Origin of the sequence: Myxococcus sp. CA051A (assembly GCF_013336705.1) — a bacterium.
Classification (GTDB): domain Bacteria; phylum Myxococcota; class Myxococcia; order Myxococcales; family Myxococcaceae; genus Myxococcus; species Myxococcus llanfairpwllgwyngyllgogerychwyrndrobwllllantysiliogogogochensis.
The window spans coordinates 1-57671 of record NZ_JABUMS010000015.1 but is presented as its reverse complement, the minus strand read 5'-3'; the positions used below and the strand labels follow the sequence as shown (position 1 = coordinate 57671).

45 protein-coding genes (1 of these 45 running past the window's edge) are annotated in these 57671 nt (G+C 67.9%); 22 read left to right on the top strand and 23 right to left on the bottom strand.

Annotated elements, in window-relative coordinates:
- A protein-coding gene (locus HUA74_RS34040) for an acyl-CoA dehydrogenase (RefSeq protein ID WP_141642957.1) crosses the window boundary here: on the top strand, window positions 1-1419 show its 3' portion. The gene continues 921 nt to the left of window position 1, outside the view; only the last 1419 of its 2340 coding nucleotides appear in the window; its start codon lies beyond the left edge, outside the window; it ends in the stop codon at window positions 1417-1419.
- A gap of 68 nt (window positions 1420-1487) precedes the next feature.
- Window positions 1488-2003 (top strand): ester cyclase, encoded by a 516-nt coding sequence (locus tag HUA74_RS34035; RefSeq protein WP_174457891.1) that lies wholly within the window; start codon window positions 1488-1490, stop codon window positions 2001-2003.
- 7 nt (window positions 2004-2010) lie between these two features.
- Here the strand turns inward: HUA74_RS34035 and HUA74_RS34030 are convergent, their stop codons facing one another.
- Both HUA74_RS34030 and HUA74_RS34025 read right to left on the bottom strand, forming a co-directional pair.
- Window positions 2011-2637 (bottom strand): hypothetical protein, encoded by a 627-nt coding sequence (locus tag HUA74_RS34030; protein ID WP_174457890.1) that lies wholly within the window; start codon window positions 2635-2637, stop codon window positions 2011-2013.
- A gap of 151 nt (window positions 2638-2788) precedes the next feature.
- A complete protein-coding gene (locus HUA74_RS34025; RefSeq protein WP_174457889.1) occupies window positions 2789-3544 on the bottom strand; it encodes a hypothetical protein in 756 nt (251 codons plus the stop codon).
- 162 nt (window positions 3545-3706) lie between these two features.
- On the opposite strand from HUA74_RS34025, the gene HUA74_RS34020 reads away from it, so the two are divergent.
- Together HUA74_RS34020 and HUA74_RS34015 are read left to right on the top strand one after the other, a co-directional pair.
- Window positions 3707-4165: a DUF3293 domain-containing protein gene (locus HUA74_RS34020; RefSeq protein WP_141642953.1), complete on the top strand. Its 459-nt coding sequence runs from the start codon at window positions 3707-3709 to the stop codon at window positions 4163-4165.
- Window positions 4166-4297: 132 nt separating this feature from the next.
- A complete protein-coding gene (locus tag HUA74_RS34015; RefSeq protein WP_174457888.1) occupies window positions 4298-6235 on the top strand; it encodes a bifunctional UDP-sugar hydrolase/5'-nucleotidase in 1938 nt (645 codons plus the stop codon).
- An 18-nt stretch (window positions 6236-6253) separates the two neighbouring features.
- Here HUA74_RS34015 and HUA74_RS34010 read toward each other — a convergent pair whose 3' ends face one another.
- The 6 genes from HUA74_RS34010 to HUA74_RS33985 all read right to left on the bottom strand — a co-directional run bounded on the left by HUA74_RS34010 (window position 6254) and on the right by HUA74_RS33985 (window position 11251).
- Window positions 6254-6676: a hypothetical protein gene (locus tag HUA74_RS34010; protein WP_174457887.1), complete on the bottom strand. Its 423-nt coding sequence runs from the start codon at window positions 6674-6676 to the stop codon at window positions 6254-6256.
- A gap of 193 nt (window positions 6677-6869) precedes the next feature.
- A complete protein-coding gene (gene clpP, locus HUA74_RS34005; RefSeq protein ID WP_141642951.1) occupies window positions 6870-7478 on the bottom strand; it encodes an ATP-dependent Clp endopeptidase proteolytic subunit ClpP in 609 nt (202 codons plus the stop codon).
- A 141-nt stretch (window positions 7479-7619) separates the two neighbouring features.
- Window positions 7620-9014 carry a class II fumarate hydratase gene (gene fumC / locus HUA74_RS34000; protein WP_174457886.1) on the bottom strand — a complete coding sequence of 465 codons (1395 nt, stop codon included), beginning with the start codon at window positions 9012-9014 and terminating at the stop codon, window positions 7620-7622.
- 105 nt (window positions 9015-9119) lie between these two features.
- Window positions 9120-9464: an antibiotic biosynthesis monooxygenase gene (locus HUA74_RS46720; RefSeq protein WP_141642949.1), complete on the bottom strand. Its 345-nt coding sequence runs from the start codon at window positions 9462-9464 to the stop codon at window positions 9120-9122.
- Window positions 9461-10651 carry a cytochrome P450 gene (locus tag HUA74_RS33990; protein WP_174457885.1) on the bottom strand — a complete coding sequence of 397 codons (1191 nt, stop codon included), beginning with the start codon at window positions 10649-10651 and terminating at the stop codon, window positions 9461-9463. Before HUA74_RS33990 ends, HUA74_RS46720 begins: the two co-directional genes overlap by 4 nt.
- 249 nt (window positions 10652-10900) lie before the next feature.
- On the bottom strand, window positions 10901-11251 hold the full coding sequence (locus tag HUA74_RS33985) for a PspC domain-containing protein (RefSeq protein ID WP_246137195.1): 351 nt from the start codon (window positions 11249-11251) through the stop codon (window positions 10901-10903).
- Window positions 11252-11524: 273 nt separating this feature from the next.
- Here HUA74_RS33985 and aceB point away from each other — a divergent pair, with 273 nt between their 5' ends.
- The 3 genes from aceB (at window position 11525) to HUA74_RS33970 (ending at window position 15115) form a co-directional block, all read left to right on the top strand.
- Window positions 11525-13150: a malate synthase A gene (gene aceB, locus HUA74_RS33980; RefSeq protein ID WP_174457884.1), complete on the top strand. Its 1626-nt coding sequence runs from the start codon at window positions 11525-11527 to the stop codon at window positions 13148-13150.
- 49 nt (window positions 13151-13199) lie between these two features.
- Window positions 13200-14486 carry an isocitrate lyase gene (gene aceA, locus HUA74_RS33975; RefSeq protein WP_174457883.1) on the top strand — a complete coding sequence of 429 codons (1287 nt, stop codon included), beginning with the start codon at window positions 13200-13202 and terminating at the stop codon, window positions 14484-14486.
- Between the two features lie 200 nt (window positions 14487-14686).
- Window positions 14687-15115 carry a hypothetical protein gene (locus tag HUA74_RS33970; protein WP_141647273.1) on the top strand — a complete coding sequence of 143 codons (429 nt, stop codon included), beginning with the start codon at window positions 14687-14689 and terminating at the stop codon, window positions 15113-15115.
- 3 nt (window positions 15116-15118) lie between these two features.
- Here the strand turns inward: HUA74_RS33970 and HUA74_RS33965 are convergent, their stop codons facing one another.
- The 5 genes from HUA74_RS33965 to HUA74_RS33945 form a co-directional block, all read right to left on the bottom strand.
- Window positions 15119-15370: a hypothetical protein gene (locus HUA74_RS33965; RefSeq protein ID WP_141647274.1), complete on the bottom strand. Its 252-nt coding sequence runs from the start codon at window positions 15368-15370 to the stop codon at window positions 15119-15121.
- Between the two features lie 100 nt (window positions 15371-15470).
- Window positions 15471-15809: a hypothetical protein gene (locus HUA74_RS33960; protein WP_141647275.1), complete on the bottom strand. Its 339-nt coding sequence runs from the start codon at window positions 15807-15809 to the stop codon at window positions 15471-15473.
- 63 nt (window positions 15810-15872) lie between these two features.
- On the bottom strand, window positions 15873-17156 hold the full coding sequence (locus HUA74_RS33955) for a TIGR04013 family B12-binding domain/radical SAM domain-containing protein (RefSeq protein WP_174457882.1): 1284 nt from the start codon (window positions 17154-17156) through the stop codon (window positions 15873-15875).
- A gap of 59 nt (window positions 17157-17215) precedes the next feature.
- Window positions 17216-18811: a serine hydrolase domain-containing protein gene (locus HUA74_RS33950; protein ID WP_371817348.1), complete on the bottom strand. Its 1596-nt coding sequence runs from the start codon at window positions 18809-18811 to the stop codon at window positions 17216-17218.
- Between the two features lie 163 nt (window positions 18812-18974).
- Window positions 18975-20498 carry a pyridoxal-dependent decarboxylase gene (locus tag HUA74_RS33945; RefSeq protein ID WP_174457880.1) on the bottom strand — a complete coding sequence of 508 codons (1524 nt, stop codon included), beginning with the start codon at window positions 20496-20498 and terminating at the stop codon, window positions 18975-18977.
- A 152-nt stretch (window positions 20499-20650) separates the two neighbouring features.
- Between HUA74_RS33945 and HUA74_RS33940 the strand changes: the two genes are divergently transcribed.
- A complete protein-coding gene (locus HUA74_RS33940) occupies window positions 20651-22084 on the top strand; it encodes a hypothetical protein (RefSeq protein WP_254623595.1) in 1434 nt (477 codons plus the stop codon).
- Between the two features lie 11 nt (window positions 22085-22095).
- Here the strand turns inward: HUA74_RS33940 and HUA74_RS33935 are convergent, their stop codons facing one another.
- Window positions 22096-23007, bottom strand: a complete 912-nt coding sequence (locus HUA74_RS33935) for a LysR family transcriptional regulator (protein ID WP_174457878.1) — start codon at window positions 23005-23007, stop codon at window positions 22096-22098.
- A gap of 67 nt (window positions 23008-23074) precedes the next feature.
- Here HUA74_RS33935 and HUA74_RS33930 point away from each other — a divergent pair, with 67 nt between their 5' ends.
- Window positions 23075-24019, top strand: a complete 945-nt coding sequence (locus HUA74_RS33930; RefSeq protein WP_174457877.1) for a haloalkane dehalogenase — start codon at window positions 23075-23077, stop codon at window positions 24017-24019.
- Window positions 24020-24068: 49 nt separating this feature from the next.
- Here HUA74_RS33930 and HUA74_RS33925 read toward each other — a convergent pair whose 3' ends face one another.
- From HUA74_RS33925 to HUA74_RS33910, 4 genes are all read right to left on the bottom strand, one after another.
- Window positions 24069-24329, bottom strand: coding sequence for a hypothetical protein (locus tag HUA74_RS33925; RefSeq protein WP_174457876.1), 261 nt, complete (start codon window positions 24327-24329; stop codon window positions 24069-24071).
- A gap of 128 nt (window positions 24330-24457) precedes the next feature.
- Complete coding sequence (locus HUA74_RS33920; protein ID WP_174457875.1) at window positions 24458-25687, bottom strand: hypothetical protein; 1230 nt, start codon at window positions 25685-25687, stop codon at window positions 24458-24460.
- Window positions 25688-25766: 79 nt separating this feature from the next.
- On the bottom strand, window positions 25767-26531 hold the full coding sequence (locus HUA74_RS33915; protein WP_174457874.1) for a hypothetical protein: 765 nt from the start codon (window positions 26529-26531) through the stop codon (window positions 25767-25769).
- Between the two features lie 49 nt (window positions 26532-26580).
- The gene (locus HUA74_RS33910) at window positions 26581-27045 is read right to left on the bottom strand and encodes a MarR family winged helix-turn-helix transcriptional regulator (RefSeq protein WP_174457873.1); all 465 of its coding nucleotides are present in this window, start codon (window positions 27043-27045) and stop codon (window positions 26581-26583) included.
- 127 nt (window positions 27046-27172) lie between these two features.
- Between HUA74_RS33910 and HUA74_RS33905 the strand changes: the two genes are divergently transcribed.
- On the top strand, window positions 27173-27928 hold the full coding sequence (locus HUA74_RS33905; protein WP_141647286.1) for a hypothetical protein: 756 nt from the start codon (window positions 27173-27175) through the stop codon (window positions 27926-27928).
- Window positions 27929-28006: 78 nt separating this feature from the next.
- Here HUA74_RS33905 and HUA74_RS33900 read toward each other — a convergent pair whose 3' ends face one another.
- A complete protein-coding gene (locus tag HUA74_RS33900; protein ID WP_254623596.1) occupies window positions 28007-29029 on the bottom strand; it encodes a polysaccharide lyase in 1023 nt (340 codons plus the stop codon).
- Window positions 29030-29384: 355 nt separating this feature from the next.
- On the opposite strand from HUA74_RS33900, the gene HUA74_RS33895 reads away from it, so the two are divergent.
- Window positions 29385-30410 (top strand): arginine N-succinyltransferase, encoded by a 1026-nt coding sequence (locus HUA74_RS33895; RefSeq protein ID WP_141647287.1) that lies wholly within the window; start codon window positions 29385-29387, stop codon window positions 30408-30410.
- 12 nt (window positions 30411-30422) lie between these two features.
- Here the strand turns inward: HUA74_RS33895 and HUA74_RS33890 are convergent, their stop codons facing one another.
- On the bottom strand, window positions 30423-31448 hold the full coding sequence (locus HUA74_RS33890; protein ID WP_174457871.1) for a lasso peptide biosynthesis protein: 1026 nt from the start codon (window positions 31446-31448) through the stop codon (window positions 30423-30425).
- Window positions 31449-31513: 65 nt separating this feature from the next.
- On the opposite strand from HUA74_RS33890, the gene HUA74_RS33885 reads away from it, so the two are divergent.
- Entirely contained in the window at window positions 31514-34657 is a 3144-nt protein-coding gene (locus tag HUA74_RS33885; protein WP_174457870.1) for an ABC transporter substrate-binding protein, read from the top strand.
- Window position 34658: 1 nt separating this feature from the next.
- Here the strand turns inward: HUA74_RS33885 and HUA74_RS33880 are convergent, their stop codons facing one another.
- Together HUA74_RS33880 and HUA74_RS33875 are read right to left on the bottom strand one after the other, a co-directional pair.
- The gene (locus HUA74_RS33880; protein WP_174457869.1) at window positions 34659-36818 is read right to left on the bottom strand and encodes a hypothetical protein; all 2160 of its coding nucleotides are present in this window, start codon (window positions 36816-36818) and stop codon (window positions 34659-34661) included.
- A gap of 68 nt (window positions 36819-36886) precedes the next feature.
- Window positions 36887-37507, bottom strand: coding sequence for a DedA family protein (locus HUA74_RS33875; protein WP_174457868.1), 621 nt, complete (start codon window positions 37505-37507; stop codon window positions 36887-36889).
- A gap of 140 nt (window positions 37508-37647) precedes the next feature.
- Between HUA74_RS33875 and HUA74_RS33870 the strand changes: the two genes are divergently transcribed.
- The gene (locus tag HUA74_RS33870) at window positions 37648-37965 is read left to right on the top strand and encodes a hypothetical protein (protein ID WP_174457867.1); all 318 of its coding nucleotides are present in this window, start codon (window positions 37648-37650) and stop codon (window positions 37963-37965) included.
- Here HUA74_RS33870 and HUA74_RS33865 read toward each other — a convergent pair.
- Window positions 37954-39123 (bottom strand): DUF6183 family protein, encoded by a 1170-nt coding sequence (locus HUA74_RS33865; RefSeq protein WP_174457866.1) that lies wholly within the window; start codon window positions 39121-39123, stop codon window positions 37954-37956. The genes HUA74_RS33870 and HUA74_RS33865 overlap by 12 nt on opposite strands.
- Before the next feature lie 258 nt (window positions 39124-39381).
- Here HUA74_RS33865 and HUA74_RS33860 point away from each other — a divergent pair, with 258 nt between their 5' ends.
- The 9 genes from HUA74_RS33860 (at window position 39382) to HUA74_RS33820 (ending at window position 57585) form a co-directional block, all read left to right on the top strand.
- Window positions 39382-40977 carry a putative metal-binding motif-containing protein gene (locus HUA74_RS33860; RefSeq protein ID WP_174457865.1) on the top strand — a complete coding sequence of 532 codons (1596 nt, stop codon included), beginning with the start codon at window positions 39382-39384 and terminating at the stop codon, window positions 40975-40977.
- Between the two features lie 31 nt (window positions 40978-41008).
- Window positions 41009-47998: an RHS repeat-associated core domain-containing protein gene (locus HUA74_RS33855; protein ID WP_174457864.1), complete on the top strand. Its 6990-nt coding sequence runs from the start codon at window positions 41009-41011 to the stop codon at window positions 47996-47998.
- Between the two features lie 7 nt (window positions 47999-48005).
- The gene (locus HUA74_RS33850) at window positions 48006-48197 is read left to right on the top strand and encodes a hypothetical protein (RefSeq protein ID WP_174457863.1); all 192 of its coding nucleotides are present in this window, start codon (window positions 48006-48008) and stop codon (window positions 48195-48197) included.
- 307 nt (window positions 48198-48504) lie between these two features.
- A complete protein-coding gene (locus HUA74_RS33845) occupies window positions 48505-49236 on the top strand; it encodes a class I SAM-dependent methyltransferase (protein ID WP_174457862.1) in 732 nt (243 codons plus the stop codon).
- Window positions 49237-49410: 174 nt separating this feature from the next.
- The gene (locus HUA74_RS33840; protein ID WP_174457861.1) at window positions 49411-49845 is read left to right on the top strand and encodes an SMI1/KNR4 family protein; all 435 of its coding nucleotides are present in this window, start codon (window positions 49411-49413) and stop codon (window positions 49843-49845) included.
- A gap of 51 nt (window positions 49846-49896) precedes the next feature.
- On the top strand, window positions 49897-50328 hold the full coding sequence (locus HUA74_RS33835) for a hypothetical protein (protein WP_174457860.1): 432 nt from the start codon (window positions 49897-49899) through the stop codon (window positions 50326-50328).
- Window positions 50329-50360: 32 nt separating this feature from the next.
- Complete coding sequence (locus HUA74_RS33830; protein WP_174457859.1) at window positions 50361-50552, top strand: hypothetical protein; 192 nt, start codon at window positions 50361-50363, stop codon at window positions 50550-50552.
- Between the two features lie 631 nt (window positions 50553-51183).
- Window positions 51184-52782, top strand: a complete 1599-nt coding sequence (locus tag HUA74_RS33825; protein WP_174457858.1) for a putative metal-binding motif-containing protein — start codon at window positions 51184-51186, stop codon at window positions 52780-52782.
- 30 nt (window positions 52783-52812) lie between these two features.
- On the top strand, window positions 52813-57585 hold the full coding sequence (locus tag HUA74_RS33820; RefSeq protein ID WP_174457857.1) for an RHS repeat domain-containing protein: 4773 nt from the start codon (window positions 52813-52815) through the stop codon (window positions 57583-57585).
- The last annotated feature ends 86 nt before the right edge of the window (window positions 57586-57671 follow it).

The following is a 57671-nucleotide window of genomic DNA, read 5'->3' as shown; positions in this document are numbered from 1 at the left end:
GCGCGCTACGACGCGGAGGCCGGGAACTTCCTCGTCCACACGCCGTCGGACTCCGCGCGCAAGGAGTGGATTGGCAACGCCGCGGTCCACGGCCGCATCGCCACGGTGTTCGCGCAGCTGGAGGTGGGCGGCAAGGGCCTGGGCGTGCACGCCCTCCTGGTGCCCCTGCGCGATGAGCGCGGCAGGCTGCTGCCCGGAGTGCGCATCGAGGACTGCGGCCGGAAGATGGGGCTCAACGGCGTGGACAACGGCCGCATCTGGTTCGACCACGTGCGGGTGCCTCGGGAGAACCTGCTGGACCGCTTCGGCCAGGTGAGCGCCGACGGCGAGTACACCAGCTCCATCTCCAGCGACGGGCGTCGCTTCTTCACCATGCTGGGCACGCTCGTCGCGGGGCGGGTGAGCGTGGCGTGCGCGTCGCTGAGCGGGGCCAAGAGCGGGCTGACCATCGCCGTGCGCTACGCGGACTTGCGCCGGCAGTTCGGTCCTCCGGGCGCAACGGAAGTCCGGCTGTTGGACCACCAGACGCACCAGTTGCGCCTGCTGAGGCCGCTGGCGAAGACGTACGCGCTCGACTTCGCGCTGGAGTACCTGGTGGAGCGCTACGTGAAGCGCACCGAGGAGGACTCCATGGAGGTGGAGGCCCTGGCGGCGGGTCTCAAGGCGTATGCCTCGTGGAACGTGACGGCGGTGCTCCAGGAGGCGCGCGAGGCGTGCGGAGGCCAGGGTTATCTGGAAGCCAACCGGCTGCCAGGATTGAAGGCGGACACGGACATCTTCACGACGTTCGAGGGCGACAACACGGTGCTGATGCAACTGGTCGCCAAGAGCCTGCTGACGGACTACCGGCAGCGCTTCGAGGATGACCGCGTCTTCGCGGTGCTCAAGCTCATCGCCGACAGGGCGACGTCGGTGGCGGACCGAAACCCCATCGCGACGCGGCGCACCGGCAGCGAGCACCTGCGCGACGGCGACTTCCAGCTCCGGCTCCTGCGCTACCGCGAGGAGGACCTGCTGGCCTCGGTGGCGAAGCGGCTGCGCAAGCGGATGTCCGCGGGCGTGGAGGCGTTCAGCGCCTTCAACCAGGTCCAGGCACACCTGGTCGCGCTGGCGCACGCGCACATCGAGCGGGTGGTGCTAGAGCAGTTCCTCCACGGCGTGGCGGCGGTGAAGGACGAGGGGCTCAAGGTCGTCCTGGGACGGCTGTGCGACCTCTATGGCCTGTCGTGCCTGGAGTCGTCGAGCGGCTGGTTCCAGGAGAACGGGCTCATGGAGGGCAACAAGGCCCTGGCCATCCGCAAGGAGGTCGTGAAGCTCTGCACGGAGTTGCGTCCGGACGCGGTGGCGCTGGTGGATGCCTTCGGCATTCCGGACAGCTGCCTCGCCTCGCCTATCGGCCTGGGGCACCTGTCGCCCTGATGTGCGGTGAACACTCGGGGACCTCGGGGGGCTGACGGCCTGGGCGGCGCTGCGCAGCTTCCCAGGCCATGAAAAGCCCCACGACGACGATGTGGCTCTGCGTGCTCGGAATGCTGTCCGCGTGTGCGTCCGTGTCTCCGGTGGAGCGCGCCGCCGCGCTGGAGGAGCAGAACCGCCAGCAGGCGCGACTGCTCACCGAGGAGCTCTACAACCTGCGCAAGCTGGACCGCGTCGCGGAGCTGTTCTCCGAGGACTACGTGGACCACTCCACGGGAGCGCCCACGGACGTGGTGGGCCCGGCCGCCGTGCGCCAGCAGGCCGAGGCAACGTTCCAGGCCTTCCCGGACCTGCGCTTCGACGTCCTCCACGTGGTGGCGGACGGAGACATGGTGCTGGTGCACTGGAAGGCCGAGGGCACGGACGTGAAGCACCCGGACGACACGGGCAAGCCCCGTCCCCTCGCGCTGAACGGCCACTCGCTCTACCGGATGCGCGACGGCAAGGTGGTGGAGTCCTGGGACATCTCCGACCGCCTCGCCCCGCTCCTGCAACGCGGCTACAGAATCGTTCCGCCCCAGCAGTGACGTGGCGTCACTGCAGGACGGCGGGCGCCTGGAAGACCTCGCCGTCGCGGCCCTCCACGCGCAGGCTGGCGCCGTCGGCGGGGCTCACCTTCAGCTCCACGCGAGGCTGACCCCGGCGGTCCACCAGCATCAGCCCCGGCGAGCCGTGCTCATCCGCGCCCAGAATCGCGCGAGGCCGCCCGTCCGCGTCCGCCAGCTCCAGCCGCGAGGAGCCGTCCACCTGGAGCCCCACCGCGAACAGGTCCACGCCACCGGGCTTGGACAGCGTCAGGCGCGGCGCTTCATCCGAGTACACGGTGAGTTCGGCCAGGGACTCGCCCCCGGCCGTGGAGAAGCGCAGCCGGGGCGAGCCATCCACCGCCACGCCCAGCAAGGCGCGCGGACGTCCCGCGCCGTCATGGAGCACCAGCCCCGCGGCGCCCGAGTCATCCAGCCCCAGCGAGGCCCGGCGCTGGCCCTGGGCATCGTTGAGCACCAGGCGCGAGGCCACCAGCTCTCCCCCCAGCGTCGGCGCGGGCTTCAACGCCGCGGTGCCCAGCCCCACTCCCGCCAGCGCGAGCGCCGAGAAGGTGAGTCCCTGCAACCGCCGACAGCGGCGCTCCAGTCGCTCCAGCCGCGCATCCACCGAGTCCATCTCGAGCCTCTTTCTGACCGGACCCTGCACGCCCGGAGCCGGGCAGGTTAGCGGAAGAAGGACGGGCGCGCGCCCCACACCCAGAGACAAGGACCATCATCCACCCACCGAGCCCAGGACAGCCGTTGCCCGGGCCCGAAGGGAAGCCACGTCAGATGTCGACGTCGCTCGAGTCGGCGGTGTTGTAGTCCCGCACGTCGCGCCGGATGGAACGACCGCGGCCGAAGAGGAAGCCCAGCTTGAACTGGACGAAGCCTCCCTCGAAGCCCGCGCCCAGCTCCGAGCTGGAATCCGTGGTGTTGAACTCACCGACGATGGGGACGGAGATGCCCACCTCGGGCATCAGCCGGAAACCCTCGGTGACGCGCAGCGCGTAGCCCACCGAGGCGCCCACGCTCAGGAGATTTACCGCCGCGTTTTCGGTGGAGCTGCCCGCGGCGATTCGCGTCGCGGACACGCGAGGCCCCAGCACCAGCTCCGAGCCACCCGCCGTCTTGAAGCCCACCAGCAGGGGCACCGCCACGTTGACGTAGCTGCCAATGGCGTCGTCGACGTTCCCCAGGAAGACGCCCATCACCGAGGGCGCCAGGGAGATGGCCAGGTTCGGGTCATCGGGGGTGGTGAGCAGGAACTTCGACTGGAGTTCGGCCAACGACGAGCCGAAGCGCACGCCCAGGTCCACGCGCTCCGTCACGCCGAAGCGCGCCGCGAGGTCGATGTGTGGATAGTAGATGCCAGCCGCCCCGCTCTCACCAATGACGGCGGCGCCCCCGACGCCCGGCTCGATGGCGAACTGGAACTTGCCCGCGCCCAGCGTGTCGGCTGTCTGGACATGACTCACCGAAACACAGCCGGTCCCCCCCAAGCCCCCGCACAGCGCGGCGACGACCACGGCACGACGCATCATCTGGATCCGCCCCACGTCCAAACGCCCCCTCATTGGAACGTTGCGAGGGCTCCCGACGTTGAGGGGTTCTGAACATTCACCGGGAATATCCAGACACCTTTTTGCCAGAACCTGTCGCCCCCGGGGCTGACAGCGGGGTGTCGGCAACGCGAGAATGAGGCGATGAGACAGCTCGACCAGGAGCGGTTGCTGGGAGCCTACCGGGCGACGCGGTATGTCATTCGCCCCCATGGTTCCACGGAAGGCGTGGAGCAGGTGCTGCGAGTTGGAAGGCTGCACCCCGCCCTCGACGCCGCCCTGGCGGCACGGGGGCATCGGGAGTGGGCCTTCCTGACAGCCTGGAATCCGGGTTCGCGCCCTCGGGGCAAGGACGAGAACCAGCGCGCGCAGGAGCGGCTGACCTCCCAGCTCATCGCGGGCGGCTGGGTGGTGGCGCCCGCCATCGGTGAGGCGGAGGACGGGAGCTGGTCCGAGCAGAGCCTCTTCGTGCCGGGCCTGCCCCGCGCGGAGGCGGAGCGCTTCGGCCGCGCCCACGGACAGGTCGCCGTCCTCGTGGGCCGCACCGGGGGGCCCGCGGAGTTGCTGCTGTGCGGCGGCGAGGCGCCGCCACCCGCTCCTTGAAGCAGGGCGATGAGTCGCAACCCCGTGTCGAGACGAAGTCGAGGCGCGAGCTTCACCGTGCCGCCATGAAGGGCGCGCCATCCTCCACGAACCTGAGTAGGCTCCCCCTCCCCGTTCGTTGGAGTTCCGTCGATGCCTCAAGCCACACCGCGCTCGTCACTTCCGGGAGCGCGCCCCAGCGTCTTCCTGCTCGCCGGAGCGTTTGTCACCGGCATGTTCCTCTTCGCCCATGGCGGCTGCGGAGGTGACGAGTGCCAGGACGCCGCCGACTGCCGTGAAGACAACGGCACACCGGCCGAGGGAAAGGAGTGGGTCTGCGACGACAAGCGCTGCGAGCAGCACCCCGTCCTGCAGCCGCCTCCGGACGCGGGGACACCCGACGCGGGGACACCCGACTCGGGGACACCCGACGCGGGGGCGCCCGACGCGGGGAGACCCGACGCGGGGACTCCCGACTCGGGTCCCACCACGGTGAGCGTGCAGGTGCTCGCGTTCAATGACTTCCACGGGCAGCTCGAGGAGCCCGCGAGCCAGATTCTGGCGGGCGTGGCCCCCGACGGTGGGCCGGTGCGAGTGAACGCGGGCGGCGTGACGTACTTCGCCCGGCACATCGCGGCCCTGCGGGCCACCAATCCGAACACGGTGGTGGTGGCGGCGGGAGACCTCATCGGCGCCTCGCCGCTGGTGTCGGCGCTCTTCCACGACGAGCCCACCATCGAGGCGATGAACCTGATTGGCCTGGACCTGGTCGCGGTGGGCAACCACGAGTTCGACGAGGGCAGCACGGAGCTGTTGCGCATGCAGTCGGGCGGCTGCCACCCGGTGGATGGCTGCCTGGACGGGGATGGCTTCCCGGGCGCGAAGTTCAAGTTCCTGGCGGCCAACGTGGCCACGGGCGTGGACCGCACGCTGTTCCCCCGCTACGACGTGCGCGAGTTCGAGGGCGTGAAGGTGGCCTTCATCGGCATGACGTTGGAGAACACGCCGGAAGCCGTCATCCCCACGGGCGTGGCGGGGCTCACCTTCAAGGACGAAGTGCAGACGGTGAACGCGCTGGTGCCGGAGCTGCGGCAGCAGGGCATCGAAGCCATCATCGTGGTGGTGCACCAGGGCGGCAATCCGGCCCCGGGCTCGCTGGTGAACGAATGCAAGGGCGCGGGTGCGGACGGCCTCATCTCAGGTGCCATCGTGGGCATCGCCAAGGGCCTCAACGACGCGGTGGATGTCATCGTCAGCGGCCACACGCATCAGGCCTACAACTGCGTCATCGATGGCAAGGTCGTCACGAGCGCCTCGTCGATGGGGCGGCTCGTCACGGACATCGACCTGACGTTGAGCAAGGCGACGGGCGACGTCGTGGGGGCGCGAGCGAACAACGTCATCGTCACTCGCGACGTGCAGGAGGTCGGCGCGGTGAAGGAGCTGGTGACGAAGTACCAGGGGCTCGTCGAGCAGCGGGCCAACCGGGTCATCGGCTGGGTGGCGCAGACGCTCAGGTCACAGACGGACTCCGCGGGCCAGTCCACCCTGGGCTTCGTCGTCGCGGACTCTCAGTTGGAGGCGACGAAGCCCGCGAACCTGGGTGGGGCGCAGGTGGCCTTCATGAACTCGGGCGGCCTGCGCGCGGACATCGGCCAGGGAGAGGTCACCTACGGCGAGGCCTTCACCACGCAGCCGTTCGGCAACAGCCTGGTCACCCTGACGCTGACGGGCGCGCAAATCGAGCAACTGCTGGAGGGGCAGTGGCAGCCGTCGGGAGCCACCATCATGCTGCTTCCGTCGGCGGGCTTCACCTATGCGTTCAGCGCGTCGGCGCCCATCGGAAACCGCGTCGACCCGGCGTCCATCCGGATCAACGGCGTGCCAGTGAGCCTGACGGCGGAGTACCGCGTCACCGCGAACAACTACCTCGCGAGTGGGGGTGATGGCGTCGAGGTGCTCCCCGAGGGGACGAACCGGCTGGGTGGCGCCGTGGACAGCGACGCGATGGAGGCCTACCTGAAGGCGCACAGCAGCGCGGCGAGCCCCTTGCCCGCCCCGGCGTTGAATCGCATCACCGCGCTGCCGTAGCGGCCGGCTCCGGCCGCGTCAGGGGACGGGTCCTCGCCCCTGACCGCCGGAGGGCACGTCCTCTCCCCGTCCGGGGACGTTGTCGGGGGTGGTGGTGGAACCCGGGAGGATTTCAATCTCCTGGGCGCGCGTCACCCGGCGGGCAATCTCGTCGAACTCCAGCTCCACGCCCCGGCCGGGCTTGTCCTTCAAGCCGAAGCGGATGCGCCAGAGGTTGGGGCGGATCTCCACGGCCTCGCCGGCCTGGGCCAGGACGAAGCTGTTGTTGCGGGCGTATTCCTCACCGGCCTGGATGACGTCGCGCTCGCCCAGCTCCGCCTGCACGGAGGCCGAGGAGGGGGGAACGGGCGGGCGACCGGTGGGCCCCACGCAGCCCACTCCAAGCAGGATGGCGGCGGGCAGCAGGAGTCGACGGAGGGTGCGCGAGCGGGGCCAGGACATGTGTCCAAGTTTGGGCATCGGCCAGGACACTCGCAGCCAAGGGAGCGGGCACGGCGGCGTGCGGGTTTCGCGCCTGCTCGGTGCACCAGCGGAGGACCTGCGCGCGGCGGGGGGCGGAATCAACGGGCGGGCTCGAAGCACCCACCCGGCCCCCGCTCCGCCACGAGAGCGGGGGCGGTGCGACGACGCGCCGTTACTTCGCGGACGGGGACGGAGAGATGATGCGCTGCTTCTCCACGACTTCGTCGATGAGGCCGTACTGGCGGGCATCCTCGGCGCTCATGAAGTAGTCGCGCTCGGTGTCCTTCTCGATGCGCTCGACGGTGTGGCCCGTGTGCTTGACGATGAGGCCGTTGATGTAGCTGCGCAGGCGGAGGATTTCCTTGGCCTGGATGTCGATGTCCGTGGCCTGGCCCTGAGCGCCGCCGAGCGGCTGGTGAATCATGATGCGGCTGTTGGGCAGGGCGTAGCGCTTGCCCTTGGCACCGGCCAGCAGCAGGAGGGCGCCCATGGAGGCGGCCTGTCCCACGCAGATGGTGGACACCGGACACTTCACGTACTGCATGGTGTCATAGATGGCGAGGCCGGCCGTGACGGAGCCACCGGGCGAGTTGATGTAGAGGTTGATGCCCTTGTCGGGGTCCTCGGACTCGAGGAAGAGCAGCTGGGCGACGATGATGTTGGCCACGTCGTCGTTGACGGGCGTGCCCAGCATGATGATGCGGTCCTTGAGGAGCCGGCTGTACAGGTCATACGCCCGCTCGCCGCGGTGCGTGGTCTCAATGACGAAAGGGACGTTCATGGCTTTCCTACCCTAATCGTCCTGTCGCCCTCGCGCCCGCTCGTTCTTCCCGCAGCGTGAGCTGGCCCACGGTTGGGACGGGGATGGCCCCCCGGATGCCCCTCGGTGGGGCGTCCAGGCGAGGTGTAGGACACGGGCGGCCTACAGGCCGGTCATCTTCTCCGGGCGGACCCATTGGTCGAACTGCTCGGAGGTGAGCAGGCCCAGCGCCACGGCGACCTCCTTGAGCGTCTTGCCTTCCTTGTGGGCCTGCTTGGCGATTTTCGCGGCGTTGTCGTAGCCGATGTGCGGGTTGAGGGCGGTGACGAGCATGAGGCTGCGCTCCAGGTTCTCCTGGATGCGGGCGCGGTTGGGTTCGATGCCGACGGCGCAGTTGAGCCGGAAGCTGCGCATGCCGTCCGCGAGCAGCCGGCAGCTCTGCAGGACGTTGTGGATGATGAGGGGCTTGAAGACGTTGAGCTCGAAGTTGCCGGAGGCGCCGCCGATGGAGACGGCGACGTCGTTGCCCATGACCTGGGCGCAGAGCATGGTGAGGGCTTCGCTCTGGGTGGGGTTCACCTTGCCCGGCATGATGGAGCTGCCCGGCTCGTTCTCCGGGATGGTGATTTCGCCCAGGCCGGAGCGGGGGCCGGAGGACAGCCAGCGGATGTCGTTGGCGACCTTGAAGAGGACGGCGGCCAGGCCCTTGAGGGCGCCGTGGGCCTGGACGAGCGCGTCGTTGGCGGCCAGCGCCTCGAACTTGTTGGGGGCGGTGACGAAGCCGAGGCCGGTGAGGCGGGCAATCTCCTTCGCGACGCGCTCGGCATAACCCTTGGGAGCGTTGAGGCCCGTGCCGACGGCGGTGCCACCCAGCGCGAGCTCATGCAGGTGCGGCAGCGTCCGCTCCAGGTGCGAGCGCGCGAGGTCCAGCTGGGCGACGTAGCCGCTCAGCTCCTGGCCCAGGGTGAGGGGCGTGGCGTCCTGGAGGTGGGTGCGGCCAATCTTCACGACGTCCATGAAGGCGCGGGACTTGTCGGCGAGGACATCGCGCAGGGCCTTCAGTTCGGGGAGGACGTACTCGACGATGGAGGTGGCGGCGGCCACGCTCATGGCGGTGGGGAAGACGTCGTTGGAGCTCTGGCCCTTGTTGACGTCGTCGTTGGCGTGGACCTTGCGGCCCTCGCCGCGCTCTCCGCCGAGCAGCTCCGAGGCGCGGTTGGCGAGCACCTCGTTGGTGTTCATGTTCGTCTGGGTGCCGCTGCCGGTCTGCCAGACGGACAAGGGGAACTCGGCGTCGTGTTTGCCGTCGAGGACTTCATCGGCGGCGCGGACGATGGCATCGCCCTTCTCGCGAGCCAGGCCGCCGTTCTCCACGTTGACGAGGGCCGCGGCCTTCTTGACGAGGACGAGCGCGCGGATGAGGCCGGGGGGCATGCGCTCGGTGGAGATGGCGAAGTTCTGGAGGCTGCGCTGGGTCTGCGCGCCCCAGAGGCGGTCGGCGGGGACTTCGATGGGGCCGAAGGTGTCCTTCTCGATGCGAACGTTCTGGGTGCTCACGCGCGGGGCTCCTGGCGAAAAGTGTCCGTGAGCCCACGAATAACAGGCTGGAGCCGTTGGCACCCGGAAGGTGTGTGGACCGTCGCTCCGTGAGCAATCCGGGTGTCAGCCGTGAGCCCGTCGGCTGTCGTCGGGGGCCTGCTCGCGCTCGTGGGGTCCGTAGTCGCGAAGGACCGTGGCGACGCGCAGGCGGTAGTCGGCGAAGACGGACTCCCGGCCCCGGGCCTGGGCGGCGCGGTGGGCCTCGAGCTGTCGCCATTGCTGGACGGCGGCCTCGTCCCGCCAGAACGAGAGGGAGAGCAGCCGGTCTGGCGAGGACAGACTCTGGAAGCGCTCGATGGAGATGAAGCCGTCGATGCGAGCCAAGAGCGGCCGGAGCTGGTCGGCCAGGTCCAGGTACTCACGCTGTCCATCGGCGCTGAGCCGGGCCTCGAAGATGACGGCAATCATGGTTGAGCCTCCGGGAGGACAGCAGCGGCGAACACGGGGATGCGAGAGTTGAGCGAGGGCATCCACGCAGCCCCGAGGACGGCCGCCCGAAGCGCGCGAAGGTCCGAAGAGAGCAGCGTCAGGAGGGCGCCATGAGCCATGGACTTCGCGAGCCCATCACCAGGGCAGGCATGAGCGCCCGCGCCGAAAGCAAGCGCCCGGGGATGTGTCCGGTGGAGGTCGAACCGCTGCGGTTCCGGATGAAGGGCGGGGTCACGGTTGGCGGCGGCGAGGACGACGAGCACGGCATCCCCGGAGGCCATGGCCTGTCCGGCGACAACGGCGTCATCGGCCAGGAACCGTCGAGTGTTCTGGACGGGGGATTCGAACCGGAGCACCTCGTCGAGAAACGAAGGAAGCAGCGACACGTCGTCCCGCACCTCCATGAGCAGCGAGGAGTCCGTGAACAGGGCGCGAAGGGCCTGCCCCAGCAACCCCGCCGTGGCGTCATGCGTCTGCAAGAGCAGACCGATGGCATTGGCGACCACCACCTCCGAGGAGTCCTGGGGCCCCAGCGAGGCCGTCTCATGGGCCAGCACAGCCAGGGGGCCACCGGACGAGCCCGGTGCGAGCTGGGCCTCCAGCGCGGAGCGAAACACCGAGAGCAGAGACCGCGCGGCCAAGGTCGCGGGCCCCAGGGTGTCCGGGTGGGCGCCGGGAACGATGCAGCGCACGAAATCCCGCGTCCAGGAGGCGACCTGGGGGAGCGACTCGGAGGAAAGCCCCAGCAGCTCACCGAGCACGTACACCGGGAGCAGAAAGGTCAGCGTGTGACTCGGAGCCGAAAGCGAAAGCTGTCGGGTCCAGCGCCCGGAGACCTCGATGACCTGAGGCGGCTCCCACGTGCGCAGCAGCGCGACGAGGGCGCGCCGTGCGAAGGCGTGAGAGGAGCCATCGTTCATGCGAGCAAGGCGTCGGAACACCTCGCCGGGAGCCGACCCGAGCAGGGCGCGAGGAACCGGTTCGGAGACAGGACGGACGCGACAGGAGGGGTGGGTGAGCACCGCCTGAACGGCCTCCGAGCTGGAGGCGACCCACAGGCGAAGGGAGTCATCCCAGTACAGGGGTCGTCGGGAGACGAGGTCCGCGTAGAAGGGGTACGGGTCCGGGTGGGTCGCGGCGGCGATGGGGTCCAGAGGGGGTGACATCCGGAGTCCTCGAACCGCCGTGCAGTCCGGGATGGAGTGCGAAGCGGTGAGGAGCTTCTACGGGTCCCCGAGGACGAACGTTTCGGTGCGGACCGAAATGAGCCGAAGGGTGTGTACGAGAGCCGTGTGCCGCAAGGGAGCGGGACGGCCGGCGTGGGGGGCCCCGTCCGCCGACGGGGGGGACCCGCGCCGAGCCGAGGGGCCCGCGAGCCGTGTCTACCGTGGCCGCGGACCCGTGAATCCGCGCCCTCAAACCCGGCGCTCGACCCGAGAAGCTTCCGACTGCCCGAGTCCCGACAGCCACTCCATCGTGCGCTGCAGCGGGGCCTGCCCCACCGGAGACGAAGGAGTGAAGCCCCAGAGGAGCAGATAGACGAGGGGCAGCGTGCCGCCGGAGAACAGGGTGGCGATGACGAGCGCCACGCGGACCAGCGCCACGTCGATGCCCAGCTCGCGAGCCAGCATCGCGCACACGCCCGTCAGCGCCCGTCCTTCCACACCCCGGTGAAGCCGCTCCCCTCGCGTCCCGCAGCGAGGGCACTTCGCCGCTTCCGCCCTCATCTCCTCCGCGCATCCCGAGCACCGCTTCATCGCGTCCATGACCTGTCTCCCCAGAGGGGCAACCCCCTTGGCGTCAAGCACCCTCATCCCTACCTACGCACCCTGGCGTCGCTGATTGCATCCCTTCCGCCCGCCGCCCCCTCCCCGCCAAACCCGCGCCAAGTCTGTTGATTTACAGATTTAATCCGGCGGGTGTTGACAGCATTACAGCCAAGCAGGCACAAATTGACCGACACTTCCTTTCCTCCCTCGGAAGATCCATTTTCCGACCCGTCGAAGCTGATTTACAACGCAGCAAGCCAAGGAGTCGAGATGACCGCGGATGCCCCCTCCTCGAAGACCCCGGCCTTCAGCGCTGGCGTGGCCGTCAAGGGGCCGTGGCACCCCGATTACGCCGAGGTCCTCACCCCGGCCGCCCTCGATTTCGTCGCCCGCCTCGCCCGCGCCTTCGGCGAACGCCGTGAAGCCCTCCTGGAGCGCCGCAAGACGGTCCAGGCGTCCTGGCGCAAGGGAGAGCGTCCCCACTTCCTGCCGGAAACGAAGGCCATCCGGGACGGCCACTGGACGGTGGCTCCCCTGCCTCCGGACCTCCAGGACCGCCGCGTCGAAATCACCGGCCCCGTGGACCGGAAGATGATCATCAACGCGCTCAACTCCGGCGCGAACGTCTTCATGGCGGACTTCGAGGACGCCAACAGCCCCACCTGGGACAACGTCGTCCGCGGCCAGCTCAACCTCCGCGACGCCGTCCGCCGCCGCATCTCCTTCACCGCCGACGGCGGCAAGCACTACGCCCTCAACGAGAAGCCCGCCGTCCTCTTCGTGCGTCCTCGCGGCTGGCACCTGCCCGAGCGCCACGTCGAAATCGACGGCAAGCCCATCTCCGGCTCCCTCTTCGACTTCGGCCTCTTCTTCTTCCACAACGTCCGCGAGCAGCTCGCGCGGAACACCGGCCCCTACTTCTACCTGCCGAAGATGCAGAGCCACCTGGAGGCCCGCCTCTGGAACGACGTGTTCCTGCTCGCCCAGGACACCCTCGGAATCCCCCGCGGCACCATCAAGGCCACCGTCCTCATCGAAACGCTCCCCGCCGCCTTCGAGATGGACGAAATCCTCCACGAGCTGCGCGAGCACTCCGCCGGCCTCAACTGCGGCCGCTGGGACTACATCTTCAGCTTCATCAAGACGCTCCAGTCCGACACCAGCGTCGTCCTCCCGGACCGCGGCCAGGTCACCATGGACAAGGCGTTCCTCAACGCCTACTCCCAACTGCTCATCCAGACGTGCCACCGCCGCAACGTCCACGCCATGGGCGGCATGGCCGCGTTCATCCCCATCAAGGGTGACGCCGCCGCCAACGAGGCCGTCCTCGAGAAGGTCCGCGCCGACAAGCTGCGCGAGGTGAAGAACGGCCACGACGGGACGTGGGTCGCCCACCCCGGCCTCGTCGCCCTCGCTCGCGACATCTTCGACGCGAACATGAAGGGCGAAAACCAGCTCTCCAACAAGCGCGAGGACGTCCGCATCACCGAGGCCGACCTGCTCAAGGTCCCCTCCGGCACGCGCACCGAAGAGGGCCTGCGCCACAACCTCCGCGTCGGCATCCAATACACCGCCGCCTGGCTGGGCGGCCTGGGCTGCGTGCCCCTCTACAACCTGATGGAGGACGCGGCCACCGCCGAAATCTCCCGCGCCCAGGTCTGGCAGTGGATTCACCACGGCGCCCCGCTCGACGACGGCCGCAAGGTGACCACCGCGCTGTTCCAGGCGCTGCTCGCCGAGGAGATGGCCGAGCTGGAGCGCGAAGGCGTCCAGCAGCGCTACGGCGCCGACCACGTGACGCGCGCCCGCGAACTCTTCGAGCGCCTGTCCACCGCCTCCACCTTCGAGGACTTCCTCACCCTGCCCGCCTACGCGGCGCTGGATGCCACCCGCTGAAACCTTTCGTTCTTCTTCAACCCTTCACCGCCGCACCGAGGAGCCTGCGATGTACGACGCCACCACGACGACCCCGGATGCCACTCCCCACGCCAAGCTCCACGCTCGACGCTTCGAGGGCATCACCCGCAACTACACCGACAAGGACGTGCTGAAGCTGCGTGGCACCCTGCCCATCAGCTACACGCTGGCGGAAGTCGGCGCGAAGCGGCTGTGGGAGCTGCTCCACACCGAGGACTACATCAACGCGCTCGGCTCGCTCACCGGCAACCAGGCCGTGCAGATGGTCCGCGCGGGCCTGAAGGCCATCTACCTCTCCGGCTGGCAGGTCGCCGCCGACGCGAACTCCGCCGGGCAGATGTACCCGGACCAGAGCCTCTACCCGGTGGACAGCGTCCCCACCGTGGTGAAGAAGATCAACAACGCCCTGCGCCGCGCGGACCAGATCGACCACGCCGAGGGCAAGAGCGACCGCTACTGGTTCGCCCCTATCATCGCCGACGCCGAGGCCGGCTTCGGCGGCCCGCTCAACGCCTTCGAGCTGATGAAGAGCATGATTGAAGCCGGCGCCGCGGGCGTCCACTTCGAGGACCAGCTCGCCAGCGAGAAGAAGTGCGGCCACATGGGCGGCAAGGTCCTGGTGCCCACCAACCACTTCATCCGCACCCTCACCGCCGCGCGCCTCGCCGCCGACGTCATGGGCGTGCCCACCCTGCTCGTCGCCCGCACGGACGCCGACAGCGCCAAGCTGCTGATGAGCGACTCGGACGAGTACGACCACGCCTTCATCGACCGCAAGAACGGCCGCACCTCCGAGGGCTTCTACCGCCTCAACGGCGGCCTCGACTGCGCCATCGCCCGCGGCCTCGCCTACGCGCCCTTCGCGGACCTGGTGTGGTGCGAGACCAGCACCCCGGACCTCGCCCAGGCCAAGAAGTTCGCCGAGTCCATCCGCGCGAAGTTCCCCAACAAGATGCTGGCCTACAACTGCTCGCCTTCCTTCAACTGGAAGAAGAACCTGGACGACGCCACCATCGCCAAGTTCCAGCGTGAGCTGGGCGCCATGGGCTACAAGTTCCAGTTCGTCACCCTGGCCGGCTTCCACGCGCTGAACCACTCGATGTACGAGCTGGCCCGCAAGTACAAGGACCGCGGCATGGCGGCCTACAGCGAGTTCCAGCAGGGCGAGTTCGGCTCGGAGAAGGACGGCTACACCGCCACGCGTCACCAGCGCGAGGTCGGCACCGGCTACTTCGACCAGGTCGCCGAGGTCATCTCCGGCGGCTCCGCCAGCACCCTGGCCCTGCACGAGTCCACCGAGGCCCACCAGTTCTAATCGGGCGCCTTTTCCGCTGATCCATCCGAAGGCCGTGGACCTGGGCACCCTGCCCGTAAGCCCGCGGCCTTCGGTCGTTTTTCTGGCCAGCGGGCAGGCTCCGCGCGCCCGGACGCAACTTCCCGGGGCTTCGGGCGATAATGTGTGCAGACCTCCGAGAATCGCGCTTCGTGCGCCCTCGGTTTGCCAAGGAGCCCACCATGAGCCGCATCAACAACCTCACCGGTCCTCGGGTCCAGGTCCCCACGCCGCAGGCCAACGCCGCGGCCTCGCGCGCGGGCTTCGGCGCGGTGATGCAGCAGCACAACAACAACATGATGTCGGCGGCGAACCGCCCGGGTGATCCGCTGATGTCCACGGGCGGTCTCGTGGTGCAGTCGGCGCTCAACTCCGTGGGCGGCTCCTCGCACGGCGGGCTGCTGAACTCCTACCTGTCGGCCGTGGGCCGTCCCCCCGTCGCCAAGGACGCCAGCTCCGCGGACGGCGCGCAGGCCGCGTCCACGCCGGCGGCGGGCTCCAAGGAGGCGGAGGAGCAGAAGGTGATGATGGAGTTGGCGGAGCTGTCCGCCGCGACGCTGAGCAACTCCATCTTCCACATGGGCAACCGCACGAAGGTGTCGCTGGATTAGTCGCTAGCGCTTCTTCGTCGTCTTGCGCTCGGCGCGCTTGAGGTACTCGGCGCGCTGGCCCTGCTGGAGGTCCCCGGCGCCATCATACGGATGGCCCACCTCCGTGCGCTGACCGCCGTCCTGCCCCGTGATGTCGTTGAGGAACTCGGCGCGCCCCTCGGCGGGCACCCGGTCTCCATCCGCCTCCGGGTCCTTCTGCTTCTCGGGGTCCAGGGGGATTCCGAGCGGCGTCTGGAGATACTCCTTCGGGTCCATGGGGTCGCTCCTTCGAGGGTGCACTCAGCCCGTGACTCGAAGGTGGGGACGACGGGACGCTTCGCGCAGCCAGAGAGCCGGCGAGCAGCCCCCCGTCACCTTAGTTGAGGTACTTCGGGCGAGGAGGCGTCGCGGGCTGCTGACGCATCATCTCCAGGCCCTGGCGCGTGAGGATGAAGCGCACCACGCCGGAGCCGCGCTCCGTCTCGATGTCCGCCTCGAAGGCAGGACCGGCGATGCCGCCGAGCGCCACGTCCTTGCGCAGGTTGCGCACCTTGCCGCTCAGCATGTCCCCGGCGACGTCCTTCGCGCCCTCGCCTCGCTCGTGCAGCTCGTACGCCGTCTGGTGCAGCGTCATGGCGAGCGAGGGCGTCAGCGGCTGGGAGCTGAAGAGGACGGAGATGAGCAACCAGTAGGGAGGGGTCTCGTCGGAGGACATCGCGCACCCATCCTAAGCGCCTGAGCGCTCGCGGGCCCGAGGAAGTGACGCGGGCAAGGGACGCTAGCCCGCCCGGGGCCTTCGTCGCGAGGCGATGCCCTCCGCCAGCGCCACCTGCTGCTTCCAGTGGCCATACAGCCGGCCCTGGGAGGCGAGCGTGTCCAGCTTGCGCTGCGTCTCCTCATCCACCCGCCCTGGCGCGGCGTCGCGATAGGGCGTGCCGGGCAGCGGCATGAAGGTGTGTCCGTGGACGCGCGCGCCCAGCTTCCCCAGCTTTTCCATCAGGGAGACCGTGGCCTCCACGTCCTCGGGCGTCTCGCCGGGGAGGCCGAGGATGAAGTCCACGTTGGGGACGAAACCGCCCTCCACCGCGAGCCGCGTGGCGCGCACCACCGTCTCCACGTCATGGCCGCGGCGCGTGGCCTGGAGGATGCGCTCGGAGCCGGACTGCCCTCCAATGATGAGGTTGTCGTTGTGGACGTAGCGCTTGAGGACCGCGAGCGCCTCCGGTGTGACGTGCTCGGGACGGACCTCCGAGGGGAAGGTGCCGTAGTACACGCGCCCATCGGGAGCCATGGCCTCGCGCACGGCGGCGAGCAGCTCCTCCACGGCGGCCAGGTTCATCGTCTCGTCGGCGGTGCCGTAGGACATGGACGTGGGCGTGATGAAGCGGATGTCCCGCCGCCCCGAGCGCCGCAGCTCTCGGGCCCAGTGCGCGATGTTGGCCACGGAGCGATGGCGGAAGCGCGCCTTGCTCATGAAGGGCGTCTGGCAGAAGCGGCACGCGTAGATGCAGCCGCGCGTAATCTCGATGGCGCCGAACATGGCGTGACGGGCCGCGAAGGGAGGGAAGTCGTCGAGCTTCACGCCCTCGCCCCGGCCGTGCTGCACCAGCTTGCCGTCCTTCAGGTGGGCCACGCCGTGCGTGTCACGCGGGTCTTCTCCGCGCTGCACGCGCCCGAGCAGTTCGCGCAGCGAGTACTCGCCTTCCCCAATCGCGATGAGGTCGAAGCCGGCCTGGAGCGTCTGGACGGGCTCGGCCGTCGCGTGGACTCCACCCGCGATGCAGAGGACGGAGCGGCCCTCCAGTCGCTCGCGCACCCACGCGAGTTCCTCCGCGGAGACGGCGAAGCTGGCGGAGTAGAAGGACCACGCGGCCACCACGGTGTCGCCCGCGTCGGCGCGCTCCTTCACGGTGGAGAGCAGGGTCTCCCTGTCGCGAGGGAAGAACAGCTTCACGTCCGCGAGCGCGGGGTCGGATTCGACGGCGCCCGCCAGCACGGTGAAGGCGTACTTGCCCGGGTACTGATAGCTGAGGACGAGCGAGATGGGACGGTGCGGCACCATGAGCGTCCACCATGATGCCACATGGCCCCAGCCGCGAGGACTCCGAGAGAGCAGGCGACTCAGCGCGCGGAGGGCGCGGGCCGGACGAGGTCGAGCACCTTGCCGGTGAACTCGGAGAACTCCAGGGCCTCGTCGGGAACGCGCTCATCGGAGTCCGACATGCGCACGGCCACGAGGTCGTACTTCGGCAGCACGAGGACACGCTGTCCGCCCTGGCCAATCGCCGCGAAGCCGCTGGGCGGGCCCTCCACGTTCTGTTTGAAGTTGTAGGGAGCGGACTTCTCCATGAAGTCAGTGAGCAGGGAGGCGTCTCCCAGCTTCTCCACGAACGTGGCCAGGAACACGCCCTGCGGAACGGGGCGGTCCGCGAGGTCCCGCAGCCGGGCCAGCGGCGCCTCGGGGAAGCCGTTGCGCCGAGCCTGCTCCAGCATGTCCGTACCGAGCGTGACGGACATGCCCTGCTCGTAGAGGAGCCACCAGAGCAGTCCCGCAGTGGGCGTGTGCGGCTGAGAGGGAGCACCGCCCAACGCCTGGATGTACGACGCGCTCAGGACACGCTGGCCCTTCCACGTGCCGCCCTGGAGCAGCATCTGCCCCACCTTGGCGAAGTCCACGGGATGGAGCTGCAGGCCCGCCATGCCCACGGGGTTGCCCGACGGGTCCTTGTCCCAGCGGAAGTCGCGGATGCCGAGCGGAGTGAAGAGCTTCCGCGCGAGATACACATCCATCTTCTCGCCCGACGCGCGCTCCACGATGCCCGCGACGAGATTGGTGGCCTTGTTGTTGTACGCGTGCTTGCTGCCGGGCTCGTCCACCACCTCGGAGTCCAGCGCGTAGCGCACGAAGTCCTTGGACTCGTAGATGTCGAAGGCGGTGCGATTCGAGGCCAGTCCCGACGTGTGATTGAGCAGGTGCTTCAGCGTCACCTTGCCCTTGAGGCCGTCCTTCCACTCGGGGAAGAAGGTGGAGACCGGGGTGTCCACGGACGGAATCTTCCCCTCGTCTATGAGCAGGCCGATGGCCAGCGCCACCATGCCCTTGGTGGCGGACATGGCCTCGATGCGATGCGTCTCGCCGCCGAAGTACCACTCCCCCACCAGCTTGCCGTGACGCAGCAGCACGAGTCCTGCGGAGCCCGACTTCTCGGCGGCCTTCAGCAGCTCCGCCAACGCGGGTTCGGACAGTCCCGCTTCGCGCGGAGAGCTTCGCTCCAGTCCAGCGCCCACGCCCCAGGCGTGCCGAGCCTCCAGCGCGTTCTTCCGGGCGCGCTCCACCAACGCGTCGTAACCCGGCAGTGTGCGCAGCGAGGCCAGCGCCTTGGCGTGAAGCAGGCCCGCCGGGTCGGCCAGTCCCTTGTCGAGCGCCCGCTCCAACCAGGTCATGGCCATGGCCGTATCGCCCGAAGCAGCGGCCATGCCCGCGGCGGCGCGAGCCACCTCCTCGAACTGGTGTCCCGCGTCCCAAACCTGTCGCAGCTCGGCGTGCCCCTTCGCCGCGTCCCCCTCGTGCTGGGCCATCCAGGCCCGCGTCATCGCGGCGCTGGCCTCTGGAGAAGACACCGTCGAGGCGGCAACGGTCGACGGAGGAGAGGCCGGCTGGGAGTGGGCGCAAGCCAGCAGCGCGCAGAGCGGCAGGAACAGGGCACGTCGTGACACGAAGGACTCCAGGAGAGCGACGGGGGTGTGGGGTACCGCGACAACCAGGTGCCTGGCTGGCGAGAGAACGCTTCGCCTTCCGTCGCATTTCATTACGCCGTGTAAAGGGACACACGGACGTGTCCCCTGGCGCGCGCCCCCTCGGCCGTGTTCCTGGAGGACGTCAGCCGACGGAGGACGCGAGAAGTTCCCACGCGGCGCGTACGTGTCGCTCCTGCGTCATCGAAGCCCCGATGGCCATCCGCAGCACATAGCGAGCAGGCGCCCCCTCCACCGCATGCAGCACGGTGTGTGAGAGGAACATCTTGCCCGAGGCATTCACCCGCTCCAGCAGCTCCCGGTTGCGTGCGTCCGTGGCCTGAGGAGGCTCGCCAGGCAGCGGCTTCAAGCGGAAGCACACCAGTGACAGGGAGCGGGGCACGGCCACCTCGAAGCGCTCGTCCTCGGACACCCACGACTCGAAGCGCTCCCCCAGCCGCACGTGCTCACGGATGTGGGCCCGCAGGCCCTTCGCGCCATAGTGACGCAGCACGAACCACAGCTTCAGCGCACGGAAGCGGCGCCCCAGCGGCACCTGCCAGTCGCGGTAGTCGATGACGGCGCCGCTCGCGCTCGCGGCGTTGCGCAGGTACTCGGGCGTCACGCTGAGCGCATCGAGCAGCGCCTTCCTGTCGCGCGTGTAGAAGGCGTTGCAGTCGAAGTTGGTGAGCAGCCACTTGTGCGGATTGAACGCGAGCGAGTCCACCCCGGACATGCCATCGAGCAGGTCCCGGTGCTCGGGGCACACCAGCGCCGCGCCCGCCCAGGCCGCGTCGACATGCAGCCAACCGCCCGACGCACGCATGGGCGTGCGGGCCATCACCTCGCCCACCGCGCGAACCGGGTCCGCGGCGCCCGACGACGTGCTCCCCACGGTGGCGCACACGAAGAAGGGCACGCGCCCCGCATCGAGGTCCTCGCGGATGGCGCGCTCCAGCAGTTCCGGCCGCATCCCGTAGCGGGCACTCGTCTCGATGAGCCGCACATGCGTCGTGTCCTCGGCGCCATGGGCCACTCCGCACAACATGGCCGCCTTGAGCACGGAGGAGTGCGCCTGCGTGGACGCATAGGCCACCCACTCGGAATCAGCGGGAGCACCGTGACGACGGGCGCGCTCGCGAGCGGCCACCATGGCGACGAGCGTGGCCTCGCTCGCGGTGCCCTGGATGACGCTGCCCCCGGTGGCGGAGGTGGAACGGAAGTCCTCGAGCAGGCCCGTCAGCTCCGCGAGCCAGTCGAGCACGCGCGTCTCCAGCTCCGTCGCGGCGGGACTGGTGGACCAGAGCATTCCCTGCACACCCAGGCCCGCGGACAGCAGCTCTCCGAGTACGGCGGGCCCGGAGGCATTCGCCGGGAAGTACGCGAAGAAGGACGGTGACTGCCAATGCGTGAGCCCCGGCAGGATGATGTCCTCCAGGTCCTTGAAGATGCCTTCCCAGCCGGCCTCACCCGCGAGCCCCTCCTCGGGAGGATGCTCGGGCAGCTTCGATGCGACGCCACCAGGCGCCACCTGGGAGCGCACCGGGAAGGACTCCAGCCGCGCCTGATAGTCGGCAATCCAGTCCACCATCCGGTGACCGAGCTTCCGGAACTCCTCCGGGCTCAGGTGGGGCACGCCTCCATCACCGCCAGTCGAGTCATCGCGCATGCGCGGTTCCTGACACGGGCCCCGTGAAGCTTCAAGCGACGCACAGCGCCATCCTTTCAGGAAATGCACTTATTCACGTTTTCCCAACATTGATATGGGAAGAGTCATGGTTTGCTCGGGGCATGACTCCAGACACCACGAGACGTGCTCCGATGTTTCGAGGGCTCGGCCTGTACGGCGTGCTCGCGCTGACCTTCGCCGCGCTGTGCTGGCCCACACAGGCCCACGCGCAGGCGTGGTCCCTGACGAGCGCACAGCGGCAGGCGTTCCTCCAGTACTACGCGCCCGTCATCCTCAAGCGCGGCAACGGGAACGATGGGCGGCACGGCTATGACTGGGTGACGAACTTCGACTTCGACCGGGATGGGAACTTCTCGAACAACAAACTGAACTGGAAGCAGATCCCCCAGTACGTCGACGCGTCTCGTACAGGCCCCAGCGCCTATGACGGTTGGCGCATCCGGCCGACGCTGTACACGTCGCTCATCGAGTTCATGGACGGAGGCAAGAACCTCGTCCTCATCTACCACGTGTATCACGCGCTCGATAAGAACGCGGCCGGGGACTACCAGCTCCACGACTGGGAGCGGGTGGAGCTGCTCGTCCAGAACGTGGTGGGCAACCCGGGCAGTGGTGAGTCCGTTGCTTACGGAGTGGTGACGCAGCACAAGCGCAACGTCGTGCGCCGTGCGGGGCACGTGGACCTGAACTTCATGCAGACGGCCACGGGCAAGCACCTGCTCATCTGGCAGGCGGAGTGGTCCGACAAGCTGGCGGCGGCGCATGGGCAGGAGCTGCGCTTCTGCACGGACCCCTATTCGTTCTTCGCGGGCCGAATGGCGAGCGCGGGCAAGGCGGAGGCCGGGGTCAACAACGATGGTAGGAAGAACGTGCACTACGCCTTCGTGCCGGAGGGCTCGGCGGACGCGGTGGCGGAGTTCGGCGCGCGGGCGCTCACGTATGCGACGGCGGACGCGCTGGCGAGCCGCTACGACAACGGGAAGACCGTCACCTGGCCCAACGTGAAGCGAATCACGTATGAGCTTCAGGACCTCGCGGACATCCTGCCCACGCACTGGCAATACGGCGGCTACACGACGCACTGGAAGGACACGTCCCCCATCGACTTCTGGCTGGAGAGCGCCATCGTCAACGAGGCGGGACAGGCGGAGGTGAGCGCGGGGATGCAGCGCTTCTTCCCGCAGACGCGAGACATCGAGAACGAGGATGACCGCGAGGGCTACATCGCGAAGAAGTGGCTGCTGGGCACGTTCGAGCTGAACGACAGCGCGTCCGACTTCGGCGGGGGTGGCTCGAACGCGTTCCACGACAATGCCTATGCCAGCAGCGTGGCGGACTCTCGCGGCCAGACTCGGGCGAGCGCGAGCGGCTACGGCACGTCACCGGGTTCCTTCTGGTGGCAACACGACTACTTCGTGCACACGGGCTTCACGGACTCGACGGACGGCGTGGAGCATGGCTTCTGGCTGCCGGGCGCGTGGTACTCGCCGACGAGCGGGGGCTTCGACGGGCGCTGGGTCCAGCTTTTCGAAGACCGGCCTGGCCTCGAATCAGGGCAGCGCTGAGCCGAGCCACTTCACGCGGCCAGGACACCCCGCCGCACCAGCTCGCGGAAGAAGCGCGCGGCCGGGTCGGCGTGGGTGCGCTCGTGCCAGCACATCGAGATTCTGACGGAATGTGAGGGATGCGGCGCGTCGACTGGCTGCACCGTGAGACGCGCGCCGTGCTCGTGTACGAGCGACTCTGGCAACGTCGCGACCAGGTCGGTCGCGGCGACGACCGCCGCCGCCGCCGTGAACGTGGGCACCGTCATGACGACCTCCCGCGGGATGCCCGCCCGTGCGTAGGCGGCTCCAACGGCGTCACCGAAGCCCTTTCCCGGCACCATCTCCACGCGGACATGCCGGAGTCCCCCCAGCGCCCGTGCCGACTGGCGCTTGCCCAGCACCGGGTGCCCTCGGCGAGCCACGAGCACGGTGCGCTCCGTCAACAACGGCTCGAAGTGCAGACCCGCCCCCTGTCCCGCCACGCCCAGGTGCAAATCCACCTGTCCCGACCCCAGGTCCCCCAGCGAGATGAGGGAATCGATACCGACCACGCTCAGGCGCGCGTTCGGCAGCTCCTTGCGCATCAGCGCCGCGATTCGCGGCACCCACGTGAGCTGTCCCGCATCGGCGATGGCCAGGGTGAAGGTCTGCTTGCACCGCAGCGGCTCGAATGGGACTTCATGGAGCGCGAGCTCCATCTCTCGAAGCCCACGGCCAATGGCGGGGGCCAGCGCGAGCGCTCTCGGCGTGGGGACGATGCCACGTCCCTTCCGCGTCACGAGTGGGTCCCCGAGCAGGGCGCGGAGCCGGGCCAGACTGTTGCTGATGGCCGACGGCGTGACATGGAGCCGCTCGGACGCGCGCACCACGCTGCGCTCGGTGAGCACGGTGTGGAGGACCAGGAGGAGATTGAGGTCGATGGCCCCTATCTGAATGCTCATGGCTCGTGAGGTTACTGCTCACGAATCATCACGGCCAGGAAGGTCTCACCGGCCGCATATTGGGCGCATGCACAGACTGCTCGGCTGGCTCGTCACCGGCACGCTCATCGCGTGCCACACGTCTCCACCTGTCCTTCCCCAGCGCACGCCCATGCCCACCACCCACCAGGCCCCCGTCCTCGACTCCTTCATCTCCTACCGAGAGGAGGGCACCGGCTCGCCCATCGTGTTCCTCCACGGCAACCCCACGTCTTCGTACGTGTGGCGCAAGGTGACTCCACAGCTCGCCGACCGGGGCCGCTGCCTCGCGCCCGACCTCATCGGGATGGGGAGCTCCGGCAAACCCGACATCGCCTATCGCTTCGCGGACCACGCGCGGTACCTCGACGCCTGGTTCGACGCGCTCGACCTGCGCGACGTCGTGCTCGTCGGCTACGACTGGGGCGGAGTGCTCGCCCTGGACTGGGCCTCGCGACATCCGGACCGCGTGCGCGGCGTCGTGGTCTTCGAGACATTCTTCCGGTCGATGAACTGGAGCGACTCGACGCCACAGGGTGAGCAACTGTTCCGCGCGCTGCGTACGCCCGGCGTCGGCGAGAAGATGGTGCTGGAGCAGAACGAGTTCCTCGCACGCTCCCTCGCCAATGGCGTCAAGACGGGCCTCACCGAGAGCGCCCGCGAGGCCTACTACGCCCCCTACCCCAATGCCGCGTCACGGCGCCCCATGCTTCAGTGGCCGCGTGAGCTTCCCATCGAAGGAGAACCCGCCGATGTCATCGCCGTCATCGAGCGCTATGACGCGTGGCTTGCCCATCCCTCCGTGAAGCCCGCACTTCTCCTGACGTTCGGGGACACCGGCCTCAGCGCGCCGAAGATCATCGAGTGGGTGCGCAAGTCCCTCCCGGGCCTCGAAATCGTTCCGCTCCGCCCGGCGGGACACCACGCGCCGGAGGACGCGCCCGACGACATCGCCCGCGCGCTCCGAAGCTGGCTCGACCGTCACGGATGGTGAGCCGCCTTCGCCCTCCGCGCACGGGAAGCAGCCCGAGCGAGGCCTCGACTCACCGAGCGCCGAACAAGGCTTGTTCGACCTCCGTCACGAGCGCGTCCGTTCCCCATGGCATCGGCGCATCCCAGCTCCGTCCCGTGCGGTGCATGAGCCAGGACTCGAGATGCGCCAGGACGAGGTTGGCGGTCTCCGTCCGCGTCAGCAGGCCCGCCAACGCGCACGCCCAGCCATCCTTCTCGCCGAACAGGACACGGTCGATGACCTGGGACAGCTCATCGTCCGACACATCATCGCCCCCAGCCTGCTCCGCCATGCGTCGCGCGTAACCAACCAGCGCCACAATGTCGGGGGCGGCCGGAGTATCGCCATGCGCTCCCATGGCACCTACTATCTCCAAGCCACGCTCCCGGGTCCATCGCTCGCGTCCATGCACACGCCCCTTCAGCGCAGGTCGAGAAGCCCCGCGTCGGTGACCTTCTCGAGGCCGCTCAACCAGGCGGACTCGTCCGTGTCGTTGTCGTACACGTTGAGGACACCGCCCCTTGCGTACAGGACGAGCGTTCGCCCGTCCTCGCTGATGTCGTGCACCCCCTCCATACCTTGAGCCTTCAGCTCACGGACCTCATCCCCGTCGAGCGAGTACTCATACAGTTGGGAAACGCCGGTGGAGAAGTAGTTGCTCTCGATGAAGTACGCCGTCCTGCGCCGCACACTCGCCGCCGCGATTCCGAAGCCGCTGCAGTACGTCTCATGGGTCCGCCAGACCTTCTCCTGGCCGGTGCGCAGGTCGAGGCGACGATAGGTGGCCGAGTCCGCACCTTCGCAGTTCATACCCTCGTCCTGTGTCCCCTCGCGGTAGAAGACCATCGAGTCCCCGAGCACCACGGGTGTCAGCAGGCCCTTCCGCTTCTGTTTCATGGGGGAGCCCAGCTTCCAGGGCTTCGTGCCCGAAGGGTCCAGCGTGGCGACCCGGACTCCGCCACGCTCGTGCCGCACCACGGTGCGCGACTCCCCCAGGACCAGGTCGTTGCTCGCGGTGTCCGTCACATGCGCGGGCAACACGCGAACGCCCTCGGGCTTGGGCCCGAAGCTCCAGCTCCACCAGTCCGCGGTGGTCAAGGTCCCGTTGGCGACGAGCACACGAGAGCCGTCTGCCGTGAACAACTCGGGACGCTGCGAGTGCTGGACCTGGTTGCTGGTCCACTGCGCCGGGACTCCGGGGGTGATGGCCACGACGCCCTCGAGGTCCCCCATCACGAGCAGGTTGCCCTCCTTGGCGCGTCCCGCTTTGTCGGTGGGCACCTCGACCTTCCGACCCGACAGCGTCATGCTCACCAGTCGAGTCGTACCGATATCCCCGCTGACCGAAACACCCATCGCCCAGCGTCCCGTGGGTGGATGCACGGCGAGGTACCAGAACGAGCACGGCTCGGTCTCCCGAAACAACTTGCCCTTGTCGGGCCCGGCCAGCATCCGGTGTTCCTCGACCTGTTCGCAGTCCGCGAGGGTTCGGGAGCCCTGCGAATCGATAGAGAGGACCTTCCCAGGGACCAGGGCAATCAGTGGCACCGGGGACACGGTGGCATCGGGAGACACAGGGGTTTCGGCCCACGCCGTCGCGGACGTGGCCAGCAGTGCGGAGAGCACCGTGCTGCGCAAGATGTCGTGCATACACCTGATGACGGACTCACCTGTGCTGTATTCACCATGCGTGTGATTGTTCCACCGGAGCGGTTGAGCGCCCCGGGGTTCAGCGCACGCCGCGCGGCCCCTTCGGCGGCCGGGGTCGCCGCGCACCGTGCAGGTCCGCGAACAACCGGTCCGCGAGTTGCTTCAGGGCCCGCGGGTCATCGCCACCGAGCCGCAGCCTCAGCCGCGCGGGGTTCTCATCGAACCAGGCATGCACACTGAGCGGCCCCGCCTGCAAACAGGCCACGCGGCCCAGCAATGGCAGGACAGGCACGAACCCGGCGCGCTGCAGCAGCGCCACGGCCCGCGGCAACACCCCGCTTCCCTCGCAGCCCTGGGTCACCACTTCGTGGTGCGCACGGAGGCGCAGCTCGAAGTGGCTGAACACGCTCGTGGTGATGCGTTCGCCGAAGGTCTCGTGGGACTCGACGGGTAATTGCAAGTCGAGCGAAACACCCTGCTCCAGCACCACGAGCGGCACGTCATCATCCTCGGCGCGCCGCAGGTCGAGGTAGTGGTCATACAACGCCACCTGCGACTCGTCGGTTTCGAGGGCCACGGGGAAGAAGCGGCTGGACAGCGCGTCGTCGTCCTCGCCGAGCCGCTCTGCGATGGCGGAGAAGCGGTGGTCCTGCGTGGCGCCAAACGGACAGTAGTCGTTGCTGCTACCCCCCATCCGCCGCAGGAACTCCACATAGAACCCAGGCAGGGTGACGTCCCGTCCGGCGGTCAGGGTCGCGATGGCGGCGTCCGGCACCCCCTCCAGCCGGGACAGGAACACCGGGTCGCGCTGCCGGATGAACTCGAACACCAGGGACCAATCCATGAGAGGGTTTCTCCTGAGCAGCACGCCAACCGGACACGGAGCAACGGTTTCAGGCTTCGCTCGCCACGGCGACGTCCTGCTCCAACGCCTCCCGGACCTCCTGGAGCGCCCCCAGCGCGGTCTTCAGTGACGCCACGGACACCCGGCCTCCCACCTTGTTCGCCCAGGCCAGTTGACGCGCCTCCACCTCGCGCAGTCGCTCGCGCCCCTTCGTCGTCAGGGCGATGAGCTTGGCCCGGCGGTGGTGCGGGTTGTCCTGGTACTCGACCAGCCCGTCGGCCTCCAGCGCGTCCGCCGTCTGCTGCACGCTCTGCCGCGTCAATCCAATGGTGCGCGCCACGTTCGCCACAGGCGTCGGCTCATGGTCCACCACACCCAGCACCTGCCAACGCGCGCTCGTCAGCCCCGACGGCTCGGAGAGGCGCTCACCCGCCGCGAGCAGCAGGCCGTTGTTCCGGAAGATTTCGAGCACCAGGTCCGTGAACGTCGACCCGGCCGTCGTGTATTTCGCCATGGACAGAAGGCTGTCTTATTGACAGATGGCTGTCAATCAACCGCGTCTCCCGCGCTTCCGAAACTCCCGTGAATTTCCGGAGGCCCGTGACGTCCCAGGAGCGCACCCACGCCTCCAGGAGCCCGTGATGCTTCGCGCCCTCGCCGGACTTCTTCCCCTGTGTCTGCTCGCCACCGCCTGCGGAACCTCGGCTCGACAACAGGCGCTGCTGGAGCGCCGGGAGGCCATCCGCGCTTCCAATGACGCCTTCGCCGCGGAGGAGCTCGCCCACTACCGGGGCAAGAGCGGCTTCCAGGAGACCCGCTGGGGCATGTCCCCCGACGAGGTCCGCGCGCTCCATCCCGAGGCCCGGACGACTTCGTCCCAAGGCGACCTTCGCGTCACCACCCGCGTCACGGACCGCCTGGCGACGGTGGACTTCAAATTCACCCTGAACAAGCTCGCCACCGTGTCGCTGCGCTTCGACACCGACGCGCCCCTGCGCGAGGACTTCGGTGCGCTCTCGGAGCTGCTGAGCATGAAGTATGGCGCGCCCACCTCGCGTCGGGACACGGCCGAGGACGCGGAGGAGCGCCTGCGCATGGCGGAGTCCCTTAACCTGAGCCTGGGCGAGGGCACGAGTTTTTCCCGGACCACCGGGGACGACCACGCCTACGAGGAGCGGCGTCGCATCGAGGCGCTCGCGGCCAGGACGGACTACCAGTTGGAGAAGACGTGGAAGGACTCGGAGACGAAGCTCCAGCTCTCCGGTTGGCAGCAGCCCGACTCCAAGCGGCTCACCCTGAACTATGTGAGCCGCTACCTCGAGCCCCACCTGAGCAAGCGCTCCGAGACCCAGGACCTGGACCTGGAGCTCAAGCGCGCGCAGGCCCAGGAGCTGTGAGCGCGGACCCAGGACTCGGGAGCTTCAGCGGCGAGCCCCCGAGTCCGCGTCGATGAGCACAGCGTCCCAGCGCGAGCCTCAAGAGCGCCGGCGACGCACCCAGGCCAGGCCCATCAACCCCAGGAGCGCGAGCCCCGCGAGCGGCCCGCCAGCGCTGTTGCAGCCCGCGGCCTCCCCGTCCGTGCCATCGGGAGTCACACCCGTGGGAGGCAGCACTCCGCCGGGTCCCTCCTCCGGCAACGTGCCCGCATCGCTCCCAGGCGGAGTGCCCGCGTCCGTGGGCTCCTCCGGTTCCGGGTCGACCGGCGGACCCGCGTCCACCGTGGGCGTGCCCGCGTCCGTCGGGGGAGGAGGGCCCGCGTCCACCGTGGGCGTCCCCGCATCCGCGGGAGGAGGTGTGCCCGCATCCGGCGTGGGCGTGGGCGTCGTATCCAGCACGTCCGCCAGCGTCGTCGCCTGGATGAAACCGTCGTGGTACAGCACGCCCACCGGCTTCACCGTGTCGCTGCGATACAGGCCCAGCTTCAGATAGTTGTTCTGGCCCGCGTACATCGTCACGGCGCTCTTCTTCGCCAACACCTTCTCCTTGTTGTGCCAGAGCTCCACGAAGCCCGTGCTCGCCTTGGAGGACCACTTCACGTGCAGGATGAACTCGTGCCACACGCCGCGCTGGAGCTTGCCGCGCCATGGAATGGTGGAGTCGTAGTTGAGCGCCATGCGAATCTCCTCGCCGCGCACGTAGAACTCCAGCGGCGGTGAGCCGCAGCACCCGTCATGGTGCCACTGCGTGAAGAGCTGCCACGTGTCCACGCTGGGGAAGTCCGCCGCGAACATCACCTTCCAGCGGTAGAAATACTCGGAGCCCTCCTTCTCCTTGCCCTGGTACACCAGCTCATTGCGATTGCCGCTGGAGTTGATGGGGTCGTCGCCCTGTTTCACGGTGACCTTGAGCGCGTACTTGCCCTCCGCCACCGGGTTCGTCACCACCAACAACCGGTCCGAGCTCACCACCTGCTCGCTCGAGTATTGCGAGCGGTTGCCCGTCTCGAAGTCACCGCGCCACACGACTCCGGCGAACGCCAGACTGGGGAGCATCCACATCGCAAGCATTCCAGGAACAAAGACTCTCAATGGCACGTGTCCTTGCGAAGGTTTGAAAGCCAACGGTCGACACACGGTAGCCGAAACCATTCCACGCTTCATTCCCCCACCGTTTCTTCCCACTCGCCTGACAACAGGGCGAGCGTCCAGTCAGGGGGTTGGACGTTTGATATATGTTTCACCCCGCGCGAGCCCGTGCGTGGGCCACGCGTGCCTGCCAGGGCGGATAGTTCACCTAATGACTCAGCGCGTCACACAAGGAAACAAGCGAGCGTGAGCTGACCGCCGGCAGGTGGTGTGGTGTATGGTCCCCACCCCTTCCGGCGCCCATTCCAGGGGCGTCCCGGGTGCACCCATGCTTGTCCTGCGTGACGTCCAGAAGACCGACCTGGCCGGCCTCAAGCGGCTCGCCGCCGTGCTCAACACGGTGAACCTGCCGAACAACGAGGAGACGCTCGAGAACATCATCGACAAGTCGGTGAAGAGCTTCGCCGGGAAGGTGAAGAACCCCTTCGAGCGGGAGTACCTCTTCGTCCTCGAGGACGTGCGCAACGGGCTCATCATCGGCACGTCGATGATCATCGCCCAGCACGGCACGTACGAGGCGCCGCACATCTATTACGAGGTGAGCGAGCGGGAGCACTACTCCGCCTCCCTGGAGCGGCACCTGCGGCACAAGGTGCTGTCCATCGCCTACAACTACGAGGGGCCCACCGAAATCGGCGGCCTCGTGGTGGACCCGCCGTACCGGGCCACGCCGGACAAGCCCGGCAAGCAGCTGTCCTACGTGCGCTTCCTCTTCCTCGCCATGCACCGCCGGCTGTTCCGCCCGCGCGTGCTGGCGGAGCTGCTCCCGCCCCTGCTCCCCGACGGGCGGAGCCTCTTGTGGGAGGCGTGCGGCAAGAAGTTCACCGGCCTGACGTACCTGGAGGCGGACCGCCTCAGCCGGCAGAACAAGGAGTTCATCAAGGAGCTGTTCCCCGCGTCGGACATCTACGCGTCGCTCTTCCCGGACCGCGTGCAGAAGGTGCTGGGCGAGGTGGGGCCGCAGACGCGCGGCGTGCAGCGCATGCTGGAGCGCATCGGCTTCCGGTACGTGGAGCGCATCGACCCGTTCGACGGCGGTCCGCACTTCGAGGCCAACACCTCCGACGTGTCGCTGGTGCGCAAGTACCGCACGGTGAAGCTCGCGGACGAGGACTTCGAGATGGAGGGGGACGACATCCTCGTCGCCTACGAGCGCGAGTCCGGTCGCAACCGCTTCCGCTCGGTGCGCTGCCAGGCCCGGCTCGACAACACGGTGGCCTACCTGCCCGCCCGCGCCAAGGAAATCCTCGGCGCCGACGCGGGCGCGAAGCTGTCCATCATCCCCTTCGAATAACCCGCGCCCGGCTCACGGTCGGCGCACCACCCGGTGCGCCCCGCGCAAGAGCGCCAACCACCGCGCACCAGCCTCCAGCGCCGGGCCGCGCGCCTCCGCGAGCGCCAGCGCCAGGTGCGTGTCCGCGCGGACGTCATCCAACGACGTGGGGTCCAAATCCAGCGTACCCCCGCCCACCAGCGCCACGCGCACCCAGGCGTGCGGCCGGGCCGGCCCTCCGTCCACCACCAGCAGTCCGTGCACCAGGGCCACCTTCACACCCTTCTCCCGCGCCCACGCCGCGAAGCGAAGCGCGTGCGCCAGACACCCGCCCGCCTCCCCCGCCCCGTCCTCGCTCCAGTCCGCCGCGCCGGGCCCCTTCTCCGGAAACGCGGCGTGCACCCTCGCCGACAGGGCCCGCGCCGCCCCCACCGTCCAGGGCGTCATGCCATCCAGTGTCGAGGGGACCTCCAGCGGGGGCACCAGGGCCAGCGCCCCCGTCTCGCCTTCCACCGGCAACCCCTTCGCGAAGAAGTCCGGCGGGGCGCGCGGCCGCTCACCCGGCGCCGCCACGGTGAAGCGCGACTCGCCCACCTCCAGCACGTCCATGCGTCCGCCCGCGTCGTAGCGCGCCCGGAAGGGTGTTCCGAGCAGCGTGCCCTCCACCCACGGCGCCCTCCCCCCCGTGACGCAGTGCGGGCCCTCGCGGCCAGACAGCTCCTCGCGCCCCGTCACACAGCCCGGCGCGGGAGGCCCCCTCCACAGCCACAGCGCCTGGGGAACCACGGCCCGGCCCGGGAGCCGACCCGCGGCATCCACCTCCAGCGTCGCCTCGCGCCGACGCTCCCCGTGCTCACGTCCTCGCGTGTGCAGGTGCCGGCTCAGATACGTGAAACGTCCGGCGGCCTGCGTCAACGTCACCGTGCCCACCGGCACCCCGCGCCAGGAGAAGACGAAGCGCGCCTCCTCCCTCCGAGGCGGACCGCCGACACCCTCACTTTCAGGACTGACGGGATTCACTGGGAGAGCGAGGACAAGGAGGGCGAGCAGGACGGACACGGGGCTCCCCAGTCTGCGGCGTTTTGAGGACCGGCGCGAGAAGGCGGGGTAGCCTCGGTCGGTCCATGGGCGCCAAACGGTATCTCTTCGCGTTCGGCCTGGCGGCCGGCCTGCTGTCCGCGCTCGTGTTGGGGGGCGTCCTTCAGTTGAGCGGCCAGCAACTGGAGTCCTCCTCCTGGCTGGCGCTGCTCCTGGCCACCCCCGCGCTGTACCTGACGGGCGGGTATCTGGCGTGGTTCCGGTGGGCGGCGCTGCGGCGGCTGGCGCGCCGGCGCGTCATGGCCCGGCTGGCGGAGGGCGACCTCACCACGACGGGCGGGCACAAGTACGAGGGGCACGAGGATGTACGCCGCCTGGTGCTGTCCCTGCGCCGCGCCCTGTCGCAGGTGCAGCGGGTGACGGCGAACCTGCACCGCACCAGCACGGATGTGAGCGAGCAGGCCCGCATGCTGCTGGAGGCCGCGCGGCGGCAGGGCGGCGCGGTGGAGCGCACGCTGCACTCCGTCAGCGGCATGGGCGGCAGCCTCCAGGTGGTGGGCAAGCGGGTGCACCAGTTGGAGGTGTTCGCCGTCGACACCACGGGCGCGCTCCTGGAGATGACCGAGCGGCTGGAGCAGGTGGTGGAGTCGCTGTCGCAGGTGAACGACTTCGCCAATCACACCACCGCGCTGATGCAGGCGATGAGCGAGCGGCTGGCCAACATCGCCTCCTCGGGTGACGAGCTGGCGCGCTTCGCGAGCGAGGCGGAGGACTTCGTGGCGCTCGTCGAGGGCGGCATCGACTCCGTGCGCCGCCGCGCCAGCGAGACGAACCAGCTGGCCCTGGCGGTGACGGCGACGGCCGAGCGCGGCGAAGTGCTGGTGGCCGACAGCGTCAAGGGCATGTACCGGGTGGAGGAGACGGTCCGCAAGGCCGCGGAGCTGATGGGCACGCTGGGCTCGCGCTCCGCCGAAATCGGCCGCATCGTCGACGTCATCCAGGAAATCGCGGACCAGACGAACCTGCTCGCGCTCAACGCCGCCATCATCGCGGCGCAGGCCGGCGTGCATGGCCGCCCCTTCGGCGTGGTGGCCAACGAGATTCGCAACCTGGCCGAGCGCACCACGCGCTCCACGCGCGAAATCGCGGCCATGGTGTCCGGCGTCCGCGACGCGGTGCTGACGGCCGTGGCGCTGGTGCACGAGGGCCGCGAGCAGGCCACCGCGGGCGTGGCCCTGGGAGACCGCGCGTCCGAGGCGCTGGTGGAGATTCGCTCGATTACCCGGCGCACCTTCAGCGCCGTGGAAGCCACGGTGACGGAGACGCAGCTCTTGGAGGCCCAGGGCGCCACGGTGGTGGAGGCCAGCCGCCGCGTGGCCCGCCGCGTGGAAGACGTCACGCGCATGGCCATTGAACAGTCCGGCCACGCGCGCGAGCTGGTGCGGCAGACGCAGGAGATGGCCCGCGTGGGCCATGGCGCGTCGCAGAAGGCGGAGGACCAGGCGCGCACGGGCCGCGACTTGTCGGAGTCCGTGGTGCGCCTGAGCGCGGCGATTGAAGAGCTGCGCACCGCCAACGTGGTGCTCACCAAGGCGGACTCGTCCATCCGCGAGGAAGTGGCGCAGGTGCGCGAGGACGCGCGCCGGGTCATCCGCATTGGCGACGGGCTGACGCGCACGGTGGACCAGCTGAGCCACGAGGCGCTGGGCCTGGAGACGGAGGTCTTCCGCTTCCGGCTGCCCCAGCCGCGCACGGGCGGAATGCTGCGCGTGGTGCTGCATCAGGCGGCGTCGCTGCGCAACCGCCAGGCGGTGGACCCGCTGTTCAGCGTGGAGAACCAGCTCTCGGAGCTGACCGCGTGCGCCTTCTCCAGCCTCCTGCGCCTGGAGGACGGCGGACTGGAGCCGGACCTCGCCGAGCGTTGGGACGCGGACCCCTCCGCGCGCCGCTATCGCTTCTATCTGCGCCGGGGCGTCACCTTCCACGACGGCGCGCTCCTGACGGCCAGCGACGTGAAGCGCCACCTGGAGCGCCTGCTGGACCCGGCGGTGCGCTCACCGGACCGCAGCCTCCTGGAGGACGTGGAGGGCGCGTCCGAGTACACGTCCGGCCTCGCACGCGAGGTGTCGGGCATCGAAGCGCTCGACGACGCCACGCTGGAAATCCGCCTGCGCGAGCCCAAGGCGTTCTTCCTGCACCTGATGGCGCTGACGCCCACGGCGGTGGCGCGGGTGGACTCCAGTGGCAGGCTGGTGGGCACCGGGCCCTTCCGCGTCATGTCCCTGGAGCCGGAGCGCGTGGTGATGGAGCGCAACCCGTCCTACTGGCGCGCGGGCACGCCGCTGTTGGACCGGCTGGAGTTCCAACTGGTGAACTCGCGACAGGAGGCCGTGGCGCGGCTGCGCGAGGGCACCGCGGACCTGGTGTCCTTCCTCTCCGCCGAACACGTGGAGGTGCCGGGCCTGGAGTCCTTCCAGGTGCTCGCCAGCACCACGCCCTCCACCGCCTTCGTGGCCCTCAACCTGCGCGAGGCGCCCTACGACGACGTGCGCGTGCGACGCGCGCTGCGCGCGGGCATGGACATCGTCGGCGCGGTGGAGCAGTTCCACCCGGGCGCCCGCGTGGCGCGCACGCTCACGCCACCGGAGCTCATCGGCGGCACGGAGGTGGGGCCCCTGCCCGCGCCCGACGTAGCGCTGGCCGAGCAGCTGTTGCGCGACGCGGGCCTGCGGCGGCTGCGGCTCACCCTGCACCACCCCGCGGGCCGGGACACCTCCGCCGAGGACGCGGTGCTCTTCCGCCCCTTGTTGCAGGCGGGCCTGCTGGAGCTCAAGCACGTGGAGATGGCGCCGGAGGAGTACTCGGCGCGGCTGCGCGACGGAAAGGTGCCGGCCTTCCGCACGCTGTGGCTGGCGGATTTCCCGGACCCGGACACGTTCCTCTACTTCCTGCTGCACTCCAGCGCGCAGACGGTGTACCCGCTGGGCTATCGCAACCCGGAGCTGGACCGCATCACCGCCGAGGCCCGTGTGTCCATCGACCCGGGGCTGCGGCAGCAGCTCTACGTGCGCGCCGAGCACCTCTTCCGCGACGACTGTCCGCTCATCCCGCTGTACCACGAGCGCGTGCACGCGGCGGCCACCTCCACGGTGCAGGGCCTTCGCCTGCACCAGACACCGCCGCAGGTCCGCTACGAGGACCTCTGGGTGGACCCGAACACGACCGAGTGACTCACGGCGACTCGCGCCGCGTGGCTCCCGGCGTCCCGTGTCGCTGGGGCCAACCGCGCGGCTCCGCCTGGATGCCGGGCCCCATGCCGTAGGACTCCAGCTTCCACACGCCGTCGCGCTCCAGCACGACGAGCAGCTTGTCCTCGAAGAAGGACGCACCCGCCACCACCGTCGGGCGGCCCGGCAGCGGGCACATCATCCGCTTCTGCCCCTGCGCGAAGAGCTGGAGCCACACCTGCCGCCCATCCGGTCGCGCCGCCTCCGAGAGCACCCCCACCGCGCCGCCCTGAATCAGTGTCGCGTCGTGCAGCGAGCCGGGCAGCGCGGTGAAGGGCAGCGCGTCCACCTCCCACGCCACCTGTCCCGTGGCCGAGTCCACCGCGCGAAGCACCGTGCGCTCCTCCTCGGGCGTGCACGGCAGGCCATCCGCGCGGTCGCAGGACTGGGCGAACAGGTAGCCGGGAGACCCCTCCGCCGCGAGCAGCGCGGGCTCGGCCAGCGGCGTCAAAGTCCGCGTGCCCGCGTCCCAGTCCACCGCCACCTGTGTACCGCCGTCCGTGGACACGAAGGCCTGGGTGCCCACCAGCAGCGTCCCTCCCGCCACCGCCAGCGACGCGCGCCCGCCCGGCACACCCCCGTCGCCGAGCGCGGAGATGATGACTTCCGTGCCACCGTCCAGGTCGAAGTCCGCGCGCTCCAGTCGCCCATCCACCGTGTAGCGATAGGCCGAGCCCTCCACGTCGAGCGCGAGCCGCGCCTCACCGCGCCAGGGCTCCACGGGCCCCGCGCGCACCACTGAACCCGCATCCTCATGCCCCGCGAGCCAGACCCACCGCGCACCCTCCGGCGCCAGCGGCGGTGCCACTCCGCCATCCGCGCCCGCGTCCGGCACAGGGCCCCAGGCCACGTGAGCAACCACGTCTCCGTCTGGTGTCAGCGCGACCTGTCCCGCTTCCACGTGCCCCATCCAGGGTCCCGCATCCGAGGGCGCGCCCAGCGACGTCCAGGGAGCCTCCCACTGCCGCGCGCCCGGACCCCGAGGGGCATAGGACTCCAGTCCTTCCGAGGCGAGCACCACCACGCCCGCATCCGACGCGGCCAGCAGCGTGCGGGTGCCACCGTCGGGAAAGGGCGACTCGTAGCGCAGCAGACCGCCGTGCGTGAAGGAGACGAGCCGGCAGCCCCCGTCACCCCCGCACACCGAGGTGAACAGCGCGCCCTCCTGGACGAGCAGCGCGGGCTGGCCCATGGGTTCCCCTCCCAGGTCCTGGCTGAAGTCGACCGGGAGGTCTCCCGCGTCGGGCTTCTCACACTCGCCATCCTGGCAGGTGCCCTCACCCTGGCATGCGGTGGCGGGCGCGCAGAGCATGCCATCCGGCGTGGGCAATTCCTTGCACGAGCCCCCGAAACACAGGTTGGACTTCCTGCAGTCCACCGGCCCGCACGGGACGAAGTCCTCCGCGTCCACCTCCTCGCAGCCGTCGTCGCGGTCGCACACGCCCACCTTGCATGGGTTCTTCGGCACCGGACACGCGACGGGCGCCGTCACGCAGCCCAGGGTGGGCGAGCACGCATCCACCGTGCACGGGTTGTCGTCGTCACACGAGCGGGGGCTGCCCACGCACGCGCCCGACTCGCAGCGGCCGTTCGCCTGGCAGCGACTGGTGGGGATGCAGGTGGCGCCGTCCTCCAGGGGCCGCTCCACGCAGGCACCGGAGTCCAGGTCGAAGCGCGACTCGTGACAGGGACTGGAGGGGACGCAGTCGAGCGGCCTCACTCCCAGGCCCGTGAGTCGAACGGTCTCCGTGCGTCCCGCGCCCGTCAGTGTCAGCGTGCCCTGCGCCGCGCCATTGCCCGCGAGGAAGTCCACGTCGACGGTGGCCAGGCCACTGCCCGGCACCGTCACCTCGGCGACGTCCACGGAGAAGGGAGAACCCGAGGAGGCCATCACGGTGACGCTGGAGCGCCCGGTGGCCAGCACCGTCACCTGACGACGCGTGAGGGAGCCCTCCAGCGCCCGGCCGAAGTCGACCTGTTCCTCCTGGGGACGGAAGCCCTGGCGCGCGCCGCCCACACCCGGGTCATCTCCACAGCGGCAGCCCGCCACGGACAACACGAGCGCGACGAGCAACGAAGTCCCTGGATGGATGCGCGAGGCCATGGAGGCGACTCAAGCGCGCCGGGCCCCGACCGCGCAATGTCGGTGTGAGAGGCCGTCCGACTGAAGACTCAGGGTTCGGAGGCGGGCGCGCGTCGCCGAGCGAACATGCGCACCAGCACCGCCACCACGCCCACCACCACCAGCCCCAGCACCGCGTACTGATAGCGGCTCATCAACGCCGACAACTTCTCGAGGTTGCCGCCCACCGCGGCGCCCAGCGCGAGCACCAGCCCGGTGTGCACCATGGCGGACAGCGCGCCCAGGCCCAGCGCGTTGACGCGAGGCATGCGCGCGGCGCCCGCGGCGATGAAGATGAGGCCTCGGATGCCTGGAAGGAAGCGGTTGGCGAGCAGCAGCCACGGCCCGTTGCGCCGCATCCGGGACTGCACTTGCTCCAGGCGGGCGTGGGTGATGCCGAAGTAGCTGCGGCCCGGGTGCGCATCGAAGCGCCCCGCCAGCCAGTGGCCGACCATGTAGTTGATGGCCGCGCCCACCACGCTGCCCGCCGTCACCACGAGGAAGACGAGCACCCATGGGTGCGCGCCGCGCACCGCGTACACGCCGCCCAACAGGGTGATGGTGTCTCCGGGGAAGGGTGGGACGACGTACTCCAGCGCCGCCGCCAGCCCCAGCACCAGCAGCCCCAGGGGGCCGAGCGCTCCGATGAGCTGGTCGATGTATTCCACCATCCGCGCGAACGACCTCCTCCGGGTGCCAGACACCCGTCATAAGGCAGCACCCGTGAAGGGGAAAGCGTGGGTGGTCGATGGTGAACAGAGACAGGTGCGCGGACGCGAGGAGACGTCGGCTATGCTCCGCGCCCACCGCCATGATTCTTCCGCGCTATTGGGACAGGCTCACCGCCACCCTGCACGCCGTCGACCTCCACCGAAGCCCCGCGGAGGCGTGGCGGTTCCTCGTCTACCAGGGGTTCACGGAGGACTCGGCGGAGGGACTGCGGTTCTTCGAGGACGTCGTCCGTCAGAGCCGGGAGATGGACCACCCGACCGGTAGCAGCCCGATGGGCTTCATCGCCACGGAGCTGATGCAGGAGCGCCTCGTGGAGCCCCGCCACCCCAGGGACCCGGATGGCCGCTCCTCGAACCGCGCGTTCCGCCTGTGGAAGCGCAGGTCCCTACCCGCCTGAGTTCTCGGGCGTATCGCGCACCGCCAGGAGCGCGAGCGAGGTCCCTCCGGGGCGAAGACAGACGACGCCCACGCCCTCGGGCACGTTGAACTGGTACCACGTACAGGCGCCCCAGCGCTTCTCCAGGGCATCACCGGCCCACGAGGCCGGGAGACCACCGAGCCCCTCGAGCGTGCGCCACAAAGCCAGACGCCCATACGCCGCGCCCAGCGCGCCCCGCCATCCTCGCGCGCCCGACACCGCCAGCGCATAGAGCGCCTCCGCCACGTCGGCCAGCCGCGCCCGCTCGCACACGACGGCGGTGGCGTCCTTCAGGAGCGGCAGGTCCAGGTCGACCAGCAGAGAAGTCACGGTATCGGCGGGCGCCTTGGGCAGCGCGGGGCGCAATCGGAGCACCCGCTGGTCGACTTCAGTGGGAGGGCCCTCCTCACCACGGCCCTCGACGACGGCCGCGAACCCCGGGGGCACGGGCTCGTCGTGCGTCACCAGCCGGACGTTCGGAGTGGTGTATTCGTCGTCGTCGTCCTCGCGAGACTTCGCGGCCCTCAGCTCCGCGAGCGAGTCCGCCGCCGAGGCGACATCGTCAGCGCCCAGGAGGCGCCCCAGCGTGGACTCCCAACGATTGCGCCGCGGTGGCAGCGCCGCCAGCGGGTGTCCCCGCCGCGTCAGCTCTGCTTGGAGTTCTTGCACCCCCGGCGCCGACGACAGGTCCGCGCCACGCATGACGTACTCCTGCACGCCGCAGGCGAACAGCTCGAGGAGGTCCTCGGGCCCCTGGCGATGGGACATGAGTTCCACGAAGCTCGACGCGGAGCGATGCGTGGCCAGCAGCGCGGCGAGGTCCTGCTCGCGTCGCGCGGCGGAGTGCCGCCCCTGGAAGCGCGCGGCGCGAGGCTGCCGTGCGACCTCCAGGAGGGCCAGGGCACTGTCCACGTCCTGGCCCCTGGCCAACACCTCTTCGAGGTGGTCCGACAGCGCATGCAGCCGCCACCGCGCGTCCACGGGCGTCGAGGCCTGACGCGCCTCCAGTTCGGCCGCGAGCGCCACCAGCGTCGGGCAGGCACTCTCTTCACCCAGCCGCTCCAGGCGCAGCCGGGCCTCGTTCAAGCCCTCACGGGTGTCGATGTCGTCGAGGAACGCGCTCACCGTCGAAGTCATGGAAGGAAAGCCTACAAGGAAAAACGTGGGCGTGGACCGACAAGCGGAGTCCGGGCTGGGTTCGGCGGTGTGTGCACGCCCCGTCCCGAACACCTCAACAATCTGGGTCACAACGGAATGTCACGACCAGCTTGAACGCGTGCCTCCGTATGCGTTGCGGGGGGCACTCCTTCATCCCTGAGTCGAACCGCGCCCCCTCCGCATGGCACTCGCATGCCTGGTCGCGAGTTCATTCGTCGTCCACCACGAAAGCCCACCATGTCTCGACCTCCAGAGACCCGCGCACGCGCGTGGCGTCTCAGCCAGTCTGTATTGATATTGCTCACGGCCCTCGCCGTCGGCCCGGTCTTCGCGGCCCCGGCGAGCTCCGCCATCAGCTCCCAGCAGGAGCCGAACCTGCTGCCTCCACCTGGATGTCCCGACTGTGAGCCGGACCCTGAATGTGTCGCGGAGATCTGCGACGGGGAGGACAACGACTGCGACGGCCAGATAGACGAGGGCGTCAAGCGCAACGTCTATCGCGACGTGGATGGGGACGGCCACGGCACCGGGGCCGCGCAGCAGGGCTGTCTGGACCATGGCTGGGCCCTCAACAACAACGACTGCAATGACGCCAACGCCTCCATCTGGCAGGCCGGTCGCTACTACAGGGATGCCGACGGTGATGGCTACGGAGCACCAGGAAACTGGATCGACTCCTGTGGCCTCCCCGCGGGCTACGTCGCGGATGCCACTGACTGCAATGACGGCAATTCCACCGTCAAGCCGGGGGCCATCAAGCAATGCGGCCAGGGAGCCTGTGCCCGGAGCGTCCAGGCCTGTGTCAACGGCGTGGAGCAGGCCTGTGTCCCCTATGCCGCCTCCGCCGAGATTTGCGACCGCATCGATAACAACTGCAACGGGCAGGTGGATGACCTTCCCCCCATCTCCTGCGGCACGGGAGCCTGCCAGCGCACCGTCGCCGCCTGCGGCAACATCTGCGAGTGGGTGGTAGTCCAGGACGGCAAGCCGCCCGTCGAGTTCTGCGAGTGGGGTGACAACGCCTGCACGCCGGGCGTCGCCAAGGCAGAGACCTGCAACAACGTGGACGACAACTGCAATGGCACCATCGATGACGGGGTCCAGCTCACCTACTACAGCGACAACGACGCGGACGGCTATGGTGCCGGCGCTCCGATTGGCGCGGGCTGCAGTGTGCCGGGCGGCGCTTCCTCCAACAGCCAGGACTGCAACGACTCGAACTACGCCGTGAAGCCCGGGGCGTTGAAGCACTGCGGCCTCGGCGTCTGCGCCGCCAGCGTCCAGGCGTGCGTCAACGGCGCGGAGCAGACCTGCATCCCACGCCCATCCCAGCCGGAGATCTGCGACAAGTCAGACAACGACTGCAATGGGCAGGTGGATGACCTCCCGCCCATCAGCTGTGGCCAGGGCGCCTGCCGGCGAACCGCCCCCGCCTGTGGCGAGCTGTGCGAGTGGGTGGAGACCCATGACGGAAAGCCGCCCGTCCAGGTCTGCGAGTGGGGCGAGCACGGCACCTGCACCCCGGGCGCGCCCACGGCGGAAGTGTGTGCCAATGGCCTCGATGAGGACTGCACCGGCTTCTCCGATGACTCGAGCAACAGCGCCGCGTGGCTCACCTTCTATCCGGACCAGGACCACGACGGTTACGGCACGAGCTGGGGCGAGACCACCACGTGCCGCCAGCCCGCGGACACCTCCCGGGCACCGGGCGATTGCGACGACACGCGAGCCGACATGAAGCCGGGCGCCGCCGAGGTCTGCGACGGCATCGACAACAACTGCTCGGGCACCCTGGACGAGTCCGGGGTCTGCGACCAGTCCCTCTGTCAGTAAATCCCTTTCGACGCACCACGGTCATTCCCACATGAGACACGATTCAGAATCCCCGCGTCCGCCGGGACGCCGCAAGCGGTTCGCGGCGAACCTCACGCTGTTCTTCTATGGCGCCCAGCTGCTCACCAGCTGCGGCCCCGCGCTGACGTCCTCCTCTGGAGACGAGGATGGACAGCCACTCCCTCAGGCACGAAGCGCGCTCCTGGACGTCCCCATCGAGCTGCGCTCCGACACGATTCTCGACACGGCCTTTCCCGGCACGGAGGCACCCGGAGTCACGGCCTTCACGGCGGATGTGACACCGAGCGGCTCGGCCACCGTGTCGCTCCCGCTCTGGGTTCCTCCGGGGCGCGCGGGCCTCCAGCCGTCGCTGTCGATTGTCTATGACAGCAATGCCAGCGACGGGCTCCTCGGCCCCGGCTTCAACCTGGCGGGGTTGTCACAAATCACGCTGTGCCCCAACTCGTTCGCACGGGACAACGCGCTGCACTCCGTGGACTTCATGCCGGACGAGGGGCTGGCCGCGAAGAACCGCTACAGCAGGGCCTGGTGCCTGGACGGCGTCCGGCTCGTTCCGGCCGGCGGTTCCGACGCCCGGGCCTTCAAGACGGAGCACGACACCTACGCCTCCATCCGCATCCCGGAGGGAACCACCCTCCACGCGCCTGACACCTTCGAGGTTCGGGGGCGCGATGGGCTCATCCGGACCTACGGCAAGGGGCCGGGCTCGCGCGAGGACGCACTCGTCAAGGGCATCCATTCGCAATACGAGCAGGGGCCCAACGAGACCATCCAGACCGTGAACAACAACACGGTGCGCATCGCCTGGGCGCTCGCCTCCATCGAGGACCGCTTCGGCAACCGGATGGAGGTGTTCTACGACCAGGCGCCCCTCGGCGCTCCGTCCGGTGCATGGCACCGCCCTTCGCGCATCGTCTACACGCAGTTCCGCGACGCCTCGGGTGTCATTGAGCCGGGTCAGCGCGAAGTCACCTTCGACTATGAGGCCCGGACGGATGTCTTCACCGGCTATCTGGCGGGCGTGAAGGTCGGCCGCGACTTCCGACTCTCCCGCGTCAACATGAAGGGCCCCGGGTTCGCCCCGGGTGCGAGCACCCTGTCTCAGGTGCTGCTGCGCTCCTACAAGCTGAAGTACTACCTGGGAACCCTCAGCAAGCGCAGCCTCCTGACGGAGCTGCGGGAGTGCGACGGCAAGGACATCTGCAAGACGCCCGTGCGCTTCGAGTGGGAGCAGGGCTCGTGGGACTTCGAGTATCCGCCGGCCCAGAGCGTGAGCGACGCCGCCGCCGGCGCGGGCCTGAATGCCTTTGGCCTGGGCGCGGGACGCCAGGGCCTCGCGTACTTCGTGCGGTCCGACAAGATGGCCGAGGACGAGCTCGATTGGACTGACCCGACCTCCGGAATGAGCACCGACTTCACGGTGCAGCTCTGGAGGGACACGATGCGGCTGATGCAGTTTCCGGACGCCGCGTCCCCTTCGCTGGTGGCGTCCGACGTCACGGGCGGCTCCATCTGGTACCCCTACTTCAACATCGAGGGAACCATCTGGCTCGATGATCTCTGGGACTTCTTCTTCGGAGGCAACGACCCGGGAGACTTCTGTGGGCAGCGCCATGAGCGCAACCTGTATCCCATCGTGACGGACTGGGATGGCTTTGGCCGCTCCACCGTCACGCCGCTGTCTTGCAAGTGGGACAAGTCCAATTTCGGCCAGCACCCGGTCCCCTTCTATGGCCATGCCCGTGCCGGCGACACTGAAATGAAGGTTGTCGGCTCCGAGCCGAACTCGCAGTACTGGCTCGACGTCGACGGAGATGCCCGCAACGAGCGCGTATGGATGGGGCAGCACGAAATCGACCTGACGGCGGACTCCGACACGACAGTGACCGCCAAGCGCCGCGTCGTCGTCGACAGGACGGCGCAGAACCGCATCACCAAGATGTCTCCGGTGGGCTACTTCCAGGCCGCCCGGCTCGGCATGCGCGTGGTGGACCTGGATGGAAGCGGGAAGATGAGCATGCTGGGCGTGGGTCCCAATGGGAACGCGTTCCTGGATGCGCTCACCTACCGGGAGGTCTCGACGACCAACGTCAACGAGGCGGAGCTGAAGGTCGTCCCGACCTCCGTGCGCACGCCCTTCACGATGCCGGCCCTCTTTCCGTCGCTCTACGCCTCCACGTTCGACTTCGTCGACGTCAACGGAGACGGCCTGCGGGACGCGGTGGCGCTGGGGGTGACGAGCATCTCCGACCCGGCCATCAAGCTCCGGGTCCAGTTCAACACGGGCAAGGGTTTCACCGAGGTCCGGGAGACCGTCATGCCGAGCAACATCGCCACGATGCTGCTCGGCGCCAAGACGGAGCATGGCGACTTCGACGGCGATGGCCGGGTGGACTTCGCCATCTTCAAGAATGGCAGCCCGGTGCAGTTGCTGCTCGCCGGTCCGCAGGGCGACTTCACCACCCATGAGAACCTGTCGATTGTCCCGAGCGGCGACAACAAGGAGTGGGCCCAGGTCATCGACACCAACAACGATGGCCTGCTCGACTTCACGTTTCGCCAGGGGAACAACCTTCGTGTCGCGCGTCGCATCAAGGCGACCGACGTGCTCAAGAAGGTGCACGGGAACATCCAGATTGCCAGCTACCTGGGCTTCTCCGGCCTGAGCTACTCCTTCGAGTACGCCCCGCTCTCGCAGGGCAATCCGCACGGAGCCGTCACGCCGCCCGAGGCGTTCTACGCCAAAAGCTACGTGGAGACCGAGACGAAGCCGTGGCTGCGCCTGGCCTCCGAGTCGATGCGCGTCGTCTCACGCATGTCGCTCAACTCGAATGACGAGCAGGTGCGGAGCTGGCGCTATCTCTACCGAGATGGCCTCTCCGATACCCGGGGCCTGGGCTGGCTGGGCTTCGGTCAGCGCATCGTCGTGGACGAGGTGACGGGCGCGCGCACGACGACGACGTACAACAACCGGCACTCGGTGGACAGCACGCTGGACCGCAAGGCCTCGGCGCCCCTGGCGCACTTCCCGCAGGAGGAGACGACCGAGGTCGCCCTGGACGCGAACACGAGGCTCCAGACGAAGCGGACCTGGACCTATGCCCTGACTCCGGCGACCCATTCCACCATCTGGCAGCAGTACGCCCGTCGCGTCGTGGAGACGGTGCGCGAGTTCAAGGGTGGCGCCGAGACGGTGGTGTCGGAGAGGGAGTCGCTCACGGAGCTCGATGACAAGGGCAACCCTGTCTACAGCACGACCCTCACGCACAGCGCGGACAAGACCGAGCAGGTGAAGGTCGTCACCACGGGGCGGGGGTTCGACTCCACGACGTGGCTGCCCACCGGAGTGTGGACTGTCTCCAGCGCGTGGCAGTCTTGCGCCAGGGCACTGGAGGTCGGCTGCACGGGCCCCGCGGACGCGGCGAACACCCGGACGCAGCAGGTCACCTACGGCACGAAGGGGCAGGTCGAAAGCACGGAACTGGAGCCCTCGCGTTTCGAGGAGGTCGTGACTCCGACGACGTCCGAGACGTACCTGAAGACACGCTTCGAGCGGAACGAGCGGGGCCTGGTCCAGCGAGTCGTCCAGCAGGGCCGTGAGACGGAGCGTGCGGAGTCGGTGACGTACGACACCGTCGACCAGACGCAGGTGGCCACGTCCACCGACGCGGGAGGGGCGACGTGGCGATACCTGTACCACCCTGGCATGGGCGTGCTCGCGCAGACGGCGGACCCGAACGGCGTGAATACGCGCTACCAGTACGACGGCTTCGGCCGCCCGCGCGTGGTGACGCCGCTGTACATGGGGCCCTCCGTGGCGCCGGCGGACCAGTCCATCGTTCGCACGTACTACGAATGGAATGGCCCGTTGCCGCAGCACCGCACCCAGGTGGCGACGGACACGGGGACGGTGGATGAAACCATCACCCGCTTCGACACGCTGGGCCGGCCCGTGGCGACCCAGGGAGCCCGCTTCGATGGACAGCCGGTGACCTCCAGCGTCACCTATGACGTCCAGGGGCGTGTGCAGAAGTCCGAGGCACCTCGCACCAGCACCGAGCAGCCGACGTGGGAGTCCTACGAGTACGACCCCCTCGGCCGCGTCACGGCGCGCCGCTTCGGGGACGGGACGACGGGGCCTTCCGGAAAGCTCCTGGAGCGCATCGCGTACACGGTGCCCGCGTCCTACTCCACCCAGACGGTGGTAACGGACGCCATCAACCAGGCGAGGAAGACGCTGCTCGACTTCCGCGGGCTGATGGTGCGGTCGACCGAGGCGGTGGGGACATCGAAGGAGGCGACCATGACGTATGGGTATGGTCCCTTCGGTCGGCTGGAGTTCACGGATGACCCGCAGGGCCATCGCAGCGCGAACTTCTATGATGGCTTCGGTCGGCTCGAGCGGACGGTGGACCCGAACGCGGGGACGCGGACCTTCCTCTACAACGCGTTCGGCGAGGTGAAGAGCGACTCGGACGGCCCCGTGGGCATGCCCGGCCTCATCACCACGTCGTACGAGCGGGACGTGCTCGGCCGGGTGCGCACGGCCACGAACGAGAAGGAGAGCCTGTCCTATCTCTATGACCAGGGCCCGGGTGCCATCCGGCGCCTGTCGCGTGCGACGCGTACGCCCACCGGCAATCCCGCGGGCATCGTCATCACGAATCATGTCTATGACGACTTCGGCCGCGAGACGAACACCTCGCAGGAAGTCGCCGGCGGCACGCAGGTGATGAGCCGGCAGTACGACGCCTACGGACGGGTGAGCCGGCTCACCTACCCCGTCATGTTCAACGGGCAGCCGGTGTCGATTGGCTACTCGTACACTTCGCGAGGCGACCTCTCGAGCATCTACCGGACGAACTCCATCACCAGCTACTGGTCGGCGCTCGCGCGAGACAGCGGGGGGCGGCTGACGCAGGCGCGCTATGGCAGTGGGGTGGTGCGTGACTTCCGCTACGACACCATGGGTCGTCTGCGGTTCCTGGACGCGAAGCGCAGTGGTACCAACGTCCAGCGACTCGCCTACGAGTACACGGACAATCACAACCTCTCCGCCCGCCACGACCTCATGGTCGGCGCGACGGAGAAGTTCACCTACGACGCGTTGGACCGGCTGGAGCGCTGGAAGGTCCAGCAGAACTGCCAGACGCTGGACGTCCAGTTCCAGTACGACGCGCTCGGCAACCTGCTCAGCCGCTCCCCTGTCACCGGCTTGGAGCCGACGTCCACGCTGAACTACACCCTGGGCGCGACGGGTGGACCGCACGCCGTCAAACGGGCGCAGTTCGGAGCGGACTCGCTCACCTACGAGTACGACCACCGGGGCAACCAGACGGCCTCGCGCGACGTTTCGAACAACGAAGTCCGGACCGTCACGTACACGCCCTTCGATTTGCCGGAGTCCATCACCCAGGGGGGCCAGACGGTCCGCTTCGACTACGACGCGTCCGGAACGCGCGTGCGCAAGCAGAAGAGCGGCGGCATGGAGGAAGTGCTCTATGTCGGCGGCCTCTACCAGCGACGCAAGCAGGGGCTGACGACGACACACGTGATCAGCATCCCCAGCCCCGAGGGCATCATCGGAGAGCTGTCGTGGGACGAGGGGTCGAGCACGGAGAGCGCCCGGTACTTCCTCAACGACAAGCAGGGCAGTCCGGACACTGTCACCAACGCCGCGGGCGCGGTGGTGGAGCGCATCAAGTTCGAGCCCTACGGCGGACGACGAGACGCGACCAACCTGTTGCAAGCGTCCAGCGCGAGCTACAGCGGCGCGAAGCGGGGCTTCACCGGGCATGAGCAGGATGAGGAGCTGGGTCTCATCAACATGCGCGGGCGCATCTACGACCCGCGGTTGATGCGATTCATCAGCGCGGACCCCGTCATCGCGGATGCGGGCTCGGTGCAGGCGTACAACGCGTACTCCTATGTGTTGAACAACCCGATTCGCTACACGGACCCCAGCGGGTACACGCCCTACGGTGGAACGCTGGTGGGTCAGTGGGGAGGCAGCTCGGGCGGTGGGTATGTGCCGGGACCGAACCTGGTGGCGGAATCACTGCTGCGGCACGAGTCCGCACCGGGGGCCACGCCGTTCCTGCCCTCGGTCGACCTCCGTGTCCCCAGCGTGGAGAGTCTGGATGACGCGAAGGCGCAGCCGGATGCCCACCACACGAATGACATCGGGCAGAGCTCTGGCGGGTCCAAGGCCAGCCTGACTTCGCTGATGACAACCGCCGCGGGGAAGATTGGGGCCGCCTACGACCAGTTCCCGTGTGGCTTGTCCCTCGGGTGCCATGTCGGCAGGTCCATTGCCAAGGGCCAGCTCGACAGCATGGTGGCGGCCGCGACGTCGTATGAGCGCTACGAGCCTGTCAGCAAGCTCGCCGCGGTCAGCTACGCCGTCAACGAGTTCATCCCGTTCGTGACGGCGGGAGAGAGCTATCTCCAAACCAAGTCAGCCTGCGGCAACGGAGAAACAGGCGGCTGCGTCGTCGGCGCGGGGAAGACGGCCTTCTACACACTCGCCTCTGGCGCCAGCATCTTTTCCATCCTCGAATCGGGCGGCGGCGTTGCATCCGTGCTCAGAGCCCCCGTCAAGAAAGTCCGTGGAGTGGTGGACGATGTTGCTCGAGCCTTCGGGACTCGAGCCCCCCCGCCCAGTGGCTCCTTCTCCATGACCAAGAACGCGGCAGGTGGAGAGGTCTGGACCTCCAATGGGGAGATCATCCAGTTCCATTTCGCCCCGCACGTGAATGACGCCCTCACCAAGGGAGATGTACACATTCTCTCGGGGGCTCACGGCTCACGCGGGGGCAGAATCACTCCGGCGCCAAATTTTCTCAGGGATGACAAAATTCGTTGGAGAAATGACCCCAACGTGAAAATCCATGACATCACCAAGATGAAGCCCGAGGAAATCATGAACATCCTCCGAGGCGAGGGAACCATCGTCGGGGGCTTCTGCTATAGTGATATCTGCCTCGCACCCTTCAAGTAGACACGACATGACCGAAAAGAACTTGAGAGAGTACCGAGCAATCATCCTGCTCGGGGGCCGCGCTCAGACTGAGCCGGGTCTGCGGGTCACCGTGATGGCAACCGACGGTGAAGAGGCCTTCATGCTTCTCGAGGAGAAGTATGGCAACGGCACCGTCTTCGACCTGCACAATGAAGAGGATGCGAGCACGATTCGATAACCATGCCGGCTGAACGAGCGGCTTGGAGTAGCTGAGGCTGGGCTCGCGATCTTCCAGGTCGCGGGCCCTCCTCCTCGGGGTAGGCACAATGGGCGTCCTCCCATGCCGTCCTCCGGTCTCCCCTCCATGGGAAGACGTGAGCACTGACACCGATTCTGGGAAGCGGCCAGCCCTGGATGAAGGCCACAAGCCCGCATCGTCCAGACAATCCGCCGATTCAGCCTGAATCCCCGCCCTACCGGACTGGCCTGCCGACGCGCATCCTCGAACAATCGCCCGTATTCAGCGGGCCCATCGAGGACACGTCATGGCCCATGAACACGCCCCTCACTCCGTCCACCACATCGTGCCGGGCTTCGGCGCCGACCGCGCCGCCCATTACGACGCCCAGGCCGCCATCAACCTCGCTGGCGCCCAGGCCATGTATGAGCTCGGTGTCAGCGCGCTGACCGCGCAGCTCGACGGGCAGGAAGCTGCCTCCCTGCTGTTCGTGGGCATGGGTACGGGCACGGAGCTGATGCCCTATCTGCGCTTCGGTGTTCCCGGCTGGCGCTTCACGGGCGTGGACCCGTCCGAGGCCATGCTCGACGTCGCCCGTAAGCGCCTGGAGGCCGAGGGCCTGCTTTCTCGGACGCACCTTCACGTGGGTGAGCTGCGAACCCTGCCTCCCGGCCCACTCTTCGACGGCGCGCAGATGATGGGGGTGCTGCACCATGTGGAGGGCGAGGAAGCCCGCCTGGAGCTGCTGCGCGAAGTGACCCGGCGACTCAAGCCCGGAGCGCCCTTCGTCGTGGGTTGCCGCGTCGGCAATGACCCCGAGCTGACGGACGTGGAGTTCCGGCGGCTCCGGGCCCATGGAATCCCCTCCGAGGCGCTGGAGCATCGGCGCAAGCGCATGACGGAGATCCGCCCCATCGAGTCCGATGAGGCCATGTTCGCGATGCTCGCACGAACCTCACTGGTGGCTCCGCGCCCCATCTTCGTCTCCTTGCAGTTCAAGGTGTTCCTCACCCGCTTCGAGCCTGGAGGAATGCGCTGAAGCTCTGTCAACGACGCTCGTGAGCGAAGTGCAGGCGCGCATCGCGGGCCGCGCCTGTCGCGCCATCGGGGTCGACCTCCACAGGGGTGGTGCCAGGTCGAAGAACAACCCTCCTCTGGATTCACGTGGGCGTATGCTGGTCGCAGGCTCAGGTCAGCCTCTGGGAGGAGTTCCTTGCATCCCACCAGCGCCATCGAAGCAGATGCCGTGAAGCAGCCCATGCTGTTCCGCTGGAGGAATCCCCTCCCCGAAGACACCATCCTCCGCTGGGCAGGGAGACACGGAAGTGTCCCCACGGACTTGCTGCGATTCTGGTCGTCGACGGGAGGAGGAGAGGCGTTTGAAACGGAGACGTTTCTTTCACCCGTTGGCGATCCTGCGACTGGCGACGACATCGACGGCGTCACTTCCAGCTATCGACAGGCCGGGCTCGCCCCCGGCTGGGTCGTCTTCCATGTCGGTCTTGGTCTCTCCGCCTTTCATCCCATCGACGCGCGCTTCGCATGGTTCGACCAGCGGACAGGTGAGCCGACTCAAGTCTTCAAATCTCTTGATGACTGGTATCGAGGCACTCTTCGCCACGAGTACGCGGTCCGCTACGCTCTCTAGAAGGTGATACTGGGAAGCACCTTCACGGCCGATGCCCGCCAAGAGAACTCCATGAGCCAAGAGACCCAGGATTCCATTCAGGGATTTGAATATGACTGGCTGGCCTGCGACCAGGACGGGTTCGTGGGCTTCTTCAGCACCGCTGGCGGCGGCTACGCGCCGGACGCGTTCCTCCAGGATGTCGACGCACACGACCACGCGATTGCCATCATCCGATCCATGGTGCCGAGCACGGCGCCGGTCCCCGAACCTGGCCAACTCTCCGAACCGGGCGACCCTTGGCAGCAGATGGCTGCGCGAGGGCTCTATGCCTTCGACTCGTCGTTCCACGGCGGCCCCTATCGGCTCACCGCCGCACCCACAGCCCCCGTGCGACTCAGCGACCTCCCCGAGGCGGCGGCACGCGTCGCGGGCAAGCTCATCTACAACGGCCTTCGCTTCTCGGAACTCAAGTCCATCAGCGAGGACCTGCTGCTATTGTGATGTCTGCCTCGCACCCTTCAAGTAGACAGGACATGACCAAAAAGAACTTGAGAGAGTACCGAGCAATCATCCAGCTCGGGGGCAGCGCTCAGACTGAGCCGGGTCTGCGGGTAACCGTGATGGCAACCGACGTTGAAGAGGCCTACATGCTTCTTGCGGAGAAGCATGGCAAGGGCACCGTCTTCGACCTGCACAATGAAGAGGATGCGAACACGATTCGATAACCATGCCGGATGAAAGATCGGCTCCGGGGTAGATGAGGATGGGCTCGCGGTCTTCCAGGTCGCGGGACCTTCTCCTTCCCGGGAAGGACACAGGCCACGGTTCCAGCTCAGGCCTGTGCCCCCAAAATCAGGAGCAGTGAGGACCCGCTACGCGCGGCCCGTACAGCGGCTGACCTGCGTGTGAGTTGGCGCCCACACCGAGCCTCCGCCCAGGGCAAGCAAGAGCTCCATCGTTTCGAGCAATTGAGCGAGCAACTTCGCCCCTCATTGTCCGTGCCCATTCCATCTCTCGAATGAGCACGTCCGAAGGCTTCGTTACCCCTTCCAGCTTCGGGAGACGCTGAGGAACTCCGAAATCCTGGAAGGTCCATCCCAGGTCATCTCGGCCCCATCGCGCGGCCGATTCAGCCATCCCACGTGGGCTGGATGCAGGTCCCGTCTCGTGGACGGACTGCTCGCCTGCGACGTGGACAGGCCCCTCCACGAGCCTTCGGCGCGTCCATTGCAGAACACGTGGACTCCGCGAACGCACCCGGCACCCGCCGAGCCACTCACCTGCAAGAGCCAGCCAGGCTCGGCCCATAGCCACGCGTCTCGCGAGACGACTTCTCGCAAGCCTCGAAAGCTCATCATGCCTCGACCCTCCTATGCCCCTACGCGGCTGTGGCGCCTCCATGCCTATCGGTTGGCACTGCTCGCCATCATCATCGCCCTTCCCACGCTCGCGGCGACACCGGCAGCCACAGCGCCCTTGCTGGATGCTGGAACAGCCGTGGCCCCCATGGCTTGTAACGGCTGCGATCCGCCTCCGGACATCTGCGAACCAGAACGATGTGACGGGTTCGACAATGACTGCGACGACCTCATCGACGAGGGAGTCCTCCTCACACTCTACCGAGATGCGGATGGGGACCGAAAAGGCGCCGGCCCTGGACGACAAGGCTGTCTTGCGCAGGGGTGGGTCACCAACAACAGTGATTGTGACGACAGCAATTCCTCCCTCTGGCAATGGGTGCGGTACTACCGCGACGCGGATGGAGACGGATTCGGGGCTCCCGGAAACTGGAAGGACGCCTGTGGGATGCCCGCTGGCTACGTCACCGATGCCACCGACTGCAACGATGGCTCGGCATCCGTCAAACCAGGTGCCTTCAAGTCCTGCGGCATTGGGGCTTGCGCCACCAGCGTCCCGGCCTGCGTCAACGGCGCCGAGACAGCTTGCATCCCCAGGCCCGCGACGCAGGAAGTGTGCGACCAGGTCGACAACAACTGCAATGGGCAAGTGGATGACCTGCCACCTGTCTCCTGTGGTGTGGGCTTCTGCCGGCGAACAGTCGCTGCCTGCGCCGACCACTGCGAACTGGAGGAGTCGCGCGACGGGAAGCCGCCCATCGAGGTCTGCACCTGGGGAGCCAACACCTGCTGGCCGGGCGCACCTCGAGCCGAAGTCTGCAACGGCACGGACGACAACTGTAACGGAACAACGGACGAAGGCGTCCTGCTGACGCTCTATCGCGATGGGGACGGAGACGGTCATGGAGCAGGAGCCCCGACTGGAGCCAGTTGCAATGTACCCGCGGGAGCCTCCTCCAGCGGCCTGGATTGCAACGATGCGAACGCGGCGGTGCACCCAGGGGCTCTGAAACACTGTGGCGTGGGCGCCTGCGCAGCCAGCGTCCAGTCCTGCGTCAACGGGACTGAGCAGACCTGCACCCCGTTCCCTCCTGAGCCGGAGTCATGCGACCAGTTCGACAACGACTGCAACGGGCAGGTGGACGACGCTCCACCCAAGACCTGTGGCGTCGGTGCGTGCATGCGCAGCGTTCCCGCATGCGCCATGGCGTGCTGGTACGAGGAAGCCAGAGACGGCAAACCGCCAAGGGAAGTGTGCGAATGGGGGGACTACGGCGTCTGCACTCCAGGTCAACCTCGTCCCGAGGTCTGCGCCAACGACATGGACGAAGATTGCAACGGCTGGCCCGACGACAACAGCAACACCTCCACATGGGTCCAGTTCTTCGCGGACCAGGACCATGATGGTCATGGGGCCAATTGGGAGCCCCAGAGCGCCTGTCGACAACCAGCGAATACATCCCGCACTCCTGGGGACTGTGACGACACCCGGGCTGACATGAAACCAGGCTCCGTTGAGGTCTGCGACGGCATCGACAACAACTGCTCGGGGACTCCGGACGAAGGCAACGTCTGTGACCAGTCCTTGTGCCAATAACCCCGCATTCTCCTTTCGACAATCTCCATCATGAGACACCACTCACAAACCTCACGTCCCCCGGGGCGCCTCAAGCGCTTCGCGGCGAACCTCATGCTGTTCTTCTACGGCACGCAGTTGCTAAGCAGTTGCGTGCCCGCGGGCTCACCTCCGGAAGGAGGCGACGCCTTGGAGGTCGCGCGCGCCCGGGCCACGCTCGACGCCATTCCCTTCGAGCTGCGCCCCGACACGATTCTCGACACCACCTCCGCCACGCCCGAAGCACCTGGCATCACCCCCTTCACCGCGAACGTGACGGCCGACGGTTCTGCCGCCGTTTCGATTCCGCTCTGGGCTCCTCCAGGACGCGCGGGCCTCCAGCCCTCGCTCTCCATCGTCCATCACAGCCAGGGCAGTGACGGACTGCTCGGCCCGGGCTTCAACCTGGCGGGCTTGTCTCAAATCACCCTCTGTCCCAACTCCTTCGCGCGCGACGGCATGCTCCAGGCCGTGGACTTCCGCCATTGGATGTTCGCGACGGGGTCCGACACTCTCGACTTCTACAAGCGAGTCTATTGTCTGGACGGCGAGCGACTGGTGCCCGCTGGCGGCACAGGTGCGTTCAAGACAGAGCAGGATGCCTACGCATCCATCCGCATCCCCGAAGGCAACAGTCCCGCCAATCCAGAGACCTTCGAGGTGCGGGGACGAGACGGACTCATCCGGACCTACGGCAAGACGACCCAGGTCAATGGGACGCAACGAGAGGACGCGCTCATTCGGGGCTTCGACTCCGGTCGCAAGCGCAACGTCGACGGCACCATCTCGATTGAAAACAACGGAATAGCGACCATCACCTGGGCGCTCGCATCCATCAGGGACCGCTTCGGCAACCAGATGGATGTGTATTATGAACAGGCGCCCGCCGTTGACGAGACGTCCGTCGCCTGGCATCGCCCGAAACGCATTGCCTATACCAGCTTCCGCCGCGAAGGCGTCAACCCGGAGACTCAGTCGCCAGAGGTCACCGTCGAGGACGGCCGACGTGAGGTCACCTTTGAATACGAGTCCCGGCCGGATACTTTCACCGGCTACCTCTCGGGAGTGAAGGTCGGACGCGACTTCAGGCTGTCACGCATCAACATGCGAGGCCCGGGCCTCGCTCCTGGTGGCAGCACGGTCACCACTGTCCTGCTGCGCTCCTATCGGATGAAGTATTACCAAGGCGCGGTCAGTCGCCGCAGCCTGTTGACCGAGCTGCGCGAATGCGATGGCCGCGACATCTGCAAGACGCCCATTCGCTTCGATTGGGAACAGGGCTCCTGGGACTTCGACTCCCTCCCCGCCGTCAACGTGAGTAACGCCAAATCTGGGGTGGGTCTCAATGCTTTCGGGCTGGGCGCTGGCCGGCAGGGCCTCGCGTACTTCACGGGCTCCGTCCTCATCGACGAGAACGATTACAGCTTCCCCACGGACAACACCGTGCAGGTCTGGGAGGACCGGATGCGGCTGCTGCAGTACCCGGACGCCTCCTCCACTGCGCTCGACCTTTCCGACATCAGCGGCCTCGTCCGCTGGGATCCCTTCTTCAATAATGATGGGAACCCCGTCGGCGGAGGGGACGCGAACCATTTCTGCGGCGACCGCGAAGACCGCAATCTGTATCCCATGGTAACGGACTGGGATGGCTTGGGCCAATCCACCGTCGTCGGCCTCTCGTGTTTGTGGGGGGTATTCCGGGGCAGCCCCTTCTTCACTCCCGTCTATGCCCATCAAGTCAATCACCTGTCCGATGAGACGCATGTAGTCGGCTCCGAGCCGAATCCGCAGTACTGGCTGGATTTGGATGGTGACCGGCGCAATGAGCGCGTGTGGGTGGGGCGACATGAGGATGATCTCAATAATCCGAACTATCCGGACCCCTCCGTCAGGCGTCGCGTCGTCATCGACAATCCCATTCCGCCCTCGACACTCAGACCGCCCATGGTGCCCAGCACCAGGGCGAGCCCCATGTCGGAGTCGCTCATCTACCAGAGTTCCCGCCTCGGCTTGCGGGTAACGGATCTGGCTGGCACCGGCAAGATGAGCCTGGTGGGCCTGGGCCCGAGCACGAGCCCGAGCATGTTCCTGGATGCGGTCAGCTTCCGGGAGGTCCCGTCAGGCTATTCGACCGCAGGTGAGCTGAAGGTCGTACCGACCACGTTGCGCAGGCCACCCAACTTTGCCCCGGTCTTTCTGAACCTGTTCGCCTTCACCTTCGACTTCATCGACGTGAACGGTGACGGCCTCCAGGACGCTGTGACGCTTGGGCAGCTCAAGGCGACCGACGTGACGCTCAAACTCCTGGTCCAGCTCAACACCGGCAGGGGCTTCACCGAGGTGCGTGAGACGGTGCTTCCCAGCAACTTCAGCACCGTGCTGCTGAACGCCAAGACGGAACACGGCGATTTCGACGGCGATGGCCGCGTGGACCTCGCCATCTTCCGCCCAGGCTCTCCAGTCCAACTGCTGCTCGCGGGTCCCCAGGGTGACTTCACCCAGCTCATGACCCTGTCGAGTGTCCCCAGCGGGGACAACAAGGAGTGGTCTCAGGTCATCGACGTCAACAACGACGGCATCCTGGATTTCACCTACCGCGTGGGCAACGAGCTGCGCATCACGCGGCGGCAGAAGCCCGTGGACGAACTCAAGCGGGTGCACGGCAACATCCAGCTCGCCACCTACCAGGGCTACTCCGGCTTGAGCTACTCGTTCGAGTACGCGTCGCTCGCCCAGAGCAACCCGCACGGCGCTGTCACACCAAGCGAGCCTTTCTACGCCAAGAGCTACACGGATACGTCGGCGAAGCCGTGGCTTCGGCTGTCGCCAGAGACGATGCGGGTCGTATCGCGCATGTCCATCAACTCCAATGAGCAGCGAGTGCAGAGCTGGCGCCACCTCTATCGAGATGGCCTCTCAGATGCACGAGGACTGGGCTGGTTGGGCTTCGGGCAGCGCATCGTCATCGACGAGGTGACGGGGACTCGCACCACCACGACCTACGACAACAGGACGACGGTCGAGGGCTCGAACCGTCTTGCGAAAGCGCCCCTGGCACACTTACCCAAAGAGGAGCTCGTCGAAGTGCCGACGGATGCGAACACGCGCATCCAGACGCAGCGGCAGTGGTTCTATATCCGCACGCCAGAGGTCCATGCCTCGACGTACCGGCAGTACGCCAGACGCATTGTCGAGACGGTTCGCGAAATCAGGAACGGCTCCGCGACGGTGGTCTCCGAGTCGGAGGCGCTCACTTCGCTGGATGACTACGGCACCCCGCTCTCGCAAACGGTGCTCATCCACGGGGCGGGCACGACCGAGCAGGTGAAGACGGTCACCGTGCCGACCTTCAACACCACCACCTGGCTTCCCCAGGGGACCTGGACCATCACCACGTCCTGGATGTCCTGCGCCAGGGCTCCCGTGGTCGGTTGTTTGGGACAGCCCGATGCCGCCAACGTTCGCACGCAGCAGGTGACCTACGACTCGCGCGGTCAGGTTGAAAGCGCCGAGCACGAGCCGTCGCTCATCGGCGAGGCCGTGACACCCTCCACCTCGGAGACGTACCTCAAGACGCTCTTCACCCGAAACACCAAGGGCCTCGTCGAACAGGTGTCACAGCAAGGCAGCGGCGTCACCCGCACCGAGTCGGTGACGTACGACAGCCTCGACCAGACGCAGCTCACGACCACCACGGACGCCGAGGGCGCCACCTGGCGCTATCTCTTCCATCCGGGCCTGGGAGTCCTCGCGCAGACGGCCGACCCCAATGATGTCCACATGCGCTTCCAGTACGACGGCTTCGGCCGCCAGCGCATCGTCACACCGATGTACCAGGGGCCCTCCGTGGCACCCGCGAACAAGTCCATCGTCGAGACGCACTACGAATGGAACGGTCCCCTGCCACAGCATCGGACCGAGGTGGCCACGAGCGCCTCCGTGAAGGATGAGACTGTTACGCGCTTCGACGCGATGGGGCGTCCGGTGACGACCCAGTCCGCGCGCTTCGACGGCAAAACGGTGACCTCCACCGTCACCTACGATGTCCTTGGGCGCGTGGTGAAGCGGGAGATGCCCCGAACGAGCAGCGAGCAAGCCACGTGGGAAGGCTACGAGTACGACGCGCTCAACCGAGTCGCTGCTCGCCGCTTCGGAGATGGCACCACGGGTCTCTCTGGCAAGCTCATCGAGAGATTCAACTACTCCGCGCCCGCGCCCTACTCCTCGCAGGCAATGTCTACAGATGCGCTCGGCCAGGTGAAGAAGACGCTCGTCGACTTCCGTGGACTGATGACCCATGCCACCGAGGCCGTGGGAACCTCCAAGGAAGCGACCATGACGTATTCCTACGGCCCCTTCGGCCGCCTGGACTTCATGGACGACCCGGCTGGCAACCGTAACGCTCTCTTCTACGACACCAAGGGTCGCCTGGAGCACACCGTCGACCCCAACTCTGGGACTCGCTTCTTTCTCTACAACGCATTCGGCGAGCTCAAGAGCCAGTCCGACGCAGCCACCGGCGCGGCCGGGCGCATCACCACCACCTACCAGCGCGACCTCCTCGGTCGCGTCCTCTCCTCCACCAACCAGAAGGAGAGCCTGGAATATGTGTACGACGACGGGCCAGGCGCCATGCGCCGCCTCACGCGTGCGACCCGTACCCCTGCTGGCAACCCCAGTGGGGTCGTCATCACCGACTACATCTTTGACGCCTTCGGTCGCGAGACGGACCTCGCGCAGCGCGGGTCGTGTCCCTATAAGTGTGTAGTCGGCGAGCAGGGATGAGCGTGAAAGAGGGAAGCTCCTCGGTGAAACCAACCGAGACGGTCTCCCCCTGGCAGGGGAGCCGAGGAGTTCCCGCCGTGGACGAT

Bases quoted from the DNA above. Each gene is read 5' to 3' on its own strand.
- HUA74_RS34035 (WP_174457891.1), top strand. From the start codon at position 1,488: ATGAAAAGCCCCACGACGACGATGTGGCTCTGCGTGCTCGGAATGCTG.
- HUA74_RS34030 (WP_174457890.1), bottom strand. From the start codon at position 2,637: ATGGACTCGGTGGATGCGCGGCTGGAGCGACTGGAGCGCCGCTGTCGG.
- HUA74_RS34025 (WP_174457889.1), bottom strand. From the start codon at position 3,544: ATGATGCGTCGTGCCGTGGTCGTCGCCGCGCTGTGCGGGGGCTTGGGG.
- HUA74_RS34020 (WP_141642953.1), top strand. From the start codon at position 3,707: ATGAGACAGCTCGACCAGGAGCGGTTGCTGGGAGCCTACCGGGCGACG.
- HUA74_RS34015 (WP_174457888.1), top strand. From the start codon at position 4,298: ATGCCTCAAGCCACACCGCGCTCGTCACTTCCGGGAGCGCGCCCCAGC.
- HUA74_RS34010 (WP_174457887.1), bottom strand. From the start codon at position 6,676: ATGTCCTGGCCCCGCTCGCGCACCCTCCGTCGACTCCTGCTGCCCGCC.
- clpP (WP_141642951.1), bottom strand. From the start codon at position 7,478: ATGAACGTCCCTTTCGTCATTGAGACCACGCACCGCGGCGAGCGGGCG.
- HUA74_RS46720 (WP_141642949.1), bottom strand. From the start codon at position 9,464: ATGATTGCCGTCATCTTCGAGGCCCGGCTCAGCGCCGATGGACAGCGT.
- HUA74_RS33990 (WP_174457885.1), bottom strand. From the start codon at position 10,651: ATGTCACCCCCTCTGGACCCCATCGCCGCCGCGACCCACCCGGACCCG.
- HUA74_RS33985 (WP_246137195.1), bottom strand. From the start codon at position 11,251: ATGGACGCGATGAAGCGGTGCTCGGGATGCGCGGAGGAGATGAGGGCG.
- aceB (WP_174457884.1), top strand. From the start codon at position 11,525: ATGACCGCGGATGCCCCCTCCTCGAAGACCCCGGCCTTCAGCGCTGGC.
- aceA (WP_174457883.1), top strand. From the start codon at position 13,200: ATGTACGACGCCACCACGACGACCCCGGATGCCACTCCCCACGCCAAG.
- HUA74_RS33970 (WP_141647273.1), top strand. From the start codon at position 14,687: ATGAGCCGCATCAACAACCTCACCGGTCCTCGGGTCCAGGTCCCCACG.
- HUA74_RS33965 (WP_141647274.1), bottom strand. From the start codon at position 15,370: ATGGACCCGAAGGAGTATCTCCAGACGCCGCTCGGAATCCCCCTGGAC.
- HUA74_RS33960 (WP_141647275.1), bottom strand. From the start codon at position 15,809: ATGTCCTCCGACGAGACCCCTCCCTACTGGTTGCTCATCTCCGTCCTC.
- HUA74_RS33955 (WP_174457882.1), bottom strand. From the start codon at position 17,156: ATGGTGCCGCACCGTCCCATCTCGCTCGTCCTCAGCTATCAGTACCCG.
- HUA74_RS33945 (WP_174457880.1), bottom strand. From the start codon at position 20,498: ATGCGCGATGACTCGACTGGCGGTGATGGAGGCGTGCCCCACCTGAGC.
- HUA74_RS33940 (WP_254623595.1), top strand. From the start codon at position 20,651: ATGTTTCGAGGGCTCGGCCTGTACGGCGTGCTCGCGCTGACCTTCGCC.
- HUA74_RS33935 (WP_174457878.1), bottom strand. From the start codon at position 23,007: ATGAGCATTCAGATAGGGGCCATCGACCTCAATCTCCTCCTGGTCCTC.
- HUA74_RS33930 (WP_174457877.1), top strand. From the start codon at position 23,075: ATGCACAGACTGCTCGGCTGGCTCGTCACCGGCACGCTCATCGCGTGC.
- HUA74_RS33925 (WP_174457876.1), bottom strand. From the start codon at position 24,329: ATGGCGGAGCAGGCTGGGGGCGATGATGTGTCGGACGATGAGCTGTCC.
- HUA74_RS33920 (WP_174457875.1), bottom strand. From the start codon at position 25,687: ATGCACGACATCTTGCGCAGCACGGTGCTCTCCGCACTGCTGGCCACG.
- HUA74_RS33915 (WP_174457874.1), bottom strand. From the start codon at position 26,531: ATGGATTGGTCCCTGGTGTTCGAGTTCATCCGGCAGCGCGACCCGGTG.
- HUA74_RS33910 (WP_174457873.1), bottom strand. From the start codon at position 27,045: ATGGCGAAATACACGACGGCCGGGTCGACGTTCACGGACCTGGTGCTC.
- HUA74_RS33905 (WP_141647286.1), top strand. From the start codon at position 27,173: ATGCTTCGCGCCCTCGCCGGACTTCTTCCCCTGTGTCTGCTCGCCACC.
- HUA74_RS33900 (WP_254623596.1), bottom strand. From the start codon at position 29,029: ATGTGGATGCTCCCCAGTCTGGCGTTCGCCGGAGTCGTGTGGCGCGGT.
- HUA74_RS33895 (WP_141647287.1), top strand. From the start codon at position 29,385: ATGCTTGTCCTGCGTGACGTCCAGAAGACCGACCTGGCCGGCCTCAAG.
- HUA74_RS33885 (WP_174457870.1), top strand. From the start codon at position 31,514: ATGGGCGCCAAACGGTATCTCTTCGCGTTCGGCCTGGCGGCCGGCCTG.
- HUA74_RS33880 (WP_174457869.1), bottom strand. From the start codon at position 36,818: ATGGCCTCGCGCATCCATCCAGGGACTTCGTTGCTCGTCGCGCTCGTG.
- HUA74_RS33875 (WP_174457868.1), bottom strand. From the start codon at position 37,507: ATGGTGGAATACATCGACCAGCTCATCGGAGCGCTCGGCCCCCTGGGG.
- HUA74_RS33870 (WP_174457867.1), top strand. From the start codon at position 37,648: ATGATTCTTCCGCGCTATTGGGACAGGCTCACCGCCACCCTGCACGCC.
- HUA74_RS33865 (WP_174457866.1), bottom strand. From the start codon at position 39,123: ATGACTTCGACGGTGAGCGCGTTCCTCGACGACATCGACACCCGTGAG.
- HUA74_RS33860 (WP_174457865.1), top strand. From the start codon at position 39,382: ATGTCTCGACCTCCAGAGACCCGCGCACGCGCGTGGCGTCTCAGCCAG.
- HUA74_RS33855 (WP_174457864.1), top strand. From the start codon at position 41,009: ATGAGACACGATTCAGAATCCCCGCGTCCGCCGGGACGCCGCAAGCGG.
- HUA74_RS33850 (WP_174457863.1), top strand. From the start codon at position 48,006: ATGACCGAAAAGAACTTGAGAGAGTACCGAGCAATCATCCTGCTCGGG.
- HUA74_RS33845 (WP_174457862.1), top strand. From the start codon at position 48,505: ATGGCCCATGAACACGCCCCTCACTCCGTCCACCACATCGTGCCGGGC.
- HUA74_RS33835 (WP_174457860.1), top strand. From the start codon at position 49,897: ATGAGCCAAGAGACCCAGGATTCCATTCAGGGATTTGAATATGACTGG.
- HUA74_RS33830 (WP_174457859.1), top strand. From the start codon at position 50,361: ATGACCAAAAAGAACTTGAGAGAGTACCGAGCAATCATCCAGCTCGGG.
- HUA74_RS33825 (WP_174457858.1), top strand. From the start codon at position 51,184: ATGCCTCGACCCTCCTATGCCCCTACGCGGCTGTGGCGCCTCCATGCC.
- HUA74_RS33820 (WP_174457857.1), top strand. From the start codon at position 52,813: ATGAGACACCACTCACAAACCTCACGTCCCCCGGGGCGCCTCAAGCGC.